Raw genomic sequence first — 57,671 nt, forward strand, 5'->3', positions numbered from 1 at the left:
CGGACACGCACCGTACGCAGTCCTTCGTGACGCGTACACCGAAGCCGCGCTCGGCATGATCGACGGTGGCGCCGACGCCATCCTCGTCGAAACCTGCCAGGACCTGCTTCAGGTGAAGGCGGCCATTCTCGGCAGTCAGCGCGCGATGGAGCAACTCGGACTGCGTTTGCCGATCATCACGCACGTGACGGTAGAGACAACTGGAACGATGCTCCTGGGCAGTGAGATCGGTGCGGCGCTGACGGCACTCGAGCCACTCGGTATCGACATGATCGGCCTGAACTGTGCCACCGGGCCGGCCGAGATGAGCGAACATCTCCGGCACCTGTCCAAGTACTCGACGCTGCCGGTGTCGGTCATGCCCAATGCCGGCCTGCCGCAGCTCGGCCCCAAGGGCGCCGAGTACCCGCTGACCGCCGACGAATTGGCCGAAGCCCTCAGTGGTTTCGTTTCCGAGTTCGGACTCGGCCTCGTAGGCGGCTGCTGCGGTACGACACCCGAGCACATCAGCGCGGTCGCCGACGCGGTCCGTCAGGTCGAGAAGGCCCAGCGCACCCCGATCCACGAGCCGAGTACCTCTTCGCTGTACTCGGCGGTGCCGTTCGAGCAGGACGCCAGCATCCTGATGATCGGTGAACGCACGAACTCCAACGGCTCCAAGGCTTTCCGCGAGGCAATGCTCTCCGCGGACTACCAGAAGTGCCTGGACATCGCCAAGGACCAGACCCGCGACGGCGCACACATGCTCGACCTCAACGTCGACTACGTGGGCCGCGACGGTGCCGCCGACATGTCGGAACTGGCCAGCCGTCTGGCGACGTCCTCGACGCTGCCGATCATGCTCGACTCCACCGAGCCTGCCGTGTTGCAGGCCGGTCTCGAACACCTCGGTGGCCGCTGCGCTGTCAACTCCGTCAACTACGAGGACGGCGCCGGCCCCGAATCGCGTTTTCACAAGATCATGACGTTGGTCAAGGAGCACGGCGCGGCAGTCGTCGCCCTGACCATCGACGAAGAGGGCCAGGCTCGCACCGCCGAGACCAAGGTCGCCATCGCCAAGCGTCTGATCGAGGACATCAAGGGAAACTGGGGACTCGCCGAGTCCGACATCATCGTCGACGCCTTGACCTTCCCCATCTCCACCGGTCAGGAAGAGGTGCGACGCGACGGCATCGAGACCATCGAAGCCATCCGTCAGCTCAAGGCTGCGTACCCGGAACTGCACTTCACCCTGGGTATCTCGAACATTTCGTTCGGTTTGAACCCGGCCGCACGGCAGGTCCTCAACTCGGTGTTCCTGCACGAGTGCACCGAGGCCGGTCTGGACACGGCGATCGTTCACGCGTCCAAGATTTTGCCGATGGCGCGAATTCCGGACGAGCAGCGTGAAACCGCACTCGACCTGGTCTACGACCGTCGTAGCGAGGGCTACGACCCGCTGCAGAAGCTGATGGCTCTGTTCGAGGGTGTCTCGGCTGCGTCGGCGCGCGAGTCCCGTGCGCAGGAACTCGCCGGACTTCCGTTGTTCGACCGGCTCGAGCGTCGCATCGTCGACGGCGAGCGCAACGGCCTCGACGACGATCTCACCGAAGCAATGACGGTCAAGTCCCCGATCGAAATCATCAACGAGACACTGCTTTCGGGCATGAAGACCGTCGGTGAACTGTTCGGTTCCGGACAGATGCAGTTGCCGTTCGTTCTGCAGTCCGCCGAGGTCATGAAGGCAGCAGTTGCGTTCCTCGAGCCGCACATGGAAGCGACGGACGACGACGGCAAGGGCCGCCTCGTCATTGCGACGGTCAAGGGCGACGTCCACGATATCGGCAAGAACCTTGTCGACATCATCTTGAGTAACAACGGTTACGACGTCGTGAACCTCGGCATCAAGCAGCCCATCGCGACCATTCTCGATGCTGCGATCGAGCACAAGGCCGATGTCATCGGCATGTCCGGACTGCTCGTGAAGTCGACAGTGGTCATGAAGGACAACCTCAAGGAACTGAACTCTCGCGGTGTCTCGGAACAGTTCCCGGTTTTGCTGGGTGGTGCCGCGCTGACGCGTTCGTACGTCGAGAACGATCTGCAGGAGGTGTACGAGGGCGACGTCAGCTATGCCCGCGACGCTTTCGAGGGTCTGAACTTGATGGACCAGATCATGACGACCAAGCGCGGCGGCGGCCCGGCGCCGGACAGCCCAGAGGCCATCGCTGCTCGCGAGAAGGCTGCCGAGCGTAAGGCTCGTCACGAGCGTTCCAAGCGCATCGCCGAAAAGCGTAAAGCTGCAGCGGTTCCCGTCGTCCTGCCGGAGCGTTCCGATGTCGCTACCGACATTGCGGTGCCGACACCGCCGTTCTGGGGCTCGCGCATCGTCAAGGGAATCTCTCTGTCCGAGTACTCGGGGCTGCTCGACGAGCGCGCTCTCTTCCTCGGCCAGTGGGGCCTTCGCGGTCAGCGCAAGGGCGACGGTCCGACGTACGAGGAACTGGTCGAGTCGGAAGGCCGTCCGCGGCTCCGATACTGGCTCGATCGGCTGACGTCCGAGGGCATCCTCGCGCACGCCGCGGTTGTGTACGGCTACTTCCCGGCGATCTCGGAGGGCGACGACGTCATCGTGCTCACCGAACCGAAACCGGATGCACCTGAACGGTTCCGGTTCACCTACCCGCGTCAGCATCGCGACCGTTTCCTGTGCATCGCTGACTTCGTGCGCTCGCGTAAGGAAGCAGAAGCGACCGGCCAGGTGGACGTTCTTCCGTTCCAGTTGGTGACGATGGGTCAGCCGATCGCGGACTTCGCCAACGAATTGTTCGCGTCGAACTCGTACCGTGATTACCTCGAAGTTCACGGAATCGGCGTCCAACTCACGGAATCTCTGGCCGAGTACTGGCATCGACGCGTTCGTGAAGAGCTTGTGCTCCCCGAGGGGCATACCGTCGCGGAGCAGGACCCGACCGAGGTTGCCGGCTACTTCGATCTCGAGTACCGCGGCGCTCGTTACTCGTTCGGATACGGCGCGTGCCCGGACCTCGAGGATCGTGCCAAGTTGGTGGCGTTGCTCGAACCCGAGCGAATCGGCGTCGAATTGTCCGAAGAACTGCAGCTGCATCCCGAGCAGTCCACGGACGCTTTTGTCCTGCACCACCCGGAAGCAAAGTATTTCAATGTCTGAATTGTCGACCGAAGTAAACGAAGAAGGACCCTCTCCATTCGCTCGCCGCGTCCTCGACATCATCGACGGTATCCCTGCAGGCCGAGTAATGACATACGGACTGATCGCCACCCTCGTCAACGGACACCCTCGCCAAGTCGGGCAGGTCATGACCCGTTGGGCAGACGAAACGCACTGGCACCGCGTCGTCTACGCCAACGGCACCCCGGCCGCCTGCCACGGCAATAATGCTCTCGCCCTACTACGCGGTGAAGGAACGCCCATGCGCGGCGATCGAGTGGACCTAGCACTCGCGCTCTGGAACGACTGAGCGACGCATGCCCCAATTCGGTCACGCTGCCCTGACCGAACCCTTCCCCCGCACATCCGCTAAGCGTCGTGCTGCGTTACGTCGACTGCCTGCGACCGTGTCACGGAGCGGCGCAATCGGCCGCGAGGGTTGTTGCATCATCGGTCACCCGTCCGGGGACGCAGGTGGCCGGGCGATTATCGTCGAGCTACGTTGGTCTGGGGTGCCTGTGCGACGATCCCTGCTCGATGAGAGGTGTTCGGTGCTGCGAATTTTCATGGTCGGTTCTCTTGGACTTGCACTACTCGTGCTCGGCATCGTGGCAACGCTCGTGGGCGCGGGATGGTGGCTGTTGGTTACCGTCTGCGTTGTCCTGCTTGGTGTGGGGATTTTCGATGTCGCCCAGCGCCGGCATTCACTGCTACGGATCTATCCGGTAGTCGGGCATCTGCGCTACCTTCTCGAAAGCGTGCGACCGGAGTTGCAGCAGTACTTCATCGAGCGGAACTTCGACGGTCGTCCGTTCGACCGAGACGTGCGCACGGTCATCTACGAGCGCGCCAAAGGCATACACGGGGAGCTCTCGTTCGGTACCGAACGTGATATCGGCGAGGTGGGCTACGAATATCTCGTGCACTCGGCATCGCCTGTTCCGGAACCGGAGGAGCCGCCGCGGGTAATGCTCGGCGGACCGGATTGCAGCAAGCCGTACTCGATGTCGTTGCTCAACGTTTCTTCGATGAGCTTCGGCGCGCTCTCTGCCAACGCTCTGCGTGCGCTCAACACAGGCGCTGCCGCCGGGCACTTCGCGCACGACACCGGCGAAGGAGGCATCACCCCTTATCATCTCGACGGGGGCGGTGATCTCGTGTGGGAGCTGGGTTCGGGGTACTTCGGTGCCCGCACCCGGCGCGGCGAGTTCGACGCGGCGCAGTTCGCCGACAAATCCGCCCACGAGAATGTGAGGGCGATCTCACTCAAGCTCAGCCAGGGAGCGAAACCCGGTGTCGGCGGAGTGTTGCCGGCGGCGACAGTCAGCGAATAAATCGCCCGTTACCGCGGTGTCCCGCCGCGGCAGAAATGTGTCAGTCCCTCCGCCCATTCCGTCTTCCACACTCCCCGCGAACTCGTGCGCTTCCTCGCGCAGCTACGTGAACTCAGCGGCGGTAAACCGGTGGGTTTCAAATTGTGTGTGGGGTCCCGGATCGAGTTCCTCGCAATCTGTAAAGCTATGCAGGCGGAAGGAACTATCCCGGACTTCGTCATCGTCGACGGCGCGGAGGGCGGAACTGCCGCTGCACCACTCGAATACGAGGACAACGTCGGGCTCCCTCTCACGGAAGGGTTGATGACCGTGCACAACGCGCTGGTCGGCACCAGGCTGCGCGGCAGGATCGCCATCGGCGCAAGTGGGAAGATCGCCACCGGTACCGACATCGTCAAGCGGCTCATTCAAGGTGCGGATTACACCAATTCTGCCCGCGCCATGATGATGGCCATCGGGTGCATTCAAGCGCAGCGCTGTAACACCAACACCTGCCCGGTCGGTGTCGCCACCCAGGATCCGAAACGAACACGCGCCTTGGACGTGCCCGACAAATCTCGTCGCGTCCAGCGATACCACGAGAGCACCGTGCGCCAGGCAGTGGAGATCATGGCATCGATGGGCGCCCGTCACCCGGCCGAACTGACCACCGAGATGCTGCGCAAGAAAGTATCACCCACCGACATCCGGTCCTACGCCGAAATCTATCCACGGCTGCGCACGGGTGAGCTGTTGTCCGACCCGCCGCCGTCGTGGGCGGCGGATTGGTATGCGGCGTCACCGGATTCGTTTCGCCCGATCCCCGAGCACTGACGGCGACCCGTTCCAGCGAACCTCCGCGCGCACGTTCCGTGGCGGGGTCACCGCGCGTCGCTGGCTCGGATCCGCCAGATCGCGCCCGTCGATGCCGGGCTGTCGATCGAACAGCGACAACGGCAGACCTCGGACGAGTAGATGATGGGCGAGCGGTCACAGCGGCGCGGGCGCATCCTCGCGCACGGCGAAACCTGCCAGGTCCGGCGTCACCCATCCGCCGTCTTCGTAGTCGAGTTCGATGGCCTCGACGACGATCGGAGCCTCCATCGGGAAGGGCGAGAGTATCCGCGGAGTGAGCTGCGCGCTCCCGTCGGTGCGCCAGCTGATATCGATTCCGGCAGCGGCGAGACTCTGTTCGTCGAGCACGATCAACAGCAGCGGCAACTTCACCTGGCCGTAGGGCTGCTCGAGTACGGCTGGTAGATGCATGCTGGTGCTGGCGTGAATGTATCCGATGTCGTCGAACGAGGTTGCTACCGTGGCGACGTCGTATTCCCCGAAGCGCCGACAGCCCTCCCAGTCGTCGGCCAGCGCCACATGCACGATGCGTGGGCCACTCATCTCACTACTCCTTTCCTCACAGGCGGACTCCGACAATCGATCGGGACGCGGGCGTGCAGGGCACGTGCCCGTCCCCGCCGCTGTTAGCTGGCCAAGACTTGAGGCGCAAGCACTTTGAGCATCGCATTGGACCATCGCAGCTGCCGTAGCGTCTGCGGATGGCAGCGCGCGGTGAGCGCGAGCAAGTCCTGATCCTTGACCGCCTGCGCGCCTTGGGCGAGAAGTTCCCAATCGACGGACACGCCCGCGGTGACGCGGTGCAAACGGCGCAAATCCATCAACAACACCAGGGCGGGTTCTGGCCGGTGGCCGAGCAGTTCGCTCAGTTTCGCTTGGATCGGGGACGTCAACGGCACGGTGCGCGGTGCAGCGTCCAGATCGAGATCGTAGCGGGTTGCGGCGGCTGCGAGCTCACGCAGATGGGTGCGTGACCATTCGGCGAGATCGTAGGCGACGTGATGGATCTCGTGGTCGGTCGCGTGCCGAGCTGACACAGCAGCGAGGGCCAGGGCGAGTGTGTGTTCGGAGCGGTGCAGCTCCCGCAATGCCAGATTGATCTTCATTCGGTCACCTTCGGGGTCGAGGGCAGGTGTTCGGTCACCATCGCCGCCGCTCCGCCGACGGTCGACGGGATCGACGCCGCTGCCGGTGTGGCAGGGGCGGAGGCGGTGGTGGTCGGGGCGGGCGCCGGACCGTCGCCGGCGCGAATCCGGGTCACCGCCGCGGCGGCGGTCTTGAAGATCGGCTGCTTGGACACCGGATCCCAGTCGGTGATCGTCAGTTCGTTCGCCGCGCGGTCGTGCTCGCCGCCACCAGTGTCCCAGTAGCCGTAGTGGAACGGAACGAACAACACTCCGGACCGGATGCCGCTCACCCGGGCCTGGGCGTGCAGGAGCCCGCGGGGAGAGGAGACCTCGAGCAGGTCCCCCTCCTCGATGCCGAGGTTGCGTGCGTCCGCTCGCGAGATCTCGACCCACACAGCAGGGGCTGCGTCGTCGAGTTGGCGGGCACGACCGGTCTTGGTGCGGGTATGAAAGTGGTACAGGGTGCGGCCGGTGATCAACGCGAACGGGTAACGCTCATCGGGTTTTTCGTGCGCCGGAAGATACTCCGCGGCTTTGATGATCGCTTTGGCGTCCGGATTGAGGGCTCGGTATTCGGTGGGTTCGAGCGGAGTGCCGGTGACCAGATCCTTGCCGTACGATTCGCAGTACTCGGGTGCGGAGAAGAATTCGCCGCCGGTATAGAGGCGTTCGGTGCCGCCGGGATGTTCGGTGTTGCAGGGCCATTGGATTCCGGATCCGCCGCGCAGCCGCTCGTAGGTGATGCCGGTGTAGTCGCAGGGTCTGCCTGCGGAGCAGTCCTTCCACGCCGCGAACGCGGTTTCCGCGTCGTGCCACGCCGGCAGTGGGCCACCGTCCTTGTCGCGGAAGTCCATTCGGCGGGCGTAGTCGAGGAAGATGTCCAGATCCGGGCGCGCCTGCCCGGGCGGTTCCACCGCTTTGTCGGACAGGTGCACGGTGCGGTCGACGTTGGTGAAGGTCCCGGTCTTCTCTCCCCACGCCGCTGCGGGAAGCACCACATCTGCCAGCTGTGCGGTCTCGGTCAGAAAAATGTCCTGCACAACGAGGAAGAGCCTGTCCTGAGACAGGATCGACCGGATCCGCGCGAGTTCGGGCAGTGATACCGCGGGATTCGTCGCGCTCACCCACAACATCTTCAACGAGCCCTGTTCGGCGTACCGGAACATCTGCATCGCATGCGTGGGCGGGCCGTAGTGCGGAATCTGGGAGGGGTCGATGTTCCACAACTGCGCGAGTTCGGCGACGTGAGAGTCGTTGGCCCAGTTGCGGAATCCGGCAAGGTCACCGTCGGCGCCGCATTCGCGGGTGTTCTGCGCGGTGGGTTGTCCGTTCATCTGCAGTACCCCGCAGCCGGGTTTGCCGAGCATGCCGCGGATCAGGTGCACGTTGTTGACCTGCACAGCAGCGGCAGTGGCTTGATGGGACTGGTAGAAGCCTTGCAGTACCGTCGACAGCAGACGATCGGTCATGCCGATCAGCCGGGCGGCTTCGCGCAGATCCGCCACCGGTACGTCGCAGATCGACGCCACCTTCTCCGGCGTGTAAGGAGCGAGTTGGGTGCGCAGGTCCTCGAAACCGACAGTATGCTGCTCGATCCACTGCCTGTCGATCCAGTCGTGCTCGACGATCTCATGGAGCAGTCCGTTCATCAGCGCGACGTTGGTACCCGGCAGCGGCGCCAGGTGGACGGTGGCGTGCTGGGCGACCGGTGTCGGCCGCGGATCGACACACAGAATTGCCGGCGGATTCGGCCCGGCGAGCCGATCCAGGATCCGGGACCACAACACCGTCTGCGTTTCGGCCACGTTGTGCCCGAACAGAGCAATCACGTCGGCGTGGTCGATGTCGGTGTAGGAGGCGGGTTGCCCGTCGCAGCCGAACGATTCCTTGAGTGCCTCGGCGGCGGTCGCGGTGCACAGGCGGGTGTTTCCGTCCACGTGATTGGTGCCGATCGCCCCGTGGGCGATCACCCCGAGGGCGTAATACTCCTCGAGAAACAACTGCCCCGAGGTGTAGAACCCGATCGCGCTCGGCCCCTGATCGTCCAACAGTTGCCGACTGCGGGCCACTACGGCGTTCATCGCGGTATCCCAGTCCGTCTCCACCAGGGCGCCGCCGCGGCGGATCAACGGCCGGGTGAGCCGGTCCTTCGATCCGTTGGCCTGCCACCCGAACAGATCCTTCGGCCCCAACCTCCCCCGGTTGACCCGGTCGACCCCGCGCCCTCGGACACCGACGATCGCACCGTCCTTCACCGCGATATCGAGCGCGTCACCATTGGAATGCAGAATCGACGCGGACTGCACCCACCGATCCACCGACCCCGACTCGACGCCCTCAGCGAGGTGCTGATCCACCCGTTGCGGCCACCCCTGCCCCCGCCCGTACGGGGTGCGCGCACCCCACGGTTCAGCGATTCGGTCCCGTGAAACGGTCATCGACAACTCCTTCCCGCACGGAGCGGATCAGTAGCCCGGTGAGGTTACGTAGTACCCCGCCCCTGACCGGGCATCGGTAGTAATGTTCCTCCCATCAAACGCGCAATGGTTGCGACTGCGCAATGGCTGAGTGCAGGATGTGGGTATGAGCGCAGTAAGAGAGCACGGGGTCGATGCGGAGAACCATTTCACCGAGCAGGTGGACGCGGTGCTCTGGGCCTCGCGGACCCTGGTCGGCATCGCCGCAGCCTCCGTCGCCGAGGCGGAAGAACTCGTCACGGTGCCGCACCTGCGGATCCTGGTCTTGGTCGACACCCGCGGGCCCGTGAACTTGGCTGCTGTTGCTGCGGCACTCGCGGTGCATCCCTCGAACGCCTCCCGGGCGGTGGACCGGCTGATCAAAGCCGGCCTGTTGGATCGGCGCGACGCGCTCGACGATCGCCGGCACCTGACGTTGACCCTCACTCCTGCCGGACAAGAACTGGTGGACCGGGTCAGCGCCCACCGCCGGGAGGCGATATCGGCGGTCCTGGCGCGGATGACGTCCGATGACCGTAATGCCTTGGCCTACACCATGCGCCGGTTCGCCGCCGCCGCGGGCGAACCGATCGACGGCGACATCTTGACCCTGTTGTGGCCGCCGGCCCACTGAACGAGCACCTGCTGAACAGTCACCGGACTCCGGGAGCAGCTGGCGTGGGCCCGGGCGCACCGGGCAGCGTCGGGGAGTGTCCTCGACGCGTGTACGCCACGGCCGACGATCGAGTTTGCAGGAGATCCAGCGACGAAATCGGCCGCGTCTGGAGGTTGGTTCATCACCACGAGGGCAGTGACAAGTGAGTGCCCGCCCGTGCGACAACCTCGTTGACCGATCCTCCTTCCCTTCTGCCGGAATGGTGAACGTCTTCGTAGACACCATCGAGTTCACCACCTCCGAGTTTCCATTCCCCACCGCCCCACCGCCGACTACGGCATCAAACAAGCGCAGGAACTGAAACGGCCGGCAAATATGAAGCGCAGCGCGGACACGAATCGCCCCGGTTCAGAGGCGGTCTCTGTCAGGCGCATGAGGCCACCGTCTCTGAACTAAGTTCGCCCCGCGCATCATTGCCGGATTACCGGACGTCCAGGCGGCGGCGTGTACCGCGAACAGCGCCCCCGCGCAGGGCTCCTCCACCGAATCGGCTCGCCGAACAACTCCACCCGCCTCAAGTCGCGAAGAAACCCGCTCACACACTCCCACAACTCATCAGCACACACCGGCGCCGATGGGCCCACCAACCCGATCAACAAACCGAACACCACATCATCGCCGCCGTCCACGACCGCCTCGTAGCACCCGATCAACACCCGCGGACAATCTCACGACGACCTCGTCCAGGTCGCCCGCCTCGGCCTGGTCAGCGCAGTCAACCGCTTCGACCTCGACAAAGGGAAAGACTTCCTGTCCTTCGCCCTTCCCACAATGATGGGAGAAGTGCGCAAACACTTCCGCGACAAAGGGTGGGGTGTCCGCGTCCCACGCTCACTGCAGGAAAACTACCTCGCCCTCAAGAAAGCGCAATCCTCGCTCACACAACACCTCGGCCGCGAACCCACCACACCCGAACTCGCCGACGAGATCGGCGTAGAACCGTCCGAGATCGGGCAGATCGTCGCCGCCGGCGACTCGTACCAGTCGACATCCCTCGACGTGGAGACCTTCAAAGACGGCGTCTCCCTCGCAGACACCCGCGGAGACTACGACACCGCCCTCGACGGCATCGACAACCACGAAACCCTCCGACCCGCACTCCTCGCCCTCCCCGAACGAGAACGCACCATCCTGCTCTACCGATTCTTTCGAACTCGGAAAACTCACCTGAAACCCGGCTCCGCCCAACATTTTCGAATCTCCGACCCTAAATTCGCGATCGCACAGCCACGCCGATGTCTGAACACCCCCGGCGGCGAAGCTTCGGATCGGTCCGCCGGACAGTGCACCCCGCGCTCCGGCCCGGCGGACCCCACAAAACTTCCTACCGGCACGGACACCTAGATACTTCACACGGCAGCGCACGGAAGACGTTGAACAGAAAAACAATTGGCAGCCAAACTCCCGATCCCAGTCAGCCCTTCCGGAATTCGACCCCACTCGACGAGCCAGCACTCCGGCCGAGCTCCGAAGATCCCTGCACGCGGTCAAGCTTGGTGGCCAGGAGACCGCGGAGCTCGTCATCACTCACACTGAAGTCGCCGAACGCGATCGCGTCAACCGGGGTGCCGTCGATGACCACTTTTCCTACCACTCCGACGATCGAACCGTCCTCGCGGCGCACGATCAACCGCCCCGCGGCAACCGCCTGCTCGATCACCGACGCACGATCAAACCCTTCACCGCCGCGGTACAGGTGAGCCTCCGAATCCTCATCCCATATTGATACAAACCAGTCCACCACGCATTCTCCTTATGTTCTTCTCCGATATCCCCGTCTGCGGCTACTGCTTGGTCAGTGTTTCCACGACCTCGGCCGCAATCGCCGCGACCCGAATATTGCGCGACTGGGACTGTTCGACCAGCACCTCGAACGCACGCTCCGCACTGATCCCATGCAACACCATCAGCATTCCCTTGGCCTGCTCGATCGCCGCCCGCGTCTTCATCGCCTCCTGCAGACCCTCGACCTCGACTCGCCACTGCTCCGCCCGCCGTGCATTCCATACCGCGCCCTCGACCGCGGCGACGAACACCTGCAACAGCACCTCGTCGATCTCGCTGAACCCGTGATCGTCGTAACTGTAGAGATTCAACGCCCCCACATGGTCGTCATCGATCGTGAGCGGCGCCGAGAGGTAGCTTGCCACTCCCATTCCGGCGACGTTCTTCGCGAACTCGGGCCACCGTAGTGCGGCGTCGTCGATGCGTACCCGCACCACCTGCCGGGTGCGTGCCGCTTCCAGACACGGCCCTTCGTTCGCGCGGTACTGATCGACGTCGACGTCGAGGGCGCGCTCGTCGGTGCACGCGACCGTCTCCGGTTCTTTGTCTCGTGGGGAGAGGACGGTGACGCCGGCCATGTCCGCCGTGGGGATCGTCGCCACCACTTGCGCACACACTGATTGCAGCAGCGAAGGTAAGGGCATCGGGGTTCGTAGGAGCGCACCGAAACGCTCCACCGCGACCGCTATGTCGTCGGAGTCGTATTGCTGCGCGGTGATGACGTCAACATGCGGCGCAGGCGCATCGAGCGCAGTACAGAGTTCGTCGCGAGTCATGATGGATGGTCCTATCTCGCAGGCACCATCCTGCGAGACTCAAAAAGGGTGGCGGCGCTGGTTTCACCGATACCGTGACCCTACCGCCCCAGGACAGCAATGACGTGATGCCCCCGCTGTCACTCGTCGGTGTCGAAACGATCCCCGGCGATGACGCCCTGAGCGACCGCCGTGATGCGGTGTTGCCGCGAGAAAGCCCGCGCACGCAGACGCACCATCGCCTCCTCTACCGAAATCCTGTGGTAGGCAGCGAGTATCCCGGACGCGACGTTCACGTTCCCGCGCCGAAACACCCCCACATCACTCCCCGACGTCAAGGCGTACACCGGAGCGAGTTCGGCAAGCACCGCATGAGCGATCGTGTGCGCGTACGAGCGACACTTCACGTCCTCGGACTGCGCCAATGCAATCGGCGAACTGCCGTACAACTCGAGCACCCCGAACGGGGACCCTCCACCGCCGAGGGGGTAGGCGTAGACGCTCGCCGCCCCCAACCCCAACACCTGGGCCGTGAACAGTGGCCACCGCGCACGTGCCTCACCGCCAGCCATGTCGGCGTGCAGCTCCGGGCTATCGAAACGGAAAGCATCCAGGCACGGACCTTCCCCGAGCGTGAACTGCGTTTCGTCGAGCTCCTCCGCGACGCCGTCGCTGGCGTAGACGAGATCACGTGTCGAGTCGGTCGCAAAAACAGCGACACCGACCCCGTCGACCCCCGTCTCGCGCACAAGCTCACGCGCCAGCTGCTTTGTCACCTCGAACGGCTCCGACGGATGAAACTCGCGGGGGACAGGTCTGTCGACATCGAAGAAGTACCTTCCCGGGCTGGGTACCGCCCGTGTCACGCGTGCACATCAACTCTACTGTGGCCGAGCTTCTTTCAGTCGCCACACCCCGCCCGAGCATCCTTGTGGCAGTGGCGGCAACACGTGGCCGGCGACATCGGTAGACCCGGTGCGCGTCACCGCAATCACATTCGTAGAAGCCGCTGACCGGCGCTTTCTGTCCCGGATGATACGTCTGCTCCGCTGTACTCATCCCCGATTCCTTCCCCAACATCAGTTCCCTCAAACCGTGCGCAGCGAGAGCAACCAACAGCGACACAATTCCCACAGCAACCCCGGCGTCGCAGCGCCCGCCACCCGGCACTGCGCAGCGCCGGTTCACCCCTTCCCCAGCGGGTAACTAGCGGTACGGCGGAGCACTGCACAGGCAACGAGTCGCCGAGCAGATCTCGCCGGCACGCACCAACCGGAACCCGTCTGTGCGAATCCCATGGCACTCGACGGCGAGGGCACGAGAACCGATCGATCCGGGTTGGCATCCCGCATGCACCTGCCAACACTCGATTACAGCCGGACAATCGGACGATTCAACGGCGGCGTGTACCGCGAATAACGCCCCCGCACAGGACTTCTCCCCTGTATCGGATCACTGAACAACTCTACCCGCCGCAGGTCCCGAAGAAACCCACTCACACACTCCCACAACACATCTGCGCACGCAGGAGCAGCCGGGCCCACCAACCCGATCAACAACCCGAACACCACCTCGTCGTCACTGTCGACGACACTCTCGTACGAACCGATCACCACCTCGTCATCGGGAAACCGCTCGCGAAGCTGACCCAACTCCCGTAGAAACCGCGCCCGACACAACTCGGCACTCACTGTGGGCCGGCACCGGCGGTGAGGGCGCCAAATTCTGTCCGTACTGACTGACATTCGAAATCGGGGTACCCTGGACGTTTTCTTCCTGGTCTGCGACGGATTGAACGGTCTACCGGAGGTCGTCGAGAACGTGTGGCCGGCGACCACGGTCCAAACGTGTGTAATCCATTTGATCCGCAACACCTTTCGGCTGTCGGGTCGGCAACACTGGGACGGGCTCAAACACGATCTCAAGCCGATCTACACTGCCCCGACTGAGGCGGCAGCGAGTGCAGCGTTCGACGATCTCGCCGAACATTGGGGCAACACGTATCCGGCGATCATCCGACTATGGACCAATGCCTGGCAGGAGTTCATCCCGTTCCTCGATTACGACACCGAGATACGGCGAGTGCTGTGCTCTACCAACGCGATTGAGTCCCTCAATGCCCGCTATCGGAGGGCGGTGAAAGCTCGTGGCCATTTCCCTACCGAGGCGGCTGCGCTGAAGTGTCTGTATTTGGTGACGCGTTCGCTCGACCCGACAGGCAAGGGCCAGGCACGATGGATAACGAGGTGGAAGCCTGCTCTGAACGCGTTTGCGATCACGTTCGCCGATCGTTGGCCGGGATCGGAAACTTACTGATGGAAAACCGCCGAAACACCGTTAAAGAGATAGACCCGTGTCGACAGAAGAACACCAGGGCGGATACCGAAGGCTGTGTTGGCGACCCGCTCTGGCCCGACAAGCAAGGGCCTGCGCTGAACGCGTGTGCGATCACGTTCACCGATCGTTGGCCCGGGATCGGAAACTTACTGACGGAAACCGTCGAACGCGGTTAGCGAGATAGACCCCGCACATGTTCACTGACGCGGAAGGGGCAGGGCGAGGCTCATGATGCCGATCCGACTTGCCGAAGTTGTGGCTCGAGCGCACGCAGGAGATATGCGATGGCGAGGACGCTGGGGTCGCTGAGCGCCGCGGACAGGGGACCGTCGATGTGCGCGACAGCGCCCGATCGCACCGCGGGCAGGTTGCCCCATACCGGTATCGACGCCTCCAACAACGCTGCTTGTCCTTGAATCAGAAGTAGGTCGGCACCCATCATCGGCAGTGCGTTCTCGACGGCGATGTTGGTCCGTGTTACCCCGTGGGATTGGGCGACGATCTCGGAATCCATGCGCATTCCGAGTTCGACGAACAACGCGGCCGCCGGGTCGGTGTCGGAAGCGATCAAGGCGACGGTGCCGGGGCGGGCTGTGGCGATGAGGAAGGTCCGCCCAGCGAGGTTGGGATGTCGTCGGGCGACATCGGCGATGGCGTTGTCAGTGTCGGTGATCAGACGCTCGGCGCGGTCTGTTTCGTTGAAGATCTGTCCGAGGACGCTGACTTGTGCGCGCCACGGGTCGACGTAACCAGTGGAAGCGAGTGGGGCGATGGTCGGTGCAATAGCGCTGAGAGCGTTGTACACGGCGGCGTCGCGGGCGGAGTAGTCCGCCAGAATCAGGTCCGGTGCCAGGGCCGCGATTTGTTCGTACGCGGGCGCGCCCACCAGAGTGAGCGTGATCGAGGTCGACGCGTAGTCACCTTGCCAGGGAAAGTGCCCGCCGGAGGTGCTGATACCGGCAATGGATCCGACACCAACGGGGGTGCGCCCGAAGGCGATGACGGTGTCGGCCCAGGATGAGGACAGCGCGACGATACGTTCCGGCACGTGTGCCACAGTGGTGGCTCCCCTGCTGTGGACCACTGTCCTGGCTGCTGCGTCAAGACTTGCACTGTCGTCGGCGTTGGGGTGCGGCGATGTGCAGGCGGAGCAAGCGAGAGTGAACGTCAGAAGTGCCAGCATCACCAACCTGAAGTGAGGAGGCCGCGGCGAGGAGGGGCGGGAACTCATCAGATGATGGACAGGTGCTTGGCCATGATGACGACATCATGGCGGTTGTGGGCCCCGATTTTTTGGTACAGGCTGCGTAATTGGGTTTTGACGGTATTGATGGACACGAAGAGTTCCTTTGCTATGTCGGCTGTCCCCATTCCTGTTGCGAGCAGGGCCAGTACGGCGTGCTCGCGTTCGGTGACCACGACGAGCGACACGGCGGGAGGGAAGACCGGACGAATGTCGGTGCGAACATTGGACACCAGCTCCGAATGTTCGATTTTCTGCAGTTCGTCGATGTCCGCGTCGGCGATCGTAGTGAACGGGCGCAGGGCACCGGTTTGTTCGGCGACGGTGACGGCACATCTCCAGCAGTTCCCGGCGCGCACGAGGTGCCCCATACGAAGGTGGATGCTGGCTTCGAGCAGGAGAGCTTCGGTGTGCAGCCCTGGATATCGCGCTTGCTGGTCGGCATCGAGTTCTCGGCACAGGGTCAAGGCTGCGTTGTAGTCGCCGGTCAGATAGTGCAGTCGTGCAACGGAGACCAGGGTCCAGGGATGGGATTCGGGCGCGGTCAGGGTCTGCGCCAAGGCAGAGGCATTGTTGCCTTCGCCGCAGGCGAGCATGAGATCGATTTCCATCGCAGCCAGGAGGGGCATCGCTGCAGATCCAGCTCGCACGCGGTGCGGGTGCGCGGCGCGTTGGCGGCGCAGAAAGACCAGCGCGGAGAAGGCGGTACCGGTCGCCAGTGCATGCAGGCACCGCGCATAGACGATGTACGCCCACAGCTCTTCTCGATGCGATGGTTCGCCGAGTGCCGTTAGCGCGTCGCCGGCGGTTTCGACCTCCAGGCGGTCCAGGGCGAGGAGGGTGCGGGCGACGAGGCCGCTGACTTGAACCATCTGCTCCAGCCAGCCCGCCGGGATCGGATGCTTGCTCTGGTAATCCAGCCACAATTGTGCGCGGGTCGGTTCGCCGACCATCGCCCAGTTCATTGCCGAGCTGCCGGCTGCGTTGGCTGCGACGAATCCGGTGTCGGCGGCTTCGCGACCGCGATAGGCCATGTTGAGTTCGATCGAGGACGTGGTCAGATCACCGGCGAGTTGGTGTGTGATGCCCCATTGCAGCCGGAGGACGGGAAGTTCGTCGGTGATCCGCTCGGGGTTGATTTCGAGGATGTACCCGCTCAGTTGCGAAAGGTGTACGGCCAACTCGGCTGCAGCGGGGAAATCGCCCGAGACACGGTGCATGATCGATTGAATGGAACCTATACGTAGTCGGTCGATTCCCTCGTCGGTTGCGGCCAACTGCCGCAAAGTTTCGACAGTGCGGGGGAGTCCATCGGTCATGCTAGTCGATCGTGATCCGTTGCGTGTGAACAGATTCAGTCCAGCTTGAACGGCAACCTTGTTCTGTGTGTACTGGGGCGGAATGCGCACAAGGATATCGCGCAGTAACGCCATGTGTTGGGCGAGCATGGACACCCACGACTCTTCGACGACATCCACGACCAATGGCCACTCGTGCGCCTCAGCGGCGTACCGGAGTGCGAGATGCGGTGTCTGCGTCCGGCGATGATGGTGCGCCAGCGCGATCTTGCGCTCACCGCGTGCGGTGTCTTGCACACGGGGGCGAAGGCTCAACAATGTTCGCAGAGGTGCCGTCATCGTCCACGCCCCGGACGTGCCGTCCGAAGATTGGACTGCGAGAAGGATTCCCGACTGCTCGAGCGCCAGGAGGTCTTCGGTGGTCGCTGTGTTGTCGGTGAGCACTGCCGCGACATCGGAATCGATCAGATGCGCAATGGACAACGCCTCGAGAATAATCCCGAGACGCCTGCTACGCCCGCGGGGCGTGAGGGTCGCCAGGTAGCGATCGACACATCGCTCCGCGGCGGCACGCCACTGCTCGGGCGACCCTGACACGGCAACGGGGCGGAGCGCCAACTCGGTGATCGTATCCATCACCACGGTAGGGATTCCGGCCGTGCAGTGACGAACCACCTCGGCGACCGACGCGGGGAGGTTGACGCTGGACGCGAGAGCGTGGACGTCGTCCTCGGTGAAGACGAGGTCGTCAGCGCTGATGGTCTGGACCGTCAGTCCACCTTCCCGGGCAGCACATTCCAACCGACGGTGGGTTGTGGAAACGATCAGATCGACATGGCCGTATTGCTCGAGCAGTTCGAGGAGGTAAGCATGTACACCGGGATCAGTGACGGGGTTCGGGTGAAGGAAGGTCAGAACAATCCGTCCCCCAGGCGGCTCCGTCCCTGCGATGAGGTCGTGAATCTCGTCGACAGCTTCGCCAATGGGACGGAGCACCGGTGTAACCAGGGTGGCCCGTGGCGACCCCGACGACGCCCACGTTCGCAGCACAGAAGCGGTACTCGACCCAGGGAACGAATGAACGGTAGTGAGCCGAGCTGCTTTCTCGAGCATCACCACGAGCTTGTGCCGCAAGGGGATCAACTCGGCAGATGCGAGGATCTCGGATGCGTACGCACGAACATCGGCTGAAACCACGAACAAGAACTCTTTCATTTTCATCGGTGCACGGCACAAAACGTCGGCACAAACAACCACAGGAACCCGACCTGCTATGTGTATCGGGCATCTGGAGCGATGCGAAGGCTCACCCGCCTCTCATCCCTGAAATCACCCCTGCAATCACCCCCCATTGGTGTCACCGAGACCAAACGATTTCATGAAGGCGACGGGATGTAAGGACCTGTGGTCCCTAGCCGGTATGGAAGCAACTGGCGGACAGATTGCCGCGATAGCACGCGGCACAGGTTGTGCTCGCGACTGGCAGGCCCGGTCGGAGGACGCGTTCGTCGTGATGCCGGCCGCTCGTCACCAAGATGGAACAAGGGGCAGGGTGCACATCCAACCCCCAGGGAGAACCCGTAGACAAAGAGGTGAACCTACAGACGGGTCTGGCGCGCGAGAACCGAGACGGAAGCCAGCGTGCCGAAGGGGCCCACCGACGCTCACCACGATCACTGGTCAAGTCCACCGCATTCTCGAGTGGGCCGGGAACTCCGTCCGCCACATCAGCCGACTCCGGCGGCGGTAAGTTCCCGAACCCCGGCTACATTCTCCCCCGCCTCAACCCGAGGCAGCGCTCAGCTGAGCGAATTCAGGGCGGTGATGAAAGAGACTGCGGTGATGCCGAGCTTGAGCAGTTCGCTGACCTTGCCGAGATTGAGATCCTCGAGCGATTCGGTGCTCAGCGATGCGGTATCGAACGATCCCATGAAAACTCCTCAGAAATTATCGATTGAACGGTAGTGACAAACAGCAAAGCAAGGAGGGGCAGACCCCCGCATACACCGGGGTCCGCCCCCACCCTTCTGCGACTTGGGGCTGCCAGTTCGCCGGGCGGTGGCCGTTCGTGACCGCCACCGCTCCGGATGTCACGCCCCGGTCGTTTCCCTAGCTGCCGAAGATGTTGCCCAGGTTGCCGAGCGAGCCGGTACCGGTCTCAGCGTCCTTCTTGGCGAAGTTGGTGGTGCAACCGTTGAACGTCACCGCATCCACGAGGGTGGAGGTTGCGGCTGAGCCGCGGCCGATACTGATGCCGTAGTGGTCGATGACAGCGTTCGGCTGAGCTTCGGCGATGGCGTCGAGGCTCACGCGGGCGAAGTCCTTTGCGCCGTCGATGTTCTGGGTGCTCCACCACTGCCCGTCCTGCAGGTCGGTGTGCACGGCGCCGTCGGTGGTGTCCGGTGCGGTGGCGTCAGGCACCCACACGAGGGTGGTGAAGCCGGTGGTGTCGGTGAACTTGCCGCCGGTGGTTCCGCTCAGCCGCAGCTGGAACGATGCCTTCGCCGTGGCCGCGCGTTCGGCGAAGCTGATGTCGGTGTCGAGGATGTCGGAGAGCTTCACACCGCCCGCCGAGTGATATGACACGGAGCGGTCTTCGACGCCGTCGACCGCGAGCTCGAGGGAGCCGTCCTCGTCGAGAACATTCTCGGCCGAGTACGAAGCGGTCTGGTTCTTCTCGTCGTCGAACGGGATACCCCAGCCGTTGGCGCTGGTTTCGGTGGAGGTTGCATCGCACGTGACGCCGGGAGCCGTCTCGTCCGAGCCGAGCGAACCAGTGGGCAGCGCGCCGGCGAAAGCGGGGGCGATCAGGGCTGCGGAGCTGACGAGTGCGGCGACGATTCCGGCGCGGCGAGCAGTGGTGGACATACGAGTTGAACCTCTCGATAAGGAATGCAAGTAAAGATCAGCAAAAACTAGCACAGACTGTCCGGTTTGTGAATGTTTAACTATCGCGTGACCGTAATTTACAGACAACTGGAAACCGTTGTTCGGTAACGTGTTTCACTTTTCAGGCCGCTGTTCGAATTCTCATAGAATGGGATGATGCGTCCATTGGTGTTAAGCAGTCAGGTTCTGCGTTCACCGAAGCCGGCCCGCCGTGATCGCTCCGACTCCAGCCTTTCCCCGTTGGCGGAATCGTTGTCCGAGACACGGTCCGAACGAGGGGCTCCACCGGAAAGGGAGTGAGACTTCGCCGGTGGAGCCCTGGCGCGCTGACAACCGTGACAGAAGCCAGCGCACCGAACAGGGCCGTCGACGCTCATGAGTAAGGCCGACAAGCCCTGGCGCCATCCTCTCGGGGTTGGGTCGAGAACACGGCGACACTATCGACCCTACGACCAGGAACAGGCCGCAGCGTCCCGGACACACTGCCCGCTGACCATCGGTGTCCGTTTCCGTACGCCGCAGTTCCGTTTCACACGGCAAGTTGGGGTCAGGACGACCCGAAGAGATTTCCGAGGGAACCGCCCGGTCCTCCTTCTTCCCCCGTTGTCGCGGTAATGGTGAACGTGTCCGCCTGCACCATCGAGTTCACCCATTCGGAGTTTTCGTTCTCCGTCGTCGTGCATCCGGCGTAGAAGACATACGTGCCCGCGGCAAGGTCATCGACGGTGTACGTCTTGGTGTCACCGGGCAACACGGGATCAGGGTGGGTGTCCCAGTTCGAGGTGCCGATATCGAAACCGGCGGGGAAAACAGTTGTTGGTGCAAGGTCGGCGGTCAGCACAGTCAGGCCGCAGTGTGAATTGATCGTGTTGGTGTTGGTGACAGTAGCGCTGAACGTGTCACCGGCGATGCTTGTCTGGACGGTCGGGGTCTGCGGGATGACCACGTCGGCCGACGCGACTGCAGCTCCGGCAACTGTCGTCGCGGCGATCGCTGCAGTTGTTGTCATGAACCTTCGAAGATGCATAGTTTGTCCCTTTTCTCTGCAGATCGGTGACGGCCGGACCGGCGTCAGTGAGGGCTGCCGAGGCCACGCTGGTGGGGTCGTCTGATGGGTCGTCCACTTGACTGCTCGACCGTAGTACGCACGTCAGAGCTTGCCGAGACCCCAAAAACGGGGGGCGAACGATACGGGTGTGCGGTGAAAGTCCGTCTGTTCGAACTCGACACCGGTAACTGCATGGTTGTCCACGCGCGATGCTCGTATCTGCCCAACCACGCTCGCCTGAAAATCTCGACCCAGGGTTCTGGAAGCGCTGCCACCGCCCCACCAATAGCTTGGGGATAACTGAACCTCTGCGATGCGATGCTAAAGTCCGATTGATCAAAGATTGCACTGTCTTCATCAGGTCGGGACCGAATGGAGCGTCACGTCCCATGCCTGAAATAGAACTTGTCTCCGGTACGTCGTGGAGACGGTACGACCGCTGCCATACCGAGGTGAGACAGCAGTGTTGAGTAGATTTCGCCGTGACGCCGCCATCCTCGCCGCGTACCTCGCGCAATTCGAGAACACCGAATCGAACTGCGCGGACCCTCACACCGCCGCGACGGCCCTCACGCCCGAGGAATGACGACAACGTCGACGCGACTACACCGACAGCCTCGCCTGGGCGGCCGCGACACAGGTCAACGATGAAGACATCGCGGCCCTCACCCGGATGCGGCAACGCTACGGTTTCCCCACGCGATCATGACTGTCGGCAGCCCCCACACGCCCGCCGAGACTCGTCGCCGAGAAATAACGAAAGGAACCCGATCGATGAGCGAAGGCTACTTCCGAACCCAGTGCCGCGGATGCGACCTCCGCGTCTACGAAGGACCCTGGATCCCACCGCGAGAGCGTCACCTCCTGCACGAGCAGCACCGCGCACTCTGCACCAGTGCGCCGCCCACAGCCCCGACTACGACGACTCCTACGTCGGTGACCACCGTGCCCACCCCGTTGTTCCTCCTTCACGGCGAGCATCGAGAACCCTCACCGCAAACATCCCGGTCGCCCGCGAAAAATACTCTGCTACAACAAGTCCGATAGCGGGCGGAGGACCATCTCGAATCGGGACCAGGACATACCAATCGCTCCTGTCGGTCGTGAGTCTCCACGTCGGCTTACACGCGTGCCCGAATTCTGTCAGCAGGCTTCCCACAGGGGCAAAACAGCCGCTCACCGCGCACAGATCGCATCACTCAGCGGAACTCTCTGGCGCCGCCGACGTACCCGGCCTGCCCCTTGAGAATCGGGGAATTATTGTGCAGTAGCGGGTTTCGCAGTTATGTTTCCTGTGGGCGCCCGTCGACCGGCTGGTCACTCGACGGGAGGCGGGACGCCCCCATAAATCTCGCCCGTTACATGCCCCGTCTGCAACTCGTCACCTCTTCGCCTGACATCAGCCCCACCATGAATCACTCTCATGTCCGAGTGCTTCGCCGGCGCTATCGCCGGACGGGGCCACGCCGGACCGAGACGACTGTTGTCCCGGTACCTTCGCGGCACCGGGACAACAGTCGCTGACACGAAGACTATGTCGTCAGCTGCCGAAGATACTGCCCGAACTGCCGACGCTTCCCGTCCCGGTAGCGTCGGGGACGTGCACCGTCGTGCCGTCGACGACATACCCTAAGGGTCCATCGGTGACCGGTGTCTCGGTGACGAGGATCGGCAGTCGGTACACGCTGCCGTCGTCGCCGCGCAGTTCCAGATGATGCTCACCAGGCGGAACGTTCGGAACGACGAAATCGAGGATCGCCACACCGTCGTCGTTCACCTCGAACGTTCCGACCTCGACCGGATCGGAGAACAGCGTTCCGACGAACTTGCCCACCTTCGTCACCTGCCCCACAGCGCCGCGAATCGCGACGAAACCGGCCCACAGGTGCGTACCGGACTGCACGACAACCTGATCGGCACTGAGCCCGCCGTGTGAACGTGGCACCGCGGTGTGCCCCAGCGCGGTGAACAGTATTTGACCACTGCAGTCGGTGCCGTACTGCCAGGCGTTGCTCACTGCCGGGCATTGCATCGACAATGCCGAGTACAGGGTGTGGGTCATGGTCTGCGAACCGAATTTCGACGCGATCGCTTCGTGGACCGCCAACGAACTGGTATCGCACACCAGATCACCGATCATGCAGATCGAGGACACAAGTCCGGCGTGGGCATCCTTGAATTTCAGTGCATCAGGATCAGCGATCGACGCCGAGACCGAGGCGCCGGAGCCGTTCGTCGAGCCCAACTTGCTCCATCCCCCGACGTTTTCGGCGCGGTTGGGTTGATGCGAGGGATCGCCGATGACGACGATCTTCTTCACCTGAGTGAACAGCGACGTCTCGCCGCTGCGGTGGGCGTTGCCCATGGTCTTGTTGATCACGTCGGCGCCCTGAGAATAACCGGCGAGCACCACGGACGCCTGATGGCAGTGCGAGGCGATCAGCCGCAGTTCCTTCGCGAGGTTGTCGGCACCGACCGCGACGGATCGTTGGTACCGATCGATGTAGGAGAGGTCGAGGAGATTGACCGGAATCGCGGGATAGCGGATCGCGCGGGCCTGCATCGATGCGATCTCCGGGGTGCCGGCTTCGCCCTGATGGTGCAGTTCGTCGAAGACGGCTTTCACGGGTTCACCCATCCCCGTGGTGCGGGCGTTGGGGCCGGAATCTTTGGTGTAGACAGGATCGAAGGTCGCGGACTCGTACTCTTCGAGTGTTGTGTCCGGCCCTTGACCGTCCTCACCTTTCTCGCTGGATCCGCGGACGCCGACGAAGTACACGTCATCGCATTCGGCGGGGTTGGTCGTTTCCACTGCCGCGGAGATGGCTGCGGCGAGCTCGTCGGTGTTGGTGGCGGTGAAGTACTGCCCGCCGGTGGCATTGGCGATGCAGCTCAGCTCGCTCTCGGCATTGGTCGGGGCGTTGAAACCGACGGCATGGACGCGGAAGTCGACACCGAGATCGTTCTTGATCTCTTGGGCAACGGCACAGGGGTTTCCGCAGCTGCTCTGTCCGTCGCTGATCAACACGATGGTGCGGTCCCCGCTGGCCGGCAGGTCGCGCGCTGCTGCCCTCAGGGCGTCCGGTGTGGGGGTACCACCGTCGGCGGAGAGTTGCGTTGTCGCGGCATTGAGTTGGTCTTTGTTGTCGGTGGCGACAGGAACCAACAACCGGCCACCGTCGCCGCAGCTGCCGCTGAAACTACGCAGCCCGGCGGCCTGGCCGGGAGCGAGCGCGTCGATCCCTGCGCGCAGCGCCTCTTTCGCTTGCGTCAGTGGGGATCCCGACATCGATCCCGAGGTATCGACCACGAACAACACACTCGATTGCTGCGATGCCGATTCTTGTGCCTGGGCGATCGGCGCCGAGATCGTGGCCACGGCTACCAGCAGGCTCAGCAGCGCAAGCACCGCATTCCGTCGATGCCCGCCGGCGGATCCAGTGCGGCCGGTAGGCCGCTGCTGTAATCGTGTCCTCATGTGTTCTCGTCATCCCTTCACTGCCGTCGGTGCACCTGTGCACTGAGGTGCGGTGTGCGCTGTTTCCGTGCACGAGCGAGACGTGTCGAATGTTTCGGTAGGATCGGGTGTAGCGATGTGCCGGTTCCGGAGTGTTTTCGTCCCTCGTTAGCGTCACCCGATCAGATGTATCTCAGTCGACAGCCCACCCCTCGCGCATGCCCCCAATTCTGTGGTCTCCCCATACACGCCCCCGTGCGATACCTTCCGGCGTGCACGACGATGCGGACGCCTCCCGAAGGGGCGTCCCTGGAAGCTGTCCCCCGCTCGTATCACCGAATGTGTATGCGCCGTAGTCGCTGTCAGCACCCGTCGACCACACACTCATCGCTGGCGGCGCGAAGGGTCAGCGGCCGAGCGACGAGGCACCTGCTGCCCGATCTCGTGCATGGGAGCACCTGGGTTCGTCCTATACCGGATGAAAGTCTCGACGCGCGCCGAGTCGCGCGCCCGACTGCTCGATGGCAATCGTCTACATGTCGTGGTTGTCGGGGCCGGAAACGGGGTAACTACTGGTACACACTGTGACGAACTTGTGTTTGCGCGATGTGCACTCGAGGTCAGTCCGAACAGTGTGTGCGCTGGGACTGGTGAAACCACCCGGTGCACCCCGCGTCTCATCTCTCGGGAGGACCGCATGAAATATCATCGCCGGGTAGGAATTTCCCCTCTGCCGTCGTCGGCGTCACGCGACGTTCCTCTCTCACGCGCACGGTCGCTCCGACGGGTCGCTCTCTGCCGAAGAGTAGGGATCGTCGTTCTGGCGATCCTTGTAACTGCGGTCGTCACAAGCATGTCCCGCGCTTCGGCGGAACCCGTCGACACTGTGCTGCCCATCCCGGTCGCCGGCCTCGCCACCGGCCCGACCGGGCTCGGCGGACCTCTGGTCGGGCAACATGTCACGGCCACCACCGACACCGAACGCCCCGGAATCACCGAATTCCGTGGCACCGAAGGCATCTGCGCGTGCATGGTCCACTGGCGCAACCTCACCACGGGCGTTGCAGGCACCTCGAACTTGTGGTTCGGATTACCCGCTACCGGAGCCACCGCAATCACCGGTTCGGGTGTCCTGGTTGCCACCGTCACCACCAGCGGCGCCGGAAGCCCGATCACCGTTCTCCCCGGCGCCGGACTGTGGATCGTTCCCTGACCGACTACTGCGCTCTCAATCCCCATTCTTTGAAAGGGCGCCGAGCACGTGTCACGATTGCACGGCCGCCGTGCCAGCATCCGCTCGGCCTGTCACCGTCGGAGGCAGGTGCGAGAACCTTACGGTCGTTTACATTCGGTGACACTGTCGGGCAGAGGGCATGCACGTACTGTGCCCCCAATTCTGCTGTCTCGCGGCCGACTTCTACCCGTTCTACGGTCGAACGATGACGTGCGAACGCTGAGCCGCCCCAGGTTTTCGGTATCGCTGTACTGTCCACAACGGGGTGAGGACCATCGCATGAACGCCACCGGCATCAGACCGTATCTCGTCGTCCGGGCCATCGGAGCTGTTCCAATTCTGATTGTCGGCGTCAAAGGGATCACCGGTTTCTACAACGACGACATCGCGTGGATGCTCTTGCTGACCGCCCTCGGCCTCACGGTGTGGTTTGTCTCGGATCGGATGCGCAAGAAGAACACCACCTGGGACAGCCTGCGCGCAGTCCCCGCCCGATATACCGGTGGATCCGAAAGCCCTACCGCCGAGTCTGTCTCGGGGTACGGCCGATTCGCGCTCGATCATGCATTGCTGTTCTCGGCGCCCGTCCGCAGCGTAGTGATCCGGGAACATCTCCTTCACACACTGCAGCCTGGTCCTGGGCCCTCGGCCCAACACTTCGGCCTGTACCTGATCGAGAACACCGACCGGCGGATCAGTGTGCGGTTCGGCTCGGTCGCAGCGCCCGACTTGTTCACTGCAGTCATCTCCCTTCAAGACAATGCCTCAAGTGCAAGCGGGCGCCTCGACTTCGTCTCCGCGCACTCGCAGCACGGCGTCCTGGTCGCCGGCGAAACGATCGAGCGCCTCCGCGGCGACATCGCCGACGCCGTTCGATCGCTCGCACCGAACGCCTACCTCGCCGACACGCCCGTCGCCGGCGCGATCATCAGGATGTGACCGACAAGAAGCAGACATCATCACCGGCACCCACTGTCGTGCCTGAATCCATTCCCGTCTCGACCTGCCCATCCGCGATCGTGGCGGACCAGATGCCTGACATATCAGCGAATGGTCCCGCGCTGTGCACTGCGCCTGAGAACACCCGCAAACCGACTTCCCGTTCCGAACTCCCTGCTATGTTCTGTCGATCCTGTTCACACGCGCAGCGGAGTCCACCACGTGACCGATACCCCCTCCTACTCCCCCACCGACACGGTCCACCGCATCGGTGTCGTCGAGGACCATGAGGCGGTCGTCATGGGCCTCGAGGCGATGCTCGCCCCGTACCCGTCCCTGTCCGTGTGCGCCTCAGCACCCACCGTCTCCGCACTACTCGCCCAGGAGGTCGCGTTGGATCTGGCGATCCTCGACCTACGCCTCGCAGACGGATCGTCCCCGAAAACCAACGTCGACGAGCTCCGCGCCGCGGGTCTGGAAACCCTGATCTTCACCGGCGCCGAAAATCCGTACCTCGTGCGTTTGGCGGCCAAGGCCGGCGTCCTCGGTGTGGTGCGCAAATCCGAGACCGTCGATGTCGTCGTGGCCGCGATCATCGCCGCCGTCGCGGGCGAACCAGTCGTGACCACGGAGTGGGCCGCTGCCGTCGACGGTGACCCCCATTTGGCCGAGGTCGATCTCAGCCCGCGTCAGCGTGATGTGCTCGCCCTCTACGCCTCCGGGGAAAAGGCCGACCGCGTGGCTCGCCTGACCGGATTGACCACCCACACCGTCAACGACTACCTCGGACGTATCCGCGCCAAATACGCCGACGCCGGACGCCCCGCGAACACCAAAACCGACCTCTACAAACGCGCCGTCGAAGACGGGTGGCTCCCGGTCCCCGAACGCGGACTGCGATGACCAGCCCGGCCGTGCCATCCGCCGCGACGGGCGTCGGCCGGGCGAACACCGATCGCATCCTGCGCATGTTCGCCCGCTTCACCAGCGTCGGCTACCTCGCCTACCTCGCACTGCTGTACCCCTCGATCACCACCACGACACCGCACATGCATCGATGGTGGACACCTCTCGCTGTCGTGGTCGTGTTCGGGTCCGGCATGCTGCCCGGCCTGCTCTCCTTCCGCCGCAGCACCGCAGCGATGCGCTCGGCAGCCGCCGCGGCCGCACTGGCCTTCCTCGCGGCCGCGTTCACCTGGCCCCTGGCATGGACCGGGGCCCAACTGCCAGGCGATGACGGCGTGTGGCTGGCCGCGTTCCCCGGCCTGGCCAGCCTCGCCGCCGTCATCGCCTGGCCGACGAGCGTTGCCTTTATCCATCTCGTGATCGGCTGTACCACAGTGCAAATGATCAACCTCGCCGCCCGAGTCAACGCATCCGCGCCGATGCTGATCCCGGACATCACCTTCGCGATCATGTTCTGCACCTTGTTCGTCGGCGGAGCCGCGATGGCACTACGCACCGGCCGGCTACTCGACGCCACCACCAATGCCACGCACGCCGCCGCCGCAAGCGCTGCCGCCCAACGGGCCCGCGCCGTCGAACGTGAACGCTTCGACGCCCTCATCCACGACGGAGTGATCGCCACCCTCCTGACCGCGTCACGGCCAGTACACCGAGAGAATGTCCGTGCCCTCGCCTCAACGACCTTGCGTGAACTCGACGAACTGCACACCGTCAGCGATCCCGATCAGTCCATCGGCCTCGACGAGACCCTCGCCCAACTACGCACCGCTACAGTCGATATCGACCCCAACACTTCGTTCGTCGTAACCGGCACCGAGACTGCAGAAACCTTGCGGATTCCCGTGAGCACCGTCCGGTCCATGAGCGGTGCGCTCTCCGAAGCACTGCGCAACAGTCACCTCCACGCCGGACCACGGGCCACCCGAACAGTCACCGCAGCCTTACAGTCCGACAGCATCAGCATCGCCATCGCCGACGACGGCGTCGGATTCGACCACACCTCGATCCCCCCACACCGCCTGGGCATCGCCGTCAGCATCCTCGGACGAATGCGACCCATCGCCGGTGGATCAGCGCGGGTGGACTCCGAACCTGGACGCGGCACCACCGTGCACATCGAATGGACAGCGCCATGACCGACGACCGCACCGCATCGCGCGCGAAACATCAAACCTCCGACACCCGCGATGTCCGCGAACTCCTCGGGCTACGCACCGCCGCGGCCACTGTAGTCGTCGGCGCGTTCATCGCGACGTTCCTTCTCCTCGCGCTCACCACAGCCCCCACAGCAAAGTCGTTATGGGCCGAAACATCAGCTTGGATTGTGGTCAGTGCCGCCGCAATAGCTCTCATCCGGACCGCCGGTGATCCACTGCCGTATCGGACAACTCTTGCGCTGACGCTGGCGGGACCGATCAGCCTCAATCTGGTGTTCGCGGTCGTACCGATCCCGATCGACGGTCTACTACAACTCTGGCCTCTCTCCGCCGCGACCGCGATCTACACCTATATGTGTGTCCGCGGACGGACTTGGTGGGCATGGCTCGGGATGACCGCAACCCTGGCAAGTTGCGCCTGGTGGGCGCAACGAACCGGACAAGGCGCCGGCTACGGCATCGGAATCTCCATCATCAACCTCGCCCCACTGTTGATGGCGACGTTCTTCGCCTGGACCATCCGTCCCGCCGCCCGCGACATCTTCGCACTGCGCGAACAAACCATCATCCGCGTCGCCGCCGAAGCCGCCGACACCGCGATCCTCGACGAACGCGACCAACAACTACGACGACTCGACAACCTGGCCCGCCCCCTCCTCGAACACCTCGCCACAGACGAGGACATCACCGACGAGCAACAACGGGCCTGCACCCTCCTCGAAGCGCACCTACGCGACACCCTCCGAGCCCCCATTCTCGACACCGCCGACGTCGCCGCCGCAGCCAGGGCGGCACGGGCGCGTGGAGTCGACGTCATCCTGCTCGACGACCACGGCATGGACCAAACCGCAGACCCCGTCCGCGAACAGATCATCACTGCAGTCCTCGCAGCCCTCACCGAAGCCGCCGACGGCACACTGACCGTCAGAGTGTCTCCCCCACAACGCGATACCCTGCTGACCATCCTGCACCGACGCAGCGACGACACCACCCGCAGCGAGTACGGGCAGGACGGACTCGCCCTCCTTGTCCCCGACACGCTCATCGATCTGGCCACCGCGTCGCTCCTCCCGAATCGGGCAGAGGGGACCAATCGCGGAGGCGACGACGCGCTGGACGAGCCGTGATCGGATTCGGACTACCGCTGGTTGAGTCTGTCGAGAAGTTCGTTGAAGGAAGCCTCGAAGGTCGACAAGCTGCTCTTGCAGTAGTTCGCGGAACCCGTTGACATCGAACCCATCCCACACCCGGCGTTCTCAAAAGCCTGTGCTGATTCGCTGACAGTGAGAGCCTGGCCCTGAACCGAACCTGCGGCGATACCGACTTGAGTAATCCTATGCGCAAAATCGGCTTTATCCTCCACTACAGCCAAGCAGTTACTGCCGTGTGCCTTCGTGCACGTGATGTCGGCAAGTTCTTCGCCGTCTTCGCAGAACTGGCTGCAAAGACGCTCGAAGCGCGTGGCGCTGGACTCAGTAGAGTTTTCGTTCCCACATCCGGTGAGCAACACCACACCAAACATCAGAGCACCAACAGCAAGGGCGCCGACCGAGCTACTCCGCGTCATGAATATCTCCTCTACTTAAATTCATTGTCCATCCTGGATCAGTCCGCAGTGGTGCGGTAAGGGGATGTCTCCATTAACTGCATCGTCGACCGCAGAGAAAACGTGGCACCCTCTGATTGACAAATACGGGGTTTGGTCCTGACGGTAGCGCGGAATCTGCATCAGTGAAGCAACAGCCGATAACCCTAGCGCACCACCGTACTCAATTTAAGGTACCGGTCCTGGCGTTGCCCAAGGCATCGGATAAAGTACCTATTTCTTCTGGCATTCGAGGGCAAGTTCCCGGAGGAATCGGATGGACAGTCGACCTCGCCATCGGGCTCACTCAGCACACAACTGCTCGACCCTGCGCTCTCTTACGTAAGGGTAAAGAGTATCTGGTCGTTGATTTACTTATTCACGACGGCGTGTGCCCCTACTTTTGCCGTCTCGGCGATCCCTCCAAGTTCAACTACTGTCAAAACTCTCTCACCCGCTCAACCTCACGAACTCCAAACCTGAACATGCCTTTCGGAGGAACCTATGGCTTTCGAACTTCGCCCCTATCATGTTGCGCGAGCCCTGACAGTACTGTTTGCCATCCCTGCATTCTGGACCTTCTCAGTCGAAGGAGTGACGACAACCACGGAGTACGACCTAGCGACAGGAAAAGCCTCGTCCAGCAACGACTTCGGGTCGCAACTCGGCGGTAGTATCGTATGGATTATCCTCGCAGTCGCATCCGGTATAGCGGCCTGGTACCTGGCAAAGAACCGCGTAACATGGCCCGAATCCATCAAAGCGCAATTGCGGCAGTTCAAACTCGTCCCGCCCGCAGCAAACCCGAACAGCACTCACCCTTGATCGACAATCTTGGCCTGGTTCATCGTGAGGTCACCAGTTAGAGTTCGCCACACACGCTGCGTCGATCGTGAAGATGCGTGCATCGACTAATCAGAAGGGTTCATCAACGCATGGTCTCGAGGTTCCAGATCGCGGCGGTTGTGGGTATCGCTGGGGCTTTGACATTGTCCGGTTGCGGTGGTTTCGACGATTCATTGTCGGGATCCACTAATAGGACCCCAGCTGATTGGGCACTGACTTTCGGTGGGGCTGGACCAGTGGTGGCCGGAATGAGCGAAGCGGACCTTCTTGCCCAGGGAATTACCCCCGCCGGGGAACCAGTGGACGGGTGCATGCGCTACTCGATCGGCAACTACGGCGCAACCGTTGAAATATTCACTATCGACGGCAAAATAGTCGGCGCTAATAGCACCTCGACATCAAGCGGGATCACATCCGCGTCGAGCGAACAGGACATCAGAACTGCCTATCCTGAAGCTACTTTCACTTCGACGCCAAATTTCAGGTCACCACAAAACACCGACCTGCTAGTTAGCGATCCGAACCATCCTGACCGATATTTGGCCTTCTCCATCGGAGCAGACGGTTTCAATCATTACGAGATTTGGAGTGGTACGAAAGAATTCGTCACCGAACCATTTCTCATGTGCACAAACGCAGGAAATTCAGTCGCCGCAGCCACCTCGTCAGCAGTTTCTACCACGCGCTCCCCTACCTCAGCAGGAGCGATAACTTTTGGCGGCTACGGCAACATTGTCACCGGCACCGTGGAATCAGAACTGGCCAGCCACGGTATCGACGAAACTAACATGAGGACTGTCGGTGGCGATTGCACCGTCTACTACGACGGGACCACCGCTGCAATCAACGTGAAAAATGACGCAGTTGTCGGCGCGGTGGGCTCACGGCCAATTTACGGAGTGGGAACAGGCAGCACCCCCGCCCAGGTACGCAACGCCTTCAGCGACGATGTGATCGAGCAAGTGAATGACCTCGGCCCAGTCCTCGTGGTCAGCCAGCCCAGTAAGCCGACCATGTACTTAGGTTTCCAGTTCGAGAACGCGAAAATTGGTGCTCTCAGCGACTCCGACACCGTCACTCAGGTTCGTGGTGGCACCAAGAAATTCGTGGCAACCCCGCTCGGCGGATGCTAGCTAAACCACCAACCGGCGGCACCGACGCTGAACCGTGCAGAATCGCAGAAGAGACTTGCATCATCTGCTCTCGCGCCGGAGTAATGCCGGCGCTCGTCTATAGGTAAGGATGTGCAGAGCATGCGCCCCGATACCAGGCCGTTGGTGTAACAAAAGCCTGGAACCACGCGACTACAGGTCAGATCGTCGAACTGACCAGACTCATCAGGGAGATGCATGCGGCACAAGGCAGCACAGCTACTCGGCTTGCGACGCGCAACGATTACAGCGATCGTCGGTATGACCCTCGTGGCAACCGCCTGTTCAACATCCGGCCAGGCCGTCAGTGCCCAGCCCGAGACGGCAAGCGCGTCCTCCCAGCCGGCGCAACAACCGAACCGTCAACCAACTACCGACGCGCTCGCCACCCCCGGAAGCACCTGCGGCACCGTCACTTTCCCGGCTGGCACCCCCGGCACCGTGGTCGTAGAGACTGGTGCAATCACCTGTACCGATGCTGTGGCGCTCATCAACCGCTACTACAACGATCCGGTGATCACCCGCCAGGGCAACACCATGTCAGCGATGTTCGATGGCTGGACGTGCGTGAGCCCGACCGCTGTCGCCTCCCAGTTGGCCGGCTATGGATCGAAGTGCGAGAACGGTGCCCTCACACTTGTTGTCGTTACGGGCGACGGAGCAGTCAATGCCACCGCAACAGCGACGCCACCGTGCACTGCTGACGCCATCGAGACCGATCTCAGTCGCGATATTGGTGGCCAAATCCGTTGCCACGGACAGTGGGCGTACGTGGTCTGGAACCTTCTGGGCGACTCCTCCTCTTTGGTCCGTGTGGTCGCCGGCAAGTGGGTTGTCTACACATCGTTCCCGACCACAATGTGCCCCACCCAAGCGCGGGCAGATGGCGTTCCCGAAGCCGAACTGAGCAGCTTCACCCACTGCGCCGACGACTCCGGCAATACCGTCGGTGGGTCAGGAGATCTCGGGCTGTCGACGCCTATCACCCAACCCACGTGCGATGGTCTCGGGATCGTGGTCGTCTACAGCGCAACCAAGCCCGGAAACTATGCCACCGAAGTGGGAAATGCCCTCGCCGCGCACCCCGGCGCGAAGTACCTGCGCACCGACCACTCCTGCCCATCCCTCCGACAGGAGAGCAACGAGGGAAACCCGATCTACGCGGTTTACAAACCCGCTGGCTATACACAGGCCGAGGTATGCGCCGACGTCCACCGGGAAAACGACGACGCCTACGGCAAATGGTTGGACATGAAGACCGACCCCAACATCATCATCGCCTGCTGATACAGATTCATGTTCATACGAAAAACCGCTATCGAGCAGTGCCGAGCAGCCTGAGACCAGTGGCAGATATCGAGCGTATCTGACCAGCCGATATGCTCGATACCTGTTCGCGTTCAGGATCATTCAAAAGTGTTAGGCTCCGAAGGTTTGGCGGTCACAGCCGCTCGGTGACGGGCAAAGTCGAGTGTGCCGATAGAGTCGCTTTTTCGACGCACAATGGACCCTTCGTCTCTGCCGGGCGCATACGCCGACGCCCGAAAACCGCTTCGTCACAGCAGCACCGCTCAGTGGCGAACATGAAACAGTGCCTGCCCAACATGTGCGCGACCGCGACACGACCATGACGGCACATTCAGAGCGGAGGGTACCGCGTCCTGGTCGCTCTTTGTGACCGTTTACGGCGGCTAAACACGCCACGAGGAGTCAGAATCAACCGCTGAAGCCCTCCAAACCCCTGGAAGCAGCAATCTCTGAAGGCGTTTGAGAACTCGCGATTGCCGGCGCACGCCTGGCAGAAAATGCAGAAACGGGATTCTGGTGGGGTCGGCGATTACCAAATTTCGACGAGCCAAGAACCCACAATGCCATCATCATCGCCGATCTCGCCACGCTGCCGTGCACGCCCCAAGCGGCGGACGGACATGGCTGCGCGGAGTAGTGAGACCTCCCTCGCCGCTGCCTCGCAGCGAGGGCGCCCCCGTGGTGGGTCCGACCGGGTAGGGCGATGTAGAGATCGCCGGGGCGAACGCTCCGTGAATCTTGGCTGATGCCGGTGACCGGTTGGTGTCGTTGAGCATGTGTCAGAGATGATGTTTGGGCCACACCGAGATACCGCGTGATATCGCCCAGCAACCGAGACACGGGCACAACGCAGTCGCTCATGCAGTCAACACCCTTGCCGGAGAAGCGATTCGCGCCCTCGCACCCACAATATTGTCAGTGCGCACCCCGACACCTGCCCGCTGATACCCCACTACGTCTGCGTCGTGTCCCGCTCGTGTACGCGGCAGGAACGGAAGTCCCCAGAGTGATGGCGTCAGCGCCGCGGCACACCGATGCCTCGCCGTCATGCCATCGTGCTGGTCGAAGGAGCTGATTTGGTGGCGCGGAGAACCACGAGTTCCTCAGTATCCTGACCGGTCACGATCAAACCCCGTTGCTCGAGAATCGCTCGGCGCGCACGCATGACGGGACCGAAAGGTACGAAACTCCTGGCCGCCACAGTCACCGTCAAACCGCATTCTTCCAAGATCGTCTCCGTCTTCTGCACACCACACAGCGCTGACTGCAGCAACAGCAACGTCCCACCCGGAGCCAACACTTCAGCGCAAGACAACGCGATCCTGTCGAGTAATGCCCGCCCGTCTTTGCCGGCATCCCATGCACGCTCGATACCGCTCGTAGGCAACTCGTCGCCCAACGCTGGAACATACGGCGGGTTGGAGACGACGAGGTCGAACAGCTCACCCTGCACCGCCGCCGTCAGATCACCACGCCGAACGTCGATACGCTTCCCGGCAGCGACCGCATTGAGCCGCGCATTCAGACACGCACGACGCGCGATGTCCACCGCGACAACGTGCCCGGCCCCCGCCTTGGCCGCGGCAACGGACAACGCGCCCGTACCGGCGCACAAATCCAACACCCGAGTGCGCGGTGTCAGACTATGCGCCAACAGGGCATCGTTCAGCAAGGACGTGTCCTGTTGAGGTGGATACACACCAGGCAAACGCACGATCATCATCGACTCCTCGGTTCTGGCACCATGCACACGCCCATTCCCCGAACAGCACGTACGCAAACCGATCGACAATTATCTCCCGCTCGAATCAGTCTCCTGGGCTACGCGGCTGTGCTCAGGCCGCGGTCACGCCCTGAATCGATCGGACTGCCGATCCGCGCCTCCTCGACGCCCCCGAAAACCCGCTAGTGGTCAACTCTCCAGCCTCAATACCCACGCCACGCTCGCCTGCAGGCGCGACGCCCATCACCTGTCGCCACCACCGCTCACGTTCCTCGGACTCGGCCCACACAATCACATCCATCACAGCCTCCTCATCGACCCCCGGTTTGTTACCCAGATCACTTTCACCAGAAACGTCAGGGAAGAGAATCAATGGAACAAGGAGAAACCGAACACGCACTACCCGAAGCGATCCCAGCCATCGCAGCTCGCCCGAACCCAAGCGAGAACACAACACGAGTACAGTCGAAAAAGCAGCCTGCGAACTGACACGCAGTTCAATCCACTCGGTCCGCCGTCGACGTCGCCGACACACCAGTCACCGTCCCTGAAATTGAAACTCCCGGTGCAGTAGCGGATTTCGCAGCTATTGTTGCCTGTGGGGCGCCCGTCGACCGGCTGGTCACTCGACGGGAGGCGGGACGCCCGTCTCCCAGACCTATTCCACCAGCACCCCCGCTTCGTCAGGCAGGCGCAAGCGCTGAACCGCACTCGTCTCGGAGCTTCACCAACGTGACTCCGGGATGGGATGCGCCAGACCGAGACGACTGTTGTCCCGGTCCCTCACTGGCGTACAACACACACTTCGTCACCTGCCCGTCGCGCGTCCGGCGAAGTGGGTAGGTGGAGACCACGGACACTGCCCACCTCCCGGCCCAACAGACTCGACGAGCTTGGCGCCGAACCTCACATGACGCCCCCGATCGTCACCACTGCGTTCGCCGCCGAACCGATCAGCGCCTGCCCCAAGGCGATCCGCGTCAAATGGGACCGACCCCCCACACTATCGACCACTGATGAGCCACCCAGCGTCTGGCCGTTACTCTCCCTCACAGAGGGAACGGCTCTGCAACGCCGCCAACTCCTCACGCGCTCTCTGGGCCACATCCGACCGAAACCCCATCAGCGCCATCGACGCCACCGCTTCCGCACCGACCGCCGACACACCAAGAAGATCCGCGATCGCCTCACGCGCAGCCCTTCCCCCCTTTGAGGCAACTACAACCTCGAGCACCTCCTGGGGACGATCGAGAGCAGCTACCAGCGCAGTGAGCTCCTCTACCCGCGACGCACCTCGCTGCTCGCGATCTCCGGCAGGGCGGCGCCGAGCAGACATCGGTGCATCCACCGACGGCCCGTCCCACCGAAACAACTCCGCACCCAACTGGCCGTGCTCGGTGAGATGGAGGACCTCGAAACCGCCGGCGTCCTCCGGACCGGTCAGTCGCACGAGCACACCCGTGCGACTGTCGAACGCCAGATCAACCGGCACACCCGACGACTGAGTCATGGTGATCGACCACGCGGCTCTTCCCCCGACCACATCCAGGCATGGTTCGGATACAGTCCCCTGCACGCTCATCCGCCGCAACACCGACTCCGGCCCCAACAGATCCAACGGACTGAACATCGATCCCAGGTGCACAACCCCGAAGCCGCCGCGATGGCGCTGCATCTCGTTGTCGATCCGCACGAACGCCTCCCCGTCGACGCTGGACATGTAGACAACCTCACCACCACGCTCGACGCGCCACCGCCCTCCGGCGCCGTGCCAGAACCGGAAATCCCCGCCTGGGGTCTGATCACCCGCCTGTCCGGTCATGCGCATCGATCCCGACACGCAAACCGTCTCCGCCGCAGCATTTCTCCCGACCAGCTCCACCCACGACGGAGATAATGTCATCAGACCACGATAACCAGACAACCACGGGTCACGAGCGAAATCAGCGAAACGACAGCATCGCCCCCGACATCTCGAATCGGAGGGAAGTTCTGCTACGCCGATGTCGCCGGGGAATGGTCAGGACAGCCACGCCTTGCAGCGGAGTGTTGCACAGGCAACGAGTCGCCGATCGGGCTACCCAGGCACGCACCAACCGGAAACTGCAGGCCAATCCAATCCCATGCGCGCGGGCAACGGATACACACACCGACCCGTCGTGGGCACACCTGCACGCCGTTCAGGGTTCGCATCCCGCATTCATTTCCGGCACTCGATCACAGCCGGATGACCGGACGTATCGACGGCGGCGTGTACCGCGAACAACGCCCCCGCGCAGGACTTCTCAACTGGATCGGCTCGCCGAACAACTCCACCCGCCTCAAGTCGCGAAGAAACCCGCTCACACACTCCCACAACTCATCAGCACACAGCGGCGCCAATGGGCCCACCAACTCGATCAACAAACCGAACACCACATCGTCACCGCCGACGACCGCCTCGTAGGACCCGATCAACACCGCATCATCGGGAAACCGCCCACACAGCTGCCCCAACTCCCCCAGAAACTTCTCCCGACACACACCGACACTCACGCGCTTCCATCCCTCCCCCGCTCGACCGGCCGGACACACCACGACCAGACGATAACGATCGCCCTGTCGCCCTCGCCTATTACCACTCCCTGACTGGAACCACGTGTCGCCGTCACCCGCCGTATCCGATAAATTTCATCGAACAAGCAAGTGAGGACAGGCAAGATCGGAAGGGCGTACGAGTGCCGGCAGAGGACAACAGAACATTAGAGCCGATCGCGAAAGCCGGTGCCCCACACCGAGTCGGGGGATTCCTCTACCACCGCCACGGCGACCGATGGGAATGGTCCGACACCGTAGCCCGCATGCACGGATACGACCCCGCCACCGCCGCCGTCACCCCGACCACCGAACTGCTCCTCTCCCACAAACACCCCGACGACAGAGCCCACGTCGCCCACACCCTGCACACCATCCGCACCACCGGCGGAGCATTCAGCAGCCGCCACCGCATCATCGACACCCACGGGCACACCCGCTCGGTCGTCGTCGTAGGCGACCGCGTCCTCGACGACGACGGTGCCGTCATCGGCAGCTCCGGCTTCTACATCGACATCACCGACACCATCGACACCACCGTCTCCGAAGCAGTCGACGACGTCGTCGCCGACCTCACCGCCTCCCGCGGCGCGATCGAACAAGCCAAAGGCATGCTCATGCTCATCTACCGCATCCCCGCCGACCGCGCCTTCGACGTCCTCGTCTGGCACTCCCAACACACCAACACCAAACTCCGCGACATCGCCGAAGGACTCCTCACCCGAATAGCCACCGACCTCGACATCCCCACCGCGGTACGCACACGCTTCGATCATCTCCTGCTCCACACCACCTGACACAACGCTGCGACGCGGTCGCAGCGTGTGTTCTTCATGGCCGCGAGCACCGGAGCGCTGGCCCTGTGGTGACCCCGACTCGGCACTCGGCTCGGTTCGAGTCCATATCGGCCGGCGCACCTTTGTTGCCAGTCTTGGTCGCACACCATTCGGCACGCTTAAGGTGAGCAGATGCGCACACACTTCGCCGACAGCCTCGACGACCTCGCTGCCGGTCTCGCCGCCATGTGCGCTCTCACCATCACAGCAATTGCCGACGCAACAACAGCCTTGCTGGATGTCGACCTTCCCACCGCCGAACGAGTACTCGACGCGAACACCGACCTCGACAAAGCCGCCGCCGACTGGGAACACCAGGCATTCTCACTCCTCGCCCTACAGGCCCCCGTCGCGCATGACCTGCGATTCACCGGCGGCGGCCTGCACATCGCCGCCAGTCTGCAACGCATGGGCGGACTCGCTACCCATGTAGCGAAGATCGCGCGCCTGCGCCACTCCACACCGGCGGTCCCACCCGAAGCACAGCCAGTCATCCAGGACATCGGGAAGACCGCGGTAGCCCGGGCCACCGAAACCCAAGTAGTACTCCGCCACCTCGACCATGAACGCGCCGAAAAGCTGGTCGCCGCCGACACCGTCATGGACGAACTGCACCGGCGCCTGTTCACCGTCACCCAAGCACCACAATGGCCACACGGAGTACAAGCAGCAGTCGACGTCACCCTCCTCGGACGGTTCTACGAACGGTTCTGCGACCACACCGTCGACATCGGACGACGCATCATCTTCCTCGAAACCGGACAACTCCCAGCCCGACCCGAAACCCTTCTCTGACAACCACACTCGCAGATCACCGTCACCACTCGACCACCCCGGGAACCATGAACCCCAGCTAAAGGCTCGAGGCTCCTTCCTGCCGGCTCATTCACCGAAACCAACCGCGATCAGACGCCGGCCCCGTTCTCGCGTTGTTGAAGTTCTGCGTTGATGCGGCGCGCTTCGGCGAGTTGATCTTCGAGAATGATGATCCGGCACGCAGCCTCGAGTGGGGTGCCGGCGGCGACGAGTTCGTGCGCGCGGGCGGCGATACGCAGTTGGTAGCGCGAGTAGCGGCGGTGCCCACCGGCGGAGCGTTGTGGGGTGAGGAGTTTCGCGGCATCGAGGCTGCGGAGGAATCCTTGCCGGACACCGAGGAGTTCGGCGGCGTGGCCCATGCTGTAGGCGGGATAGTCTTCGTCGTCGAACTTGCCGGACAGGTCGCCGGCGGGTCGCTCTGCCGAGATGGCGGTCTACTTTCACTTCGAATGGACGGGGCCCCCGGCGCGGGGGGTGCGCCGGGGCCGAGACGGGGCCGATTTCACTCACTGAACTAACAACAACTGCACTCTTCGGGCTTCCGAACGCACACACCATGTCCGGTAACCCTCGTGAAGGGGGTGCCGGGACCTGAACTACACACTCACAACAATTTTCGGCCCCGGCACGTCCCTGCCCTGCGGTACTGCTTGCGGGTAGTTCATCTCTCCCGCACCTCTTGATTTCGTTCCTGCAAGAAAAAGATACAACACACCAAGAGAGAATGTCTACCCCCGCCACGATAGAAATTGTGACGCCTGCGCCGCCGGTTCGAAGAGAGGAAATTTGCGCCTGGTCGTCCACCATGTCAACGACGGCAACCCCATCGAACCCATACCTGAAACCGATGTTCCCGATCGCGATCGACGAGCAAACCGGCGCATCCAACGGCAGCATCACGTCAGTTCGAAAGTCGAGATGCTTCGCGCAGTCGATCACGGACCCACGCGCACGCACGCCATGACAACGCCAGCCACTAAGACAGGACGAGTATCGAGGTCCCGGACTGGAGCGGGCGTCTTCCGCATCCTGCAATATTTACGTAACCTGCAGATACACCAACTTGGCATACTGTCGAAGTGGAGTCCCCACCGACTGATGCCGGGCGGGGACTCCACGAGGTGAGACGTCCCCGTGTTGAGCACACAGCACGGGGACCCACTTTCCGCGCCGGGCTCTTTGCTCAACCCTGCACCTCCACCCTAAAACAGTCCGTCAGGTTTGGTCTACCCGGTGACTGAAATGTTACCGACAACCAGGGGTCGAGCAGGCGGCCACTCCGTGCAAGCCTGACGCGAAGGTAGGCAATGCAGTGACACCTCGCGCCGCCCTACCTACGCGACCCGGACGGATTCATCACTCGTGGGCCCTTTCCCGAATAGGTTTGGACCGTATGGCAATTGAGTCCACATCCCGAAATGCACAGTTGTGGCAACTCAGGGGTTGGTCTGCCAGGCGCGTGTGACTGCGAATGAAGCGAATCGCCAATTGTTGTGGTGGCGACGGAATGTGGCGTGGTAGTCGCCGATGGCGAGGAGGGTTGCGTCGGTGTCGGCGGCATGCTTCGCACGCTCATCCCACCCCACGGACGTGGACGAGTTGCATTCACAGATGTTCGAAGCAGAAGGCGTAGAACCAATTTACGGCGACACCGCCCAATCAGGCATCGCACCGCTCCTCGGATACGATTCCGACGAAATCGAACTGATCCCGTAGGCCGACAACTGTCAACCGAACTCAGTCATTCCCGCAGGCCAGTAGTCCGGCAAGGTTTAACGTCCGCACCACCTCTCATCCGCAGAACAAGGGCGAACCTCCGTTACCGCAGTCAGCGCACCTCCGAGTCGCTGACGGGCGCCTCGGGCACAGCGGCAGTCAGGAAACAGAAAGGATGACCCTCAGGATCGAGGAGAACAACGATCCCCTCATCGCGCTCCACCACACTGGCGACACATGCACCCAGGGACACGGCGAAGTCGATCGCCTGATCAAGCTCCCCCTCCTGGACACTGATTCGAGATGCCCCTGAGTCGGAACCCTTCGGTGATCCGGCCAATCCGGACGCTGATAGTTCTCACTGACCTGAAAACCCAACCGGGCGCCCGTAGCCGACTCGACCAGATCGATAAATCGAGGCTCGACTTCCTGGCCGGGTTCACTACCCGGTTCGTACTGCGCACCCAGAAGGCACCGGTAGAACTCGGCAAGCCGGCGATGATCAGCCGCATCGAGCATCATCCGGCGTATCCGCAACCGAGGCACCGCACCGCAGACCTCCCGACATAAGCGTGCTGTCGACCACCCCGGCCAACGCCTCGTCGGTCAGTGGGTCTGGGCTTGGCGCACACCGACGCGCACGCGTTCGGCCCCAATCGTGTCCGCATCGCACCAAGGAGTAATGGGCCTACGCTCGCCCCTACCTGAGCGAGTCCGAACGCGTCGCGGCCTTCCCTGAGTTCCTTCGCATCTACAATCACGAACGCGGCCACACCGCACTCCGGGGCAACTCACCCGCCGACCGCGTACCCAACCTGTCGGGTCGGTACAATTGGCGGTGACGTGTGCTATCGACAATTCGTACAATGCGAAGCCGCGCAAATCGTCAACTTGCCGGAAGACGACTCCCAGGGTGGCCCACTCACCTCAGCGAACAACTACGGAACGCCGAACACCGACTTACACGTGGACCTGTCCCCACACCGACATATCAGGGTGTACGCGGGCAACAAGCCCCAGAGAAGGGGCCGCTGCCGCGCCAAGGGCGGGCTGCGTCAGCCCGAGGACGCCGCGCAGCGACCCCTCCGCTCGAGTCTCGTGCCCCGAATCCGTGGTGTCAGGCGGGGAGCTTGGAAGCCAGGACGTCGAGCTTCTCGATCGTGGGTTCGGAGAACAACGTGCCGGCGTTTTCGCCGAGTGCTACCGCCACGGGTCCGGACAGGTGGGCGTCACGTCCGGCGTCGTCCGGAAAAACGTCGAAGATCCCGAACGAGGACGGGCCGAGGCGGATCGCGAACCACGCGACGGTGGCCTGCTCACCCTCGACAAGCCCACGGCCGCTGTCAAGGAAGTCCCTCACCTCGTCCTCCTTCCCGGGCAACGCGTCGAACCTGACCAGCAGTCCCTTGGTCACACTCATGACGACACCTCTTCCTCTCGTACGGTCGCGGGAAGCGCACGCGTTGAATGTCGCCGACGAGTGACCCCCCATTGGTTACCGGCTCTCTATGGGGGAGATCGTCGAGAAAGAACGACCCTATGAAGGCGACCCACAGGCCCCCGAGCAGTACGAACGCTGCGACGACCAGGGCGGAGGTCGGCGAGTTCGGTGAGCCGTCGACCAATGTGGTGCTGGGGACGGCGATCGCGGCCAGCGCGGCTGGTCCAGGAACGGCGCGAATGGAGCTCAGAGTTGCACTCACAAAACCTACCGACTAGCCGTCGGCCGCGCGCTTCATCAGTGCAACCCGCCGCCCAAACCCCCTTTCGCGACCAGCCGCCACGCCGCCGCACCTTCATCGTCCCCACGCCTATCCGCCTGACGTAATCTATATTATCGGCGTAATCAATTGCGCTGCACCGTATTTCGTCACCAGTGACGAAAGGCAACCGGAATTACGCTCGGTTCGCTGGCCACAAGGCCGTCAGGAAGACCCCGGGAGTTGGCCTCACCAATGCAGTCAGGAACGTCGAGTCGTGGAGCAACGAGTGCGTTACTTGTACGCCCGAAACGCGCTCCATCAGCGCCATGACGGCAGCTTCGGTGTGTACGGTCGCCGGAAACTCTGCTTCCTCTGAGAGGCGCCCAAATCCGCCGATCTCTTCTAGCCAGGGCACTACGGCGTCCGGGTCCGTCCCTCGACGGCCGCTCGGAATATGGTGGTCAAAAGCGCACTTGACCTGGCCTTCGTGGTACCAAAGGAAAGTACCGCGGCCGTGCGCCTGCGGGCTGGTACTGCCGCTTGCTGCTGTCGCGGTGGCGGCGACCCCGGCGAGTACTGCCAGACCGAGCGCGACGCCGATTTGCTGGGCTGTGTTGAGCAGTGCCGAGGCGATACCGACCATGTCTGCGTCGACCCGGTAGACGGCGGCTTGGGAGAGCGCGATGACGCCGAGCCCGAAGCCGAGGGCGATGGCGAGCATCGCGGGGGCGAGTCCGGTCCAGTAGTCGGTGTTGATGGTGATCCTGGAGAACCAGAACGCGCCGGCCGCTCCGAGAGTTGCGCCGAGGGCGGCGGCAGCGATGCTGGCGTTGCTCACTCTCAGCGGACGGGTAAACGCAGAGGCGAACTTGCGACGGATACGAGCAGGAGGCCACGGCTTGTATAACGATAAAGCGTTGCTGTACAACCATATCCACCGGTTCCGTCGAGCCGCAAGGTCAGACAATAGCCATCGGTGGGGTCGCAACGTGCGACTACCCACGTGAGCAGTGACCTTCGAAGCCATACCTTGCGCTTCCCTTAACCGGCCAGGAAAGGGAGCTGCTCAGCATGCTGCCAGAGGAAGCTTCACTATGACTAAGACCACGCCGTACGGCGCCGCGAACAGCGACCACGCTCAATGGTTTGCTGACCCTTCCGAACGACAGCGCCTGCAGATCACCGCCGTGGCGTCTGGCAGCGACGAACACTACTTGCGTTCTCGACGGTTTGGGCCGCAAGGCCCGATGGTAGGCGGCTGCGTGCGCCGATCTGGCTCGGTACCGCCCGGACGGCTCACGGTTGCGGGCGATCTCGCGTGAGATCGTCGACGGACTCCGGTTCAGGGTTGTCGCGATGTCACGAAGCGTGTGACCTGCGGCGATGCTGATGGCGATCTCTTCCCGTTCCGCGAACGTCAAACATCGGCCCTTGAGGTTGCGGCCACGCCGGGGACACACCCCACCACAGGCCGCAAGCCACCGAGCACCCTGTTTGCGATACGAGCCGGCCGCCTCGGCCGCGTCCGTGATGAACTCACCCGCAGCCATCCCCGCCCAGAACGTTTGAAAGATCTCCGGAACCATCCGATGAGAATATTTCACCACGTGCAACACCCTTTGATCAGTGGTGTTGCGATCACCGCACGAACCCAAGGAACGCCTACCGGCACCGTCCCGGAAAGGGGCGTTCACCGGCATAGGCAGTAGCTTCCGAACACGGGCCTACCGAACTGTCCGAAGCTGGGACAGCTGGCGGTGGCGGTTGTCACAAAAATGACTTCTCAGTGACCTGAACCACAGAAAGGTATGAGATGTCGACTACGGCTTCTGCGCCCACGGAAACTTCGGCAACGGAATCGCTCGAACTGGATGCGCTGATCATCGGCGCGGGGGTTGCCGGTCTGTACCAGCTGCACCAGCTCCGCGAACAGGGTCTGCGAGTGCGGGCCTACGACACCGCCGGCGACGTCGGCGGCACGTGGTACTGGAACCGCTATCCCGGTGCGCGCTTCGATTCCGAGGCGTACATCTACCAGTACCTGTTCTCGGAAGAGCTGTACAAGAACTGGAGTTGGAGCCAGCGTTTCCCCGGCCAACCGGAGATCGAGCGCTGGATGCATTACGTCGCAGACACCCTCGACCTTCGCCGCGACATCCAACTGTCCACCATGATCACCAGTGCGCACTACGACGAGCGGGCCGACAAGTGGATCGTGCGGACCGATCGCGGCGAGACGATCACCACCCGGTTCCTGGTCACCTGCAGCGGAATGCTCTCGGCTCCGATGTCGTACGTGTTCGAGGGCCAGGAAGAATTCAGCGGGCCGATCTTCCACACCTCCCGCTGGCCGAAAGAGGGCGCCGATCTCGACGGCAAACGTGTCGCCGTCATCGGCGTCGGTGCCACCGGCATCCAGGTGATCCAGACCGTGGCCGACAAGGTCGAACATCTGAAGGTCTTCATCCGCACACCTCAGTACGCCCTCCCGATGAAGAACCCCACCTTCGACGAGTCGGACGTGGCGGCGTACAAGAGCCGGTTCGCCGAGCTGAAAGAAACATTGCCGAATACGTTCAGCGGCTTCGAGTACGACTTCGAGCACGTGTGGGCGGATCTGACACCGGAGCAGCGCAACGATGTACTCGAGGAGATCTACGAGAACGGCTCGTTGAAGCTGTGGCTCGCCTCGTTCGGTGAGATGTTCTACGACGAGGAGATCAGCGAAGAGATCTCGGAGTTCGTTCGACGCAAGATGCGCGCACGGCTCCAGGATCCCCGCCTGTGCGACCTGCTCATCCCCACCGACTACGGCTTCGGAACACATCGTGTGCCGTTGGAAACGAACTACCTCGAGACCTATCACCGGCCGAACGTCGAGGCCATCGGAGTCCGCGACAACCCGATCACCCGGATCGTGCCCCAGGGCTTGGTCCTGGCCGACGGAACGCTGCACGAGGTCGACGTCATCGTCATGGCCACGGGCTTCGACGCCGGCACCGGATCTTTGACGCGGATCGACATCCGCGGGCGCGGCGGCCGGGCACTGAAGGACGACTGGAATCGCGACATCCGCACGACCATGGGCTTGATGGTGCACGGCTACCCCAACATGCTCACGACCGGTGCCCCTCTGGCGCCTTCCGCGGCACTGTGCAATATGACCACCTGCCTGCAGCAACAGACCGAGTGGATCGCCGAATGCATCCGGTACATGCGGGCGCACGACCACACCGTCATCGAGCCGACGCTGGCCGGTGAAGACGAGTGGGTCGCCCATCACGACGAGACCGCGAACGCCACGCTGGTCTCGAAAACCGACTCTTGGTACAACGGCGCCAACGTCCCCGGCAAGCCTCGGCGAGTGTTGTCCTACATCGGCGGAGTCGGCACCTATCGGGAGAAGACCCTCGCCGCAGCGGCCGCCGGGTACAAGGGTTTTCAACTGAGCTGATCCGACATCCACTTCATCGGCCCAAAGGAGGACGACAATGATCGAGAACCCGTACTACACAAACGAATTTCATGGCGATTACGAACTGATCGGCATCGGACAACTCGACTTGGAGGAAGGCGGTTCCATCCCCGACTGCCAGCTGGCGGTGGCAACCTTCGGCGTATTGAACGAGGCCAAGGACAACGCGATCCTCATCCCGACGTGGTATTCGGGTACACACCAGATCTGGCGGGATGTCTACATCGGCCCCGACCACGCGCTCAACCCGGAGAAATACTTCATCGTCTGCATCGACCAGATCGGCAGCGGGCTGTCGGTCTCCCCACATAATGCCGCCGGCGCCAACGCCGGTATTGCGATGTCGAAGTTCCCGCACGTCCGCATCGGCGACAACGTGGTCGCGCAGGAGCGACTGCTGCGTGAGCACTTCGGCATCGAACGCCTCGCCCTGGTGACCGGCGGGTCGATGGGCGCCCAGCAGACCTACGAGTGGGCGGTGCGCTTCCCCGACAAGGTGCTGCGCGCCGCGCCGATTGCGGGCACAGCACAGAACACGCCGGGCGACTTCCTCATCGCCGAGGCGATGCGCGAAGCGATCCAGTCGAGTCCGGGCTGGAACGGCGGGGAATACACCTCCAACGAACAGGTCGTCGACGGGCTCATCCGGCAGGCCCACATCTGGGCCATCGTCGGATTCTCCACCGAGTTCTGGAAGCATGAGGTGTGGCGGGCGATGGAGTTCGACTCCAAGGAGGCGTTCCTGAGCGGATTCCTCGAGCCCTACTTCACTGCGATGGACCCCAACGCGCTCCTCACGCAGTCGTGGGCGTGGCAGCGCGGTGACGTCGCCCGCCATACCGGCGGTGACCTGGCGGCAGCACTCGGCCGCATCACCGCCAAGACCTTCGTCATGCCCATCGACGAGGATCAACTGTTCCCGGTCCGGGACTGTGTCCCGGAGCAGGAATTGATCAAGAACAGCGAACTGCGGGTCGTCGAGGACACCCTTGGTCACTTGGGTCTGTTCGGTGTTTCACCGACCTACATGCCCCAGATCGACCGGCACCTCGGGGACCTCCTCGACATCGAGGTCTGAAGCCGGGCCGGGCGCGGCGTCGAGCTTGATCGACACAGCCAGCTCATCCGCCGCGAACCACCCGGTCGCCCGAGTCCAATAATCCTGCTGTCTGACAACCCTTTCGGAGAAAATCGATGCATCATCTGATCGTCTGTTACGGCCACCCGGACGAACCCGCGTCCTTCGACCAGTACTACAGCACCACCCATCGCCCACTGGCCGACAAGATCCCCGGTGTTCGCACCTGGCACGCCGGCAAGGTCAGCGCCCTCGACCAGTCGCAGGCGCCCTACCACCTCGTTGCCGTCTTGAGCTTCGACTCCCGGCAGGCACTCGACGACGGACTCGCCTCACCCGAAGGGCAGGCCGCCGCCGCCGACATCGGAAACTTCGCCACCGGCGGAGCCACCCTGTTCGTCACCGACGACTTCATCCCCTCCGCCTGACCTGAGGCCGCGCACATCCCGGACCGTGAACGCCCCGCGGTCCGGGATGCGCCGTTCGGTGGCTCCGCCAACCACCCGTCACACGCAATGTCCGCTCTCTGGCGGGTCATTTCCGAATACGGAGCGAAAGCCCTGTTCACCGCCCCTACCGCGCTGCGCGCGGTCAGAAAGGTGGATCCCGAGGCGGCCAAGGTGGCGCACTACGATCTGTCGAAGTTCCGGTCGTTGTTCCTGGCCGGTGAGCGGCTGGACCCGGAGACCTACCGGTGGGCGCAGGCCAAGTTGGGTGTACCGGTGGTCGACCACTGGTGGCAGACCGAGACCGGATGGCCGATCGCGGCGAACCTGCGCGGGTTGGAACCGATGCCGATCAAGGCCGGTTCGCCGTCGGTGCCGGTGCCCGGGTACGACGTGCGGATTCTGGACGAGGACGGCAGCGAGATGGGGCCCGGTCAGGAAGGCGCGGTCTGCCTGAAGCTGCCGATGCCGCCGGGCACCTTGCCCACCCTGTGGGGCGCCGACGAACGGTATGTCGCGTCCTACCTGACGCGGTTCCCTGGCTACTACCTCACCGGTGACGGCGGATACCTCGATGAGGACGGCTACCTGTTCGTGATGGGACGTACCGACGACGTGATCAACGTCGCTGGGCACCGGCTCTCCCCTGGGTTGATGAAGGCGGTGCTGGCGGCGCACCCGGCGGTGGCCGAGTGCGCGGTGATCGGCGTGGCCGACCGGTTGAAGGGTCAACTGCCGCGCGGGTTCGTGGTGCTCAAAGATGGAATCGACATCGATCACGACACGCTGCAGGGCGAGTTGATCGCCGCGATGCGTCGAGACATCGGCGCCGTGGCAGCCTTCCGGCAGGTGACCATCGTGGAGGCACTGCCGAAAACGCGGTCGGGCAAGATCCTCCGCAAGTCGATGCGGGCCATCGCCGACGGCCACGACGAGCCGGTCCCCTCACCATCGAGGACCCTGCGGTGCTCGACGCGCTGAGACCGGCGCTCCGCGGCGAATAGCTCGGCGCTGCGAATCCGCAGTGCCGGCATCCGCCCGGACGGTCGGTCGCGGGTCGACGCAGGTTTCCGATGTCCTATTCTGGGACACTCAGGGAAAGTGACCTGCGACACAGTAGTGGGGTGCGTCGGAGACACCAGGACGGAGATTTGATGGACAGCGACCCTAGGCGGCGGCGAGTGACTACCGATCGTCGCCCCGCTTCATCCCTGTCCGCAACGGACGAGGTCTCCAGCTTCATCGCCCAGTCGTGGCAGCGATCTCGTCAGGCGGGCGTGGTGCCGGACGGTTCGAGCCCTCCTCGTCTCCAGTTCGTCGAAGACCTCGACCTGCGTCGCCGGCTGGTGCAATGCGCCTCACCGATCCTCGATCGCCTGCACGACGACCTGTCCGGAATGTCACTCAGCGTCGCGCTGACCGACGAGCATGCCCAAGTCATGTTGCGGCGCGACAATGATCCTGTCCTTGCCGCCAAGCTCGACAGCGTCTATTTCGCGCCAGGGTTCAACTACTCCGAGAAACTCATCGGCACCAATGGCGTCGGCACCGCCCTCGAGACCGGCATGGCCGTCTACGTCGACGGCCGCGAGCACTTTCACGAGGCAATCCACGATTTCACCTGCGCCGGCGCGCCCATCCACAATCCGATCCTCGGACGTGTCGAAGGATTGATCGATATCAGCGGTCTCGCCCGAGAGGCGAACCCGCTGATGCGTCAACTCGCGCTCGGGGCTGCACGGGACGTCGAGTCGGCACTGCGTTCGACAGGATCGGCGAAACAACAGCTCGTGCTGGGAGAGTTCCTCGCAGCCTGTCGACGTCGACAGGTCGCTGTGTACTCACTGAGCTGCGGCGTCTTCATGTCGAACACCATCGGTTCTCGCCTGCTCGATCCGATCGACGAGGCGTTCCTCCGCGAGGAAGCACATTCGCTGCTCGGCCCCTCGCGGATCACCCAGCTCGCCCTTCACCTCCCCTCGGGCGGCACCATCACGGTCAAGCGCAACATCATCGAGGATGGTGCCGAGGTCGCGGGAGTGATCCTCGAAGTCGAACGGCCGCCGCACACCAGGTCCTCGACCACGCACCACCGCAGCCTTCCTGCGCTGCCCGGATCGACCGGATCCTCACCGCAATGGACCCGGTGCAGCAGGGAGCTGATCTCCCTGGCATCCACCGATGCCAACACGATCCTGCGGGGAGAAGGTGGAAGCGGCCGGCTCACCCTTGCGCGCGGGGCACATCTGTACAAGAACCCACAAGCTCCGATTGCCGTCGTGGACTGTCACCCCGTGGAATCCGTCGAGGAACGCCTGAGAAACGCGCTGGATTCCGCCGCCACCACCGTCGTTCTCCGCGATATCGACGTGCTCGACGCCCGCCTGGACCAGGCCGTCTCCGATGTGGTGTCCGCCGATCAGCGCGGCTATCCGGCGCGGTGGATCATTGCCACCTCGTCCACCGATGGAGATCGGCTCCTTCACTCCGCCCTTGCTCGCAACTTCACCACGACAATCGATGTCCCCGCGTTGCGACACCATCCCGACGACATTCCGGCAATCATTCGAATGTGCTTGGGGCAGCTCGCACCTCACCGCGACGCCGACATCCCCGACGACGTGTTACGGGTGCTGAAGAAATACCACTGGCCGGGAAACATCGCCGAGTTGGTGGACACGCTCAAGCACGCTCTGCACGCCAAGCCGGCGGGGGTGATCACCGCAGTCGATCTGCCACCCGCACTCAGTTCGGCGCCTCGGCGGACGATGACGGCGATGGAGAGCGCCGAACGTGATGCCATCGTGGTGGCGCTCCGTGAATGTGGCGGCAATCGCGTGGCGGCGGCGAAATCGCTGGGGATCGCCCGGTCGTCGCTCTATCGAAAGATCGACACATTCGGCATTCAGGTGTGATCCCCTTGGCGGGTCACACCATGAGGTAAGCCACCATGTCCGAATCCCCTTTTGATGCCAGGTCGAGCCGCACAGGTTCCACTGCGCCGGAGGCCGTCTCTTTGCCAGCACGAGTCGGCGAAAGCCGAAGTTCCAACACCTCCGGACCTCATTACTGGCTGGACTGTTCGACGCGTGAGTACCAGCGCCTCCGCAATTGCAGACGACTCGCAGCGGCCCGCGCCAAGGACGTCACCGACCCACGGGTGAAGTTGATCCAACTGGCACAGACATTGTGCCATACGGGGGCATTCCTGCCGAGCAGATCTTCATCACCTACGGGATTTCCCGAGGGCAGTCCAATGAACGACTCCGACATGCCCTGATAACGCTGAATGGCACTGTCACGTTGATTGAAAAGTATAGCGGCACAGTTGGTTTTTGAGATGATGCTATGGACCACCCTCGAGTTGTTCGCTTTTCAGACGGCAACGTCGATCGCGGTGACTTCCCGCCAGACCGCGAAGCGGTCGGCCATCTCGGTACGCCATTCGGGCGCCGAGAGCCGGTGCCGGCCCGGCCGGAAGTGCGGTGAGATCGAACTGAACGCGGACAGGAACCGTTGCGCGTGCCCGGGTGATGTGAACCGTTTCATCGCCCGCTCGCGCTGCCGGGTCGGTTGGTGCGAGTTCTCGGCTCGATTGTTCAGATACTTCGAGCGGCGATGCTCGACCGAGCCCAGCAACTCGCGGTGCGCGACGGTGTAGCTGGCCAGTTTGTCGGTGACAGTACCCGCGGCACATACTCCAGGCCTTTTGAGCAGGCGACGGAAGAACTTCTTGGCCGCAACGACCCCGCGTGGGTGGACGAGTTCGCCGAGCGCTGGGGCAACGCGTGGAACGCCCACGACCCCACACAGGTCCTCGAGCTGCTCACCGACGACATCGTCTACGACGACTCCGCTTGGCCCAAGACCATGCGCGGCAAAGCCGACGTACGCGAATTCCTCGACCACGGCTGGCGCGCGTTCCCCGACCTGACCTTCGAATTAATCGCCGGCCCACATATCGCGGGTGACGGCCCCCGCGCCGCCTACTGGTGGAAGGCGACCGCCACCCACCAGGGCCCGCTCGACCCACCTGGCATCCCCGCCACCGGCAAACACATCGATTTCGACGGCGTCGACATCCACGAATACCGCGACGGCAAAATCGCCACACTCCGGATCATCGTCAACATGAACGACATCGCCATACAGCTGGGCCTGGTCCCCGAACCCGGAAGCACCGCAGAAAAGATCATGGTCGGCATGCACAAACTCAGATCCCGCTTCACCCGCTCCTGAGCCGCGGCACATCCCCTCAGTCCGGGACGTGTCATCTTCCCCGGGCAGAGCGTGCCACCACGACCGCAATTCTTGCCGAAACGCTTATCCAGCGGGCCGCGGGCACCACACGTCCGAGTCATTCACAACAGACGGAGTGATCGCATGACCGACCTCAACCAACCGACAGCAGCCGCCGTGCGCGAGCAACTGGGCACCCAGGCCGACGTGCAGCTGCACCTCACCAACGCCGCCGCGGTGCTCCGGGACATGATCGTGTGAGCACCCCCGCCGACCTAGACGTAGCGAAGCGACACGAAATCGCGCCCTCCTGAGCGCCCGTGACGGACTGCTTGTGATGCGCCCAGGTGTTCACCGCCTGCACCATTCAGAACGCCGTCCCCCGCCACGTGCTGGCCCGGCGGTCGCGCCGGTGCAGGACGCCGTCAGAGACGCAGGCTCAGCTTATTGTCGACATATGCTGCTCGGCTACGCGCGGGTTTCCGGGACGGACGGGAACCCCGACCATCAGGTCGCTGCGCTGCGGCGCGCCGGGGTGGCCACCGAGAACATCCACATCGATCACGCCGGCGGGGCCAAAGCCTCACGGCCGCAGTTGGATCGGGTGCTGCAGCGCTTGCGCGAGGGCGACACCCTGGTGATCACCCGGCTGGATCGACTCGGTCGCTCGGTGCCGCATCTGATCACCCTCGGGGCCGAGCTCCGCGAACGGGGGGTCGGCTTGACGGTCCTCGAGCAGGGCATCGACACCGCAACGGCCGAGGGTCGTGCCATGTTCGGGATGTGATTTCCTCCATGACGGGTGGTGTGGGGGCACGCGCGAGCTGCCTGGGGACGGGGCTGGTGAGCGGTGGGGAATGGATCTCCTCGGTGGACCTCGAGAATGCGCTCGTGCTTCATCCTGCTGTCTCGGAGGCCGCCGTCATCGCCATACCGGACGACACATGGCAGGAACGCCCCCTCGCGTGGCTCCGGCTGGACGCCGACGTGACCGACGAGGAGCTCCGGTCGTTCCTGGCGACGACGCTCCCCCGGTTCTGGCTGCCCGATCGCTTCGTGAGAGTCGATGAGATCCCCAAGACTGCGGTGGGCAAGATCGACAAAGCCGACATCAGACGACAACATCGGGAAAACACAGGTCGGCCCACCTCGGCAGACCCGGCGAGCACAGTCTCCGATGGTCGCGACCACAACGTTGCAGTCATCCCCACCGGGTCCGGGACAGTGGGCGGACTGTAGCAAAACGGGACACTGCCACAGATGTGAGCCAGGTTACATTGCGAGGGGGATCAGCTCAGAAAATCCCCTGACCAGTGATGTAAGGTGGCTATGAGTATCGACAAGGCGAGCCGCGAGCCATGGAACGAACGTGAACGATTCTGGACATCAGCGCCATCACGAGAGAGCCAGGCGTTGAGCACCCTCCGACCCGAGATCGAGGCGTCGTGGCGGCGGTGTGAAGTTATCGGCGTCTCGTCCGGCGATGGCGACCTTCCCTACACGCCGGACGTCGATCGCGACAGCCGGTTGAGGAGAGCCGCCGATCCCGTGATCGACAACCTCGTCCTGCACCTGCAGGACGCCCCCGCGACCATCCTGCTGGCCGATTCCGCCGCTCAGATCGTCGACCGCAGGGCGGGCGACGCAGGGTTGCGAGCGCGTTTGGACCGCGCCTACGTCGCACCCGGTTTCCGCTATGCCGAGGAGGACACCGGCACCAACGGGATCGGCACCGCGTTGGAGGAGCGACGACCGTTCCAAGTCAGCGGTGGTGAGCACTTCCGTGAGGCGCTGCAGAGCCTGGCGTGCGTCGGCGTCCCTATCATCCATCCGATCACCCGCACCGTGGAGGGCATACTCGACATCACCTCCAACCTGTCGGACTCCAACGCGCTGATGGGCGCCCTGGCGCAATCAGCCGTTCGCGAGATTCAGTCGCGCCTCTACGCCGAGTCCTCCGATCGCGAGCAACTGCTTCTCCAGTCCTTCCTGCAGGCCTCTCGACGCGGCTCCTCTGCAGTGGTGTCCTTGAATCAGGATGTCATCATGACCACTCCGATGGCCGCGCAGATCATCGACACGTCCGACCAGGCGCTCTTGTGGGATTGGGCATGCCGAATGCTGGCCGGCCGCGACGAATACATCGGGGAAGTCAGACTCGCCGACAACGTCACGGTTTCCGCAACTGCACGTAGAGTCGGAGACTCCCGAACGCCGGCGGGCATCATCATCGAGATGCGGCCACATCCCCGCGATACGAAGAAGTCGTACGCCCGTCAATTGGCGTCGGCCTCCTCCGTCGAAAGACGCACGGAGACTGTCAAGATCCCCGGCCGCAGTTTGTCGACGAAACGACTGCAGACCGAGCTCGAGCGGCTCGCCGCGATCGACGCACCTGTGCTCGTCACCGGAGAACCCGGCGCCGGCAAGTTCTTCGCCGCGAGCGCCCTCCACCGGATGCAGGATGCCGACGGCCATTTCACCGTGTTCGACGCTGGTACCGCCTCCATCGACCCCGACGCGTGGATTGCCGGACTGGTCAATTGGAACAAGGTCGACGGAGCCCTCATCATCCGGCATCTCGATCTCCTGCCGGAACAACTGGTCTCCAACGTCTGCGCGGTCCTCAGCGAGGCCGTCGACCATCGCGCCCACATCATTGCCACCGCCGGCGAAGGGATCCGCCAAGGCCCCGCCGGACGACTGTGCGATCACTTCATGCGCCGCATCGAGATCGATCCACTGCGACATCGGTCCGAAGATATCGCCGACATCAGTGTCGCCCTACTACGTAAGCACTCCCCGGACCGCAACGGCCTGCGACTGCAACCCACTGCTTTGCAACTGCTGCTCGCGCGGGACTGGCCGGGAAATGTCAGAGAGCTCGAATCGGTTCTGGCGTCCTCGCTCCTGCGGTCGATGGGCTCCGACATCGGAGTGCAGCATCTGCCCGACGGATACCGCGACGGTGATCTACGCCGCCGAAACGCCTCGACCTCACTCGAATTGGCGGAGCGCGACGCGTTGCTCAGGGCACTCGTCGAGACCGAGGGCAACAAACTACTGGCTGCGCAACGCCTGGGGGTAGCTCGCTCCACCCTCTACCGCAAAATGCGCGCCCTAGGAATCGACGGAAGCCGGTTCCTTCCGCAGTAGTGCCAGTCGACGACGGGACCGTGCCGATCGAGACAGAGCGTCAGTCACCGGCTCGCGCCCAGGCCTCGAGCATGCGCCGGGCAATCGAGACTGCGCCGGGCAACAACACGTGCGCAGCCGCCGAGCTCGTCCAATCCCCGGCAGCCAGAGCCTCCCGTACCTCCGCGCGGGTGCACCAGAGAGCGTCGCCGATCTCGCCGTCCCTGAAGACGAGCTCGTCGCGAGGGTCGGCGGTGGCATGGAATCCGAGCATGAGGGAGCGTGGGAAGGGCCAGGGCTGACTTCCGACGTAGACCACGTCGGAGACGACGAGACCGACCTCCTCCGCAACTTCCCGTGCCACACAGCTTTCCAGAGACTCGCCCGCCTCGACGAAGCCCGCCAGCGTCGAGAAGTTCCGTGCCGGCCAGTTCGCCTGACGCGCCAGCAGTACTCGGTCTGCCCCGTCGTGCACCAGACAAATGACCGCGGGATCGGTACGCGGATATTCCTCCCGGCCGCACGCCGTGCACACGCGCATCCAACCACCCGAGGTGATCGTTGTCGGCGCTCCATCCCGCGCGCAGAAATGGGCGTCGTCCTGCCACGTCAGCAATGCCAACGCTGTGACATACCGGTCGGCGTCAGCAGCATCGAGGAATGCTCCGTGTGAGCGCAGGTCACCGACCTCGACCTCGGTTCCCGCAGAGGACTTGTCAGCGAGGAACTCGTCCCGCACCGCCCACTCGTGCACCGTGCCACAGACGCCGAGGAGCACGGCGCGCGCGGGAGGCTCGGAGTAGAGGTCGGCGGCCGGTTCCAGCATCAGTTGTCTGTCGACGAGCCGGACCTGACCGCGACCGTTCACGCGAAGCATTCGGGCATCCGGCCACGCCTCCACCCACCCAGCCGCGTCGTCCCGCACCGAGACGGGACGGCTCAGGGCACCACGTGACGGGGCCTGCCCGGTGTGTTCGACACTCACCACTGGATCACAACTTTCGGAAACGAGCGACACTGTCGACCGGACCGTCGTTCGACGAACGACGGTCCGGTCGCGCCTATCGCGAGGCGAATTCGATCTGAACGGACGAATACGATTCGGCCATCACCGAAATGAATTCCTGGACGAGGCGCACATGATCGGGATGTGCCAGGTATGTGCGAAAGTCGGGGACGTCTTCGAAGGTCGCGGAGATTGCGTAGTCACCACTGCCGGGCTTGAGGGCCAGATCCCTTCCGTAACGGTATTCCACGACCTCCGGAATCTTCTCCGAGACCGCGCTCAGAGCTTCATGAAAGGACTGAATGTGCTCGTCACTGACGTCCTGCTTCCATTTGAACGTCACAACGTGATTCAACATGGTGAGAATCCTCCCTGGATTCGTGATTCGAACGTGGCATAGTCGGAACCGGTTGCGTTCCCGGCCGGATCAGTACAGAGATTGCTCCGACAACGCCACCGTCTCCGGAGCGTTCTCCACCATGGGGTAGTGCCCGGCTTTGCCCCGAATGGTCTTCAGGTTCCCGTTCTTCAACGCCGCCAACGTGTCCCCGAGGTACTCGGCAGTGACGAACGGGTCGCTCTCACCCACGATCAGGGTGGTAGGCCCTTCGTAGATGCCAATCCGGTCGAGGAAGTCGGGACTCGTCCAGTTCTTCAGGTAGGACTCCCACGTTGCCTGATCCATCGTCGAGCGGTTGCGGTCGACGAGGTTCTTCAGATCTGTCTCGTCGATGTATGGTGCCAGCGCGCCACGGATGGCTGCACCCGGGTCGGCCCAGGCCCCGGCAAAGGAACCGTAGGTCGCCTCGTCGAGAGGGGTACCTGCCGGGGAGACGGGCGTCAGTGCGACGACCGAGGTCACGCGTTCAGGTGCGAGGGTCGCCACCCGAAGCGCTGTGGTGCCCCCCATCGAATGTCCGAGAACGGAAAAGGTCGACCATCCGAGCTGATCGGCGGCGTCGAGGGCGACCGCGGCCATCCCGTCGATTCCGTCGGCCGGTGGCTCGGGACGGTTGACCCCGTATCCCGGAAAGTCGAGGTACGCGTAGGTGAAGCGGGACTGATCCGTCCGGGCGCGGGCGGTGAGCCATACGCTGCTGTCCAGCGCCCAGCCGTGCAACACCAGGATCCGATGGTCACCGCTTCCTTCGATCGCTGCAATCGCGTTCACTGGCGTTCCTCTCTGTCGGCGACGCTGAAATTCCAGCCGTCTGTTGATCACTCCGAATGAAACTAGAACCGCAGGGCGTCGGCGTGTCCGATTGTGAAACACACGCCCGTGACACCCGGGGGCGCAGGTGCGTGTGTGATTTTCGGACACTCCCCGCGC

Annotated in this window: 47 protein-coding genes and 5 pseudogenes; 26 read left to right on the forward strand and 26 right to left on the reverse strand. The window is 63.2% G+C overall.

Annotation, left to right across the window (positions count from 1 at the left end; genetic code table 11):
• The 3 genes and pseudogenes from metH to ATN37_RS22100 form a co-directional block, all read left to right on the forward strand.
• Nucleotides 1-3,169, forward strand: a 3,169-nt coding sequence (gene metH / locus ATN37_RS22090; protein ID WP_256933448.1) for a methionine synthase, incomplete at its 5' end; no start/stop codon positions are given.
• On the forward strand, nt 3,162-3,479 hold the full coding sequence (locus ATN37_RS22095) for an MGMT family protein (RefSeq protein WP_058037461.1): 318 nt from the start codon (nt 3,162-3,164) through the stop codon (nt 3,477-3,479). The genes metH and ATN37_RS22095, both read left to right, overlap by 8 nt.
• A gap of 256 nt (nt 3,480-3,735) precedes the next feature.
• Nucleotides 3,736-5,316 (forward strand): annotated as a pseudogene (locus ATN37_RS22100) (FMN-binding glutamate synthase family protein).
• Between the two features lie 156 nt (nt 5,317-5,472).
• Here ATN37_RS22100 and ATN37_RS22105 read toward each other — a convergent pair.
• The 3 genes from ATN37_RS22105 to ATN37_RS22115 all read right to left on the reverse strand — a co-directional run bounded on the left by ATN37_RS22105 (nt 5,473) and on the right by ATN37_RS22115 (nt 8,902).
• Nucleotides 5,473-5,880: a DUF952 domain-containing protein gene (locus ATN37_RS22105; protein WP_058037462.1), complete on the reverse strand. Its 408-nt coding sequence runs from the start codon at nt 5,878-5,880 to the stop codon at nt 5,473-5,475.
• An 83-nt stretch (nt 5,881-5,963) separates the two neighbouring features.
• Nucleotides 5,964-6,443: a hypothetical protein gene (locus ATN37_RS22110; RefSeq protein ID WP_058037463.1), complete on the reverse strand. Its 480-nt coding sequence runs from the start codon at nt 6,441-6,443 to the stop codon at nt 5,964-5,966.
• Complete coding sequence (locus tag ATN37_RS22115; RefSeq protein ID WP_058037464.1) at nt 6,440-8,902, reverse strand: molybdopterin oxidoreductase family protein; 2,463 nt, start codon at nt 8,900-8,902, stop codon at nt 6,440-6,442. The genes ATN37_RS22110 and ATN37_RS22115 overlap by 4 nt, the downstream gene beginning before the upstream one ends.
• A 145-nt stretch (nt 8,903-9,047) precedes the next feature.
• On the opposite strand from ATN37_RS22115, the gene ATN37_RS22120 reads away from it, so the two are divergent.
• Both ATN37_RS22120 and ATN37_RS22125 read left to right on the forward strand, forming a co-directional pair.
• The gene (locus ATN37_RS22120) at nt 9,048-9,554 is read left to right on the forward strand and encodes a MarR family winged helix-turn-helix transcriptional regulator (RefSeq protein ID WP_058037465.1); all 507 of its coding nucleotides are present in this window, start codon (nt 9,048-9,050) and stop codon (nt 9,552-9,554) included.
• Nucleotides 9,555-10,253: 699 nt separating this feature from the next.
• Nucleotides 10,254-10,745, forward strand: a pseudogene (locus tag ATN37_RS22125) (sigma-70 family RNA polymerase sigma factor); the annotation flags it as partial.
• A gap of 265 nt (nt 10,746-11,010) precedes the next feature.
• Here the strand turns inward: ATN37_RS22125 and ATN37_RS22130 are convergent.
• The 3 genes from ATN37_RS22130 to ATN37_RS22140 form a co-directional block, all read right to left on the reverse strand.
• On the reverse strand, nt 11,011-11,337 hold the full coding sequence (locus ATN37_RS22130) for a hypothetical protein (protein WP_156423099.1): 327 nt from the start codon (nt 11,335-11,337) through the stop codon (nt 11,011-11,013).
• A 43-nt stretch (nt 11,338-11,380) separates the two neighbouring features.
• Nucleotides 11,381-12,157, reverse strand: a complete 777-nt coding sequence (locus ATN37_RS22135) for a GAF and ANTAR domain-containing protein (protein ID WP_058037468.1) — start codon at nt 12,155-12,157, stop codon at nt 11,381-11,383.
• Between the two features lie 119 nt (nt 12,158-12,276).
• Nucleotides 12,277-12,912, reverse strand: a complete 636-nt coding sequence (locus ATN37_RS22140) for a GAF and ANTAR domain-containing protein (protein ID WP_058037502.1) — start codon at nt 12,910-12,912, stop codon at nt 12,277-12,279.
• A gap of 914 nt (nt 12,913-13,826) precedes the next feature.
• Here ATN37_RS22140 and ATN37_RS22145 point away from each other — a divergent pair.
• Nucleotides 13,827-14,452 (forward strand): annotated as a pseudogene (locus ATN37_RS22145) (transposase); the annotation flags it as partial.
• A 247-nt stretch (nt 14,453-14,699) separates the two neighbouring features.
• Here ATN37_RS22145 and ATN37_RS22150 read toward each other — a convergent pair.
• The 5 genes from ATN37_RS22150 to ATN37_RS22165 all read right to left on the reverse strand — a co-directional run bounded on the left by ATN37_RS22150 (nt 14,700) and on the right by ATN37_RS22165 (nt 20,912).
• On the reverse strand, nt 14,700-15,521 hold the full coding sequence (locus ATN37_RS22150) for an ABC transporter substrate-binding protein (protein ID WP_172827022.1): 822 nt from the start codon (nt 15,519-15,521) through the stop codon (nt 14,700-14,702).
• Nucleotides 15,522-15,703: 182 nt separating this feature from the next.
• Nucleotides 15,704-18,211: a LuxR family transcriptional regulator gene (locus tag ATN37_RS32935; protein WP_172827023.1), complete on the reverse strand. Its 2,508-nt coding sequence runs from the start codon at nt 18,209-18,211 to the stop codon at nt 15,704-15,706.
• Between the two features lie 602 nt (nt 18,212-18,813).
• Complete coding sequence (locus ATN37_RS32725) at nt 18,814-18,945, reverse strand: hypothetical protein (protein ID WP_256066028.1); 132 nt, start codon at nt 18,943-18,945, stop codon at nt 18,814-18,816.
• Nucleotides 18,946-19,123: 178 nt separating this feature from the next.
• On the reverse strand, nt 19,124-19,882 hold the full coding sequence (locus ATN37_RS22160) for a hypothetical protein (RefSeq protein ID WP_058037472.1): 759 nt from the start codon (nt 19,880-19,882) through the stop codon (nt 19,124-19,126).
• Nucleotides 19,883-20,450: 568 nt separating this feature from the next.
• Nucleotides 20,451-20,912 (reverse strand): hypothetical protein, encoded by a 462-nt coding sequence (locus ATN37_RS22165; protein ID WP_058037473.1) that lies wholly within the window; start codon nt 20,910-20,912, stop codon nt 20,451-20,453.
• Between the two features lie 502 nt (nt 20,913-21,414).
• On the opposite strand from ATN37_RS22165, the gene ATN37_RS32730 reads away from it, so the two are divergent.
• Nucleotides 21,415-21,537 (forward strand): hypothetical protein, encoded by a 123-nt coding sequence (locus tag ATN37_RS32730; protein WP_256933449.1) that lies wholly within the window; start codon nt 21,415-21,417, stop codon nt 21,535-21,537.
• Nucleotides 21,538-22,491: 954 nt separating this feature from the next.
• On the opposite strand, the gene ATN37_RS22170 is transcribed toward ATN37_RS32730, so the two are convergent.
• Nucleotides 22,492-24,429: a cutinase family protein gene (locus ATN37_RS22170; protein ID WP_082661348.1), complete on the reverse strand. Its 1,938-nt coding sequence runs from the start codon at nt 24,427-24,429 to the stop codon at nt 22,492-22,494.
• Nucleotides 24,430-25,261: 832 nt separating this feature from the next.
• Between ATN37_RS22170 and ATN37_RS22175 the strand changes: the two genes are divergently transcribed.
• The 5 genes from ATN37_RS22175 (at nt 25,262) to ATN37_RS22195 (ending at nt 29,831) form a co-directional block, all read left to right on the forward strand.
• A complete protein-coding gene (locus tag ATN37_RS22175) occupies nt 25,262-25,621 on the forward strand; it encodes a hypothetical protein (RefSeq protein WP_058037475.1) in 360 nt (119 codons plus the stop codon).
• Between the two features lie 300 nt (nt 25,622-25,921).
• Nucleotides 25,922-26,581, forward strand: coding sequence for a hypothetical protein (locus ATN37_RS22180; protein ID WP_058037476.1), 660 nt, complete (start codon nt 25,922-25,924; stop codon nt 26,579-26,581).
• Nucleotides 26,582-26,881: 300 nt separating this feature from the next.
• A complete protein-coding gene (locus tag ATN37_RS22185) occupies nt 26,882-27,484 on the forward strand; it encodes a LuxR C-terminal-related transcriptional regulator (protein ID WP_253741223.1) in 603 nt (200 codons plus the stop codon).
• Complete coding sequence (locus ATN37_RS22190) at nt 27,481-28,683, forward strand: sensor histidine kinase (RefSeq protein ID WP_058037478.1); 1,203 nt, start codon at nt 27,481-27,483, stop codon at nt 28,681-28,683. Before ATN37_RS22185 ends, ATN37_RS22190 begins: the two co-directional genes overlap by 4 nt.
• Nucleotides 28,680-29,831 (forward strand): hypothetical protein, encoded by a 1,152-nt coding sequence (locus tag ATN37_RS22195; protein WP_216637117.1) that lies wholly within the window; start codon nt 28,680-28,682, stop codon nt 29,829-29,831. The genes ATN37_RS22190 and ATN37_RS22195 overlap by 4 nt, the downstream gene beginning before the upstream one ends.
• A gap of 11 nt (nt 29,832-29,842) precedes the next feature.
• Here the strand turns inward: ATN37_RS22195 and ATN37_RS22200 are convergent, their stop codons facing one another.
• The gene (locus ATN37_RS22200) at nt 29,843-30,271 is read right to left on the reverse strand and encodes a hypothetical protein (protein WP_156423101.1); all 429 of its coding nucleotides are present in this window, start codon (nt 30,269-30,271) and stop codon (nt 29,843-29,845) included.
• A gap of 1,112 nt (nt 30,272-31,383) precedes the next feature.
• Here ATN37_RS22200 and ATN37_RS22205 point away from each other — a divergent pair.
• Together ATN37_RS22205 and ATN37_RS22210 are read left to right on the forward strand one after the other, a co-directional pair.
• On the forward strand, nt 31,384-32,268 hold the full coding sequence (locus tag ATN37_RS22205) for a hypothetical protein (protein WP_156423102.1): 885 nt from the start codon (nt 31,384-31,386) through the stop codon (nt 32,266-32,268).
• Between the two features lie 216 nt (nt 32,269-32,484).
• Nucleotides 32,485-33,573, forward strand: a complete 1,089-nt coding sequence (locus ATN37_RS22210) for a hypothetical protein (RefSeq protein ID WP_058037482.1) — start codon at nt 32,485-32,487, stop codon at nt 33,571-33,573.
• A 1,066-nt stretch (nt 33,574-34,639) separates the two neighbouring features.
• On the opposite strand, the gene ATN37_RS22215 is transcribed toward ATN37_RS22210, so the two are convergent.
• From ATN37_RS22215 to ATN37_RS32735, 4 genes are all read right to left on the reverse strand, one after another.
• Nucleotides 34,640-35,314, reverse strand: a complete 675-nt coding sequence (locus ATN37_RS22215) for a HemK2/MTQ2 family protein methyltransferase (protein WP_172827024.1) — start codon at nt 35,312-35,314, stop codon at nt 34,640-34,642.
• A 115-nt stretch (nt 35,315-35,429) separates the two neighbouring features.
• Nucleotides 35,430-35,618 carry a hypothetical protein gene (locus tag ATN37_RS22220; protein WP_058037504.1) on the reverse strand — a complete coding sequence of 63 codons (189 nt, stop codon included), beginning with the start codon at nt 35,616-35,618 and terminating at the stop codon, nt 35,430-35,432.
• Between the two features lie 738 nt (nt 35,619-36,356).
• Nucleotides 36,357-37,220 carry a hypothetical protein gene (locus tag ATN37_RS22225; protein WP_156423103.1) on the reverse strand — a complete coding sequence of 288 codons (864 nt, stop codon included), beginning with the start codon at nt 37,218-37,220 and terminating at the stop codon, nt 36,357-36,359.
• A 314-nt stretch (nt 37,221-37,534) separates the two neighbouring features.
• The gene (locus ATN37_RS32735; RefSeq protein ID WP_253741213.1) at nt 37,535-37,852 is read right to left on the reverse strand and encodes a hypothetical protein; all 318 of its coding nucleotides are present in this window, start codon (nt 37,850-37,852) and stop codon (nt 37,535-37,537) included.
• A gap of 215 nt (nt 37,853-38,067) precedes the next feature.
• On the opposite strand from ATN37_RS32735, the gene ATN37_RS32740 reads away from it, so the two are divergent.
• Nucleotides 38,068-38,688, forward strand: coding sequence for a PAS and ANTAR domain-containing protein (locus ATN37_RS32740; protein ID WP_058037505.1), 621 nt, complete (start codon nt 38,068-38,070; stop codon nt 38,686-38,688).
• A gap of 171 nt (nt 38,689-38,859) precedes the next feature.
• Nucleotides 38,860-39,522: a phosphate signaling complex protein PhoU gene (gene phoU / locus ATN37_RS22235; protein ID WP_058037485.1), complete on the forward strand. Its 663-nt coding sequence runs from the start codon at nt 38,860-38,862 to the stop codon at nt 39,520-39,522.
• 110 nt (nt 39,523-39,632) lie between these two features.
• On the opposite strand, the gene ATN37_RS22240 is transcribed toward phoU, so the two are convergent.
• Together ATN37_RS22240 and ATN37_RS33220 are read right to left on the reverse strand one after the other, a co-directional pair.
• Complete coding sequence (locus tag ATN37_RS22240; RefSeq protein ID WP_058037486.1) at nt 39,633-39,902, reverse strand: MerR family transcriptional regulator; 270 nt, start codon at nt 39,900-39,902, stop codon at nt 39,633-39,635.
• Between the two features lie 1,469 nt (nt 39,903-41,371).
• Nucleotides 41,372-41,599: a VOC family protein gene (locus tag ATN37_RS33220; protein ID WP_058037487.1), complete on the reverse strand. Its 228-nt coding sequence runs from the start codon at nt 41,597-41,599 to the stop codon at nt 41,372-41,374.
• On the opposite strand from ATN37_RS33220, the gene ATN37_RS22250 reads away from it, so the two are divergent.
• Nucleotides 41,587-41,829: a hypothetical protein gene (locus tag ATN37_RS22250; protein ID WP_058037488.1), complete on the forward strand. Its 243-nt coding sequence runs from the start codon at nt 41,587-41,589 to the stop codon at nt 41,827-41,829. The two genes, ATN37_RS33220 and ATN37_RS22250, sit on opposite strands and share 13 nt — an antisense overlap.
• Before the next feature lie 547 nt (nt 41,830-42,376).
• Here ATN37_RS22250 and ATN37_RS22255 read toward each other — a convergent pair.
• The 3 genes from ATN37_RS22255 to ATN37_RS33225 form a co-directional block, all read right to left on the reverse strand.
• Complete coding sequence (locus ATN37_RS22255) at nt 42,377-42,679, reverse strand: putative quinol monooxygenase (RefSeq protein WP_058037489.1); 303 nt, start codon at nt 42,677-42,679, stop codon at nt 42,377-42,379.
• Nucleotides 42,680-43,155: 476 nt separating this feature from the next.
• A complete protein-coding gene (locus ATN37_RS32940) occupies nt 43,156-43,800 on the reverse strand; it encodes a DUF6461 domain-containing protein (RefSeq protein WP_058037491.1) in 645 nt (214 codons plus the stop codon).
• A 157-nt stretch (nt 43,801-43,957) separates the two neighbouring features.
• The gene (locus tag ATN37_RS33225; RefSeq protein ID WP_374103520.1) at nt 43,958-44,662 is read right to left on the reverse strand and encodes a helix-turn-helix domain-containing protein; all 705 of its coding nucleotides are present in this window, start codon (nt 44,660-44,662) and stop codon (nt 43,958-43,960) included.
• 113 nt (nt 44,663-44,775) lie between these two features.
• Between ATN37_RS33225 and ATN37_RS22270 the strand changes: the two genes are divergently transcribed.
• From ATN37_RS22270 to ATN37_RS22290, 5 genes and pseudogenes are all read left to right on the forward strand, one after another.
• Nucleotides 44,776-46,416, forward strand: a complete 1,641-nt coding sequence (locus tag ATN37_RS22270; protein WP_058037492.1) for an NAD(P)/FAD-dependent oxidoreductase — start codon at nt 44,776-44,778, stop codon at nt 46,414-46,416.
• 37 nt (nt 46,417-46,453) lie between these two features.
• A complete protein-coding gene (locus ATN37_RS22275) occupies nt 46,454-47,515 on the forward strand; it encodes an alpha/beta fold hydrolase (RefSeq protein WP_011600043.1) in 1,062 nt (353 codons plus the stop codon).
• Nucleotides 47,516-47,631: 116 nt separating this feature from the next.
• Complete coding sequence (locus ATN37_RS22280) at nt 47,632-47,943, forward strand: EthD family reductase (protein ID WP_005564687.1); 312 nt, start codon at nt 47,632-47,634, stop codon at nt 47,941-47,943.
• Nucleotides 47,944-48,036: 93 nt separating this feature from the next.
• Nucleotides 48,037-48,965, forward strand: a pseudogene (locus ATN37_RS22285) (AMP-binding protein); the annotation flags it as partial.
• Between the two features lie 177 nt (nt 48,966-49,142).
• Nucleotides 49,143-50,876 carry a sigma-54-dependent Fis family transcriptional regulator gene (locus ATN37_RS22290; RefSeq protein ID WP_253741217.1) on the forward strand — a complete coding sequence of 578 codons (1,734 nt, stop codon included), beginning with the start codon at nt 49,143-49,145 and terminating at the stop codon, nt 50,874-50,876.
• Between the two features lie 460 nt (nt 50,877-51,336).
• On the opposite strand, the gene ATN37_RS22295 is transcribed toward ATN37_RS22290, so the two are convergent.
• Nucleotides 51,337-51,678 carry a DDE-type integrase/transposase/recombinase gene (locus ATN37_RS22295; protein ID WP_374103522.1) on the reverse strand — a complete coding sequence of 114 codons (342 nt, stop codon included), beginning with the start codon at nt 51,676-51,678 and terminating at the stop codon, nt 51,337-51,339.
• Between ATN37_RS22295 and ATN37_RS22300 the strand changes: the two genes are divergently transcribed.
• The 4 genes and pseudogenes from ATN37_RS22300 (at nt 51,580) to ATN37_RS22315 (ending at nt 55,356) form a co-directional block, all read left to right on the forward strand.
• The gene (locus ATN37_RS22300; protein WP_374103521.1) at nt 51,580-52,200 is read left to right on the forward strand and encodes an ester cyclase; all 621 of its coding nucleotides are present in this window, start codon (nt 51,580-51,582) and stop codon (nt 52,198-52,200) included. The two genes, ATN37_RS22295 and ATN37_RS22300, sit on opposite strands and share 99 nt — an antisense overlap.
• A 457-nt stretch (nt 52,201-52,657) precedes the next feature.
• Nucleotides 52,658-52,987 carry a recombinase family protein gene (locus ATN37_RS22305; RefSeq protein ID WP_253741219.1) on the forward strand — a complete coding sequence of 110 codons (330 nt, stop codon included), beginning with the start codon at nt 52,658-52,660 and terminating at the stop codon, nt 52,985-52,987.
• 59 nt (nt 52,988-53,046) lie between these two features.
• Nucleotides 53,047-53,439, forward strand: a pseudogene (locus tag ATN37_RS22310) (acyl-CoA synthetase); the annotation flags it as partial.
• Between the two features lie 90 nt (nt 53,440-53,529).
• A complete protein-coding gene (locus tag ATN37_RS22315) occupies nt 53,530-55,356 on the forward strand; it encodes a sigma-54-dependent Fis family transcriptional regulator (protein ID WP_253741221.1) in 1,827 nt (608 codons plus the stop codon).
• A 40-nt stretch (nt 55,357-55,396) separates the two neighbouring features.
• On the opposite strand, the gene nudC is transcribed toward ATN37_RS22315, so the two are convergent.
• The 3 genes from nudC to ATN37_RS22330 form a co-directional block, all read right to left on the reverse strand.
• A complete protein-coding gene (nudC, locus tag ATN37_RS22320; RefSeq protein WP_058037496.1) occupies nt 55,397-56,323 on the reverse strand; it encodes an NAD(+) diphosphatase in 927 nt (308 codons plus the stop codon).
• Nucleotides 56,324-56,396: 73 nt separating this feature from the next.
• Nucleotides 56,397-56,699, reverse strand: coding sequence for a Dabb family protein (locus tag ATN37_RS22325; RefSeq protein WP_058037497.1), 303 nt, complete (start codon nt 56,697-56,699; stop codon nt 56,397-56,399).
• A 69-nt stretch (nt 56,700-56,768) separates the two neighbouring features.
• The gene (locus tag ATN37_RS22330) at nt 56,769-57,512 is read right to left on the reverse strand and encodes an alpha/beta fold hydrolase (RefSeq protein WP_058037498.1); all 744 of its coding nucleotides are present in this window, start codon (nt 57,510-57,512) and stop codon (nt 56,769-56,771) included.
• Nucleotides 57,513-57,671 lie beyond the last annotated feature (159 nt).

Source organism: Rhodococcus sp. MH15 (genome assembly GCF_019266045.1).
GTDB lineage: Bacteria > Actinomycetota > Actinomycetes > Mycobacteriales > Mycobacteriaceae > Rhodococcus_F > Rhodococcus_F qingshengii.

What these genes read in the sequence shown, in the direction of transcription:
- ATN37_RS22180 (WP_058037476.1), top strand. Translation starts at nt 25,922, where the DNA reads ATGAACGCCACCGGCATCAGACCGTATCTCGTCGTCCGGGCCATCGGA.
- ATN37_RS22275 (WP_011600043.1), top strand. Translation starts at nt 46,454, where the DNA reads ATGATCGAGAACCCGTACTACACAAACGAATTTCATGGCGATTACGAA.
- ATN37_RS33225 (WP_374103520.1), bottom strand. Translation starts at nt 44,662, where the DNA reads ATGCCGGTGAACGCCCCTTTCCGGGACGGTGCCGGTAGGCGTTCCTTG.
- ATN37_RS22305 (WP_253741219.1), top strand. Translation starts at nt 52,658, where the DNA reads ATGCTGCTCGGCTACGCGCGGGTTTCCGGGACGGACGGGAACCCCGAC.
- ATN37_RS22160 (WP_058037472.1), bottom strand. Translation starts at nt 19,882, where the DNA reads ATGTCCACCACTGCTCGCCGCGCCGGAATCGTCGCCGCACTCGTCAGC.
- ATN37_RS22270 (WP_058037492.1), top strand. Translation starts at nt 44,776, where the DNA reads ATGTCGACTACGGCTTCTGCGCCCACGGAAACTTCGGCAACGGAATCG.
- ATN37_RS22120 (WP_058037465.1), top strand. Translation starts at nt 9,048, where the DNA reads ATGAGCGCAGTAAGAGAGCACGGGGTCGATGCGGAGAACCATTTCACC.
- ATN37_RS22110 (WP_058037463.1), bottom strand. Translation starts at nt 6,443, where the DNA reads ATGAAGATCAATCTGGCATTGCGGGAGCTGCACCGCTCCGAACACACA.
- ATN37_RS22315 (WP_253741221.1), top strand. Translation starts at nt 53,530, where the DNA reads ATGAGTATCGACAAGGCGAGCCGCGAGCCATGGAACGAACGTGAACGA.
- ATN37_RS22135 (WP_058037468.1), bottom strand. Translation starts at nt 12,157, where the DNA reads ATGACTCGCGACGAACTCTGTACTGCGCTCGATGCGCCTGCGCCGCAT.
- phoU (WP_058037485.1), top strand. Translation starts at nt 38,860, where the DNA reads ATGCGCACACACTTCGCCGACAGCCTCGACGACCTCGCTGCCGGTCTC.
- ATN37_RS22210 (WP_058037482.1), top strand. Translation starts at nt 32,485, where the DNA reads ATGCGGCACAAGGCAGCACAGCTACTCGGCTTGCGACGCGCAACGATT.
- ATN37_RS22195 (WP_216637117.1), top strand. Translation starts at nt 28,680, where the DNA reads ATGACCGACGACCGCACCGCATCGCGCGCGAAACATCAAACCTCCGAC.
- ATN37_RS22165 (WP_058037473.1), bottom strand. Translation starts at nt 20,912, where the DNA reads ATGACAACAACTGCAGCGATCGCCGCGACGACAGTTGCCGGAGCTGCA.
- ATN37_RS22185 (WP_253741223.1), top strand. Translation starts at nt 26,882, where the DNA reads ATGGGCCTCGAGGCGATGCTCGCCCCGTACCCGTCCCTGTCCGTGTGC.
- ATN37_RS22225 (WP_156423103.1), bottom strand. Translation starts at nt 37,220, where the DNA reads ATGACATTATCTCCGTCGTGGGTGGAGCTGGTCGGGAGAAATGCTGCG.
- ATN37_RS22325 (WP_058037497.1), bottom strand. Translation starts at nt 56,699, where the DNA reads ATGTTGAATCACGTTGTGACGTTCAAATGGAAGCAGGACGTCAGTGAC.
- ATN37_RS22300 (WP_374103521.1), top strand. Translation starts at nt 51,580, where the DNA reads ATGCTCGACCGAGCCCAGCAACTCGCGGTGCGCGACGGTGTAGCTGGC.
- ATN37_RS22205 (WP_156423102.1), top strand. Translation starts at nt 31,384, where the DNA reads ATGAGCGAAGCGGACCTTCTTGCCCAGGGAATTACCCCCGCCGGGGAA.
- ATN37_RS22255 (WP_058037489.1), bottom strand. Translation starts at nt 42,679, where the DNA reads ATGAGTGTGACCAAGGGACTGCTGGTCAGGTTCGACGCGTTGCCCGGG.
- ATN37_RS22115 (WP_058037464.1), bottom strand. Translation starts at nt 8,902, where the DNA reads ATGACCGTTTCACGGGACCGAATCGCTGAACCGTGGGGTGCGCGCACC.
- ATN37_RS22175 (WP_058037475.1), top strand. Translation starts at nt 25,262, where the DNA reads ATGTCCCGCGCTTCGGCGGAACCCGTCGACACTGTGCTGCCCATCCCG.
- ATN37_RS22105 (WP_058037462.1), bottom strand. Translation starts at nt 5,880, where the DNA reads ATGAGTGGCCCACGCATCGTGCATGTGGCGCTGGCCGACGACTGGGAG.
- ATN37_RS22220 (WP_058037504.1), bottom strand. Translation starts at nt 35,618, where the DNA reads ATGGATGTGATTGTGTGGGCCGAGTCCGAGGAACGTGAGCGGTGGTGG.
- ATN37_RS22215 (WP_172827024.1), bottom strand. Translation starts at nt 35,314, where the DNA reads ATGATCGTGCGTTTGCCTGGTGTGTATCCACCTCAACAGGACACGTCC.
- ATN37_RS22170 (WP_082661348.1), bottom strand. Translation starts at nt 24,429, where the DNA reads ATGAGGACACGATTACAGCAGCGGCCTACCGGCCGCACTGGATCCGCC.
- ATN37_RS22240 (WP_058037486.1), bottom strand. Translation starts at nt 39,902, where the DNA reads ATGGGCCACGCCGCCGAACTCCTCGGTGTCCGGCAAGGATTCCTCCGC.
- ATN37_RS32725 (WP_256066028.1), bottom strand. Translation starts at nt 18,945, where the DNA reads ATGGGATCGTTCGATACCGCATCGCTGAGCACCGAATCGCTCGAGGAT.
- ATN37_RS22200 (WP_156423101.1), bottom strand. Translation starts at nt 30,271, where the DNA reads ATGACGCGGAGTAGCTCGGTCGGCGCCCTTGCTGTTGGTGCTCTGATG.
- ATN37_RS22280 (WP_005564687.1), top strand. Translation starts at nt 47,632, where the DNA reads ATGCATCATCTGATCGTCTGTTACGGCCACCCGGACGAACCCGCGTCC.
- ATN37_RS22095 (WP_058037461.1), top strand. Translation starts at nt 3,162, where the DNA reads ATGTCTGAATTGTCGACCGAAGTAAACGAAGAAGGACCCTCTCCATTC.
- ATN37_RS22190 (WP_058037478.1), top strand. Translation starts at nt 27,481, where the DNA reads ATGACCAGCCCGGCCGTGCCATCCGCCGCGACGGGCGTCGGCCGGGCG.